General features: G+C 45.6%; 46 protein-coding genes and 1 tRNA gene (1 of these 47 only partly in view). 12 read left to right on the top strand and 35 right to left on the bottom strand.

Going from position 1 to position 54,629, the window contains the following annotated elements:
- Window positions 1–267: 267 nt before the first annotated feature.
- The 17 genes from tyrS to uvrA all read right to left on the bottom strand — a co-directional run bounded on the left by tyrS (window position 268) and on the right by uvrA (window position 20,105).
- On the bottom strand, window positions 268–1,557 hold the full coding sequence (gene tyrS, locus EML15_RS08595; protein ID WP_185967227.1) for a tyrosine--tRNA ligase: 1,290 nt from the start codon (window positions 1,555–1,557) through the stop codon (window positions 268–270).
- A gap of 29 nt (window positions 1,558–1,586) precedes the next feature.
- Window positions 1,587–1,766 (bottom strand): Trm112 family protein, encoded by a 180-nt coding sequence (locus tag EML15_RS08590; protein WP_144274926.1) that lies wholly within the window; start codon window positions 1,764–1,766, stop codon window positions 1,587–1,589.
- 38 nt (window positions 1,767–1,804) lie between these two features.
- A complete protein-coding gene (gene argH, locus EML15_RS08585) occupies window positions 1,805–3,238 on the bottom strand; it encodes an argininosuccinate lyase (protein WP_144274924.1) in 1,434 nt (477 codons plus the stop codon).
- Window positions 3,239–3,299: 61 nt separating this feature from the next.
- On the bottom strand, window positions 3,300–4,502 hold the full coding sequence (locus tag EML15_RS08580; RefSeq protein ID WP_144274922.1) for an argininosuccinate synthase: 1,203 nt from the start codon (window positions 4,500–4,502) through the stop codon (window positions 3,300–3,302).
- A 53-nt stretch (window positions 4,503–4,555) separates the two neighbouring features.
- Window positions 4,556–5,080, bottom strand: a complete 525-nt coding sequence (locus tag EML15_RS08575; RefSeq protein ID WP_144274920.1) for an arginine repressor — start codon at window positions 5,078–5,080, stop codon at window positions 4,556–4,558.
- 225 nt (window positions 5,081–5,305) lie between these two features.
- The gene (gene argF / locus EML15_RS08570; RefSeq protein WP_144274918.1) at window positions 5,306–6,271 is read right to left on the bottom strand and encodes an ornithine carbamoyltransferase; all 966 of its coding nucleotides are present in this window, start codon (window positions 6,269–6,271) and stop codon (window positions 5,306–5,308) included.
- A 49-nt stretch (window positions 6,272–6,320) separates the two neighbouring features.
- Complete coding sequence (locus tag EML15_RS08565) at window positions 6,321–7,562, bottom strand: acetylornithine transaminase (RefSeq protein ID WP_144274916.1); 1,242 nt, start codon at window positions 7,560–7,562, stop codon at window positions 6,321–6,323.
- 52 nt (window positions 7,563–7,614) lie between these two features.
- The gene (argB, locus tag EML15_RS08560; protein ID WP_144274914.1) at window positions 7,615–8,556 is read right to left on the bottom strand and encodes an acetylglutamate kinase; all 942 of its coding nucleotides are present in this window, start codon (window positions 8,554–8,556) and stop codon (window positions 7,615–7,617) included.
- 84 nt (window positions 8,557–8,640) lie between these two features.
- Entirely contained in the window at window positions 8,641–9,819 is a 1,179-nt protein-coding gene (argJ, locus tag EML15_RS08555; RefSeq protein WP_144274912.1) for a bifunctional glutamate N-acetyltransferase/amino-acid acetyltransferase ArgJ, read from the bottom strand.
- A 36-nt stretch (window positions 9,820–9,855) separates the two neighbouring features.
- Complete coding sequence (argC, locus tag EML15_RS08550; RefSeq protein ID WP_144274910.1) at window positions 9,856–10,917, bottom strand: N-acetyl-gamma-glutamyl-phosphate reductase; 1,062 nt, start codon at window positions 10,915–10,917, stop codon at window positions 9,856–9,858.
- 71 nt (window positions 10,918–10,988) lie between these two features.
- Window positions 10,989–13,514 carry a phenylalanine--tRNA ligase subunit beta gene (pheT, locus tag EML15_RS08545; protein ID WP_144274908.1) on the bottom strand — a complete coding sequence of 842 codons (2,526 nt, stop codon included), beginning with the start codon at window positions 13,512–13,514 and terminating at the stop codon, window positions 10,989–10,991.
- Window positions 13,515–13,598: 84 nt separating this feature from the next.
- On the bottom strand, window positions 13,599–14,654 hold the full coding sequence (gene pheS / locus EML15_RS08540; RefSeq protein WP_144274906.1) for a phenylalanine--tRNA ligase subunit alpha: 1,056 nt from the start codon (window positions 14,652–14,654) through the stop codon (window positions 13,599–13,601).
- Between the two features lie 98 nt (window positions 14,655–14,752).
- On the bottom strand, window positions 14,753–15,574 hold the full coding sequence (locus tag EML15_RS08535; RefSeq protein ID WP_144274904.1) for an RNA methyltransferase: 822 nt from the start codon (window positions 15,572–15,574) through the stop codon (window positions 14,753–14,755).
- 165 nt (window positions 15,575–15,739) lie between these two features.
- A complete protein-coding gene (gene rplT, locus EML15_RS08530; protein ID WP_144274902.1) occupies window positions 15,740–16,123 on the bottom strand; it encodes a 50S ribosomal protein L20 in 384 nt (127 codons plus the stop codon).
- Window positions 16,124–16,193: 70 nt separating this feature from the next.
- Window positions 16,194–16,388, bottom strand: a complete 195-nt coding sequence (rpmI, locus tag EML15_RS08525; protein WP_144274900.1) for a 50S ribosomal protein L35 — start codon at window positions 16,386–16,388, stop codon at window positions 16,194–16,196.
- Between the two features lie 33 nt (window positions 16,389–16,421).
- Window positions 16,422–16,943, bottom strand: a complete 522-nt coding sequence (gene infC / locus EML15_RS08520) for a translation initiation factor IF-3 (RefSeq protein ID WP_144274899.1) — start codon at window positions 16,941–16,943, stop codon at window positions 16,422–16,424.
- A gap of 309 nt (window positions 16,944–17,252) precedes the next feature.
- Complete coding sequence (gene uvrA, locus EML15_RS08515) at window positions 17,253–20,105, bottom strand: excinuclease ABC subunit UvrA (RefSeq protein WP_144274897.1); 2,853 nt, start codon at window positions 20,103–20,105, stop codon at window positions 17,253–17,255.
- A gap of 123 nt (window positions 20,106–20,228) precedes the next feature.
- On the opposite strand from uvrA, the gene EML15_RS08510 reads away from it, so the two are divergent.
- The 3 genes from EML15_RS08510 (at window position 20,229) to EML15_RS08500 (ending at window position 24,392) form a co-directional block, all read left to right on the top strand.
- Window positions 20,229–20,831 (top strand): MBL fold metallo-hydrolase, encoded by a 603-nt coding sequence (locus EML15_RS08510; protein WP_168195100.1) that lies wholly within the window; start codon window positions 20,229–20,231, stop codon window positions 20,829–20,831.
- A gap of 181 nt (window positions 20,832–21,012) precedes the next feature.
- Complete coding sequence (locus EML15_RS08505; protein ID WP_144274893.1) at window positions 21,013–21,957, top strand: DoxX family protein; 945 nt, start codon at window positions 21,013–21,015, stop codon at window positions 21,955–21,957.
- A gap of 116 nt (window positions 21,958–22,073) precedes the next feature.
- Window positions 22,074–24,392 carry an AAA family ATPase gene (locus tag EML15_RS08500; RefSeq protein ID WP_144274891.1) on the top strand — a complete coding sequence of 773 codons (2,319 nt, stop codon included), beginning with the start codon at window positions 22,074–22,076 and terminating at the stop codon, window positions 24,390–24,392.
- 67 nt (window positions 24,393–24,459) lie between these two features.
- Here EML15_RS08500 and EML15_RS08495 read toward each other — a convergent pair whose 3' ends face one another.
- The 6 genes from EML15_RS08495 to polA form a co-directional block, all read right to left on the bottom strand.
- Window positions 24,460–24,900 (bottom strand): universal stress protein, encoded by a 441-nt coding sequence (locus EML15_RS08495; protein ID WP_144274890.1) that lies wholly within the window; start codon window positions 24,898–24,900, stop codon window positions 24,460–24,462.
- A 147-nt stretch (window positions 24,901–25,047) separates the two neighbouring features.
- Window positions 25,048–27,156, bottom strand: coding sequence for an excinuclease ABC subunit UvrB (gene uvrB / locus EML15_RS08490; protein ID WP_144274888.1), 2,109 nt, complete (start codon window positions 27,154–27,156; stop codon window positions 25,048–25,050).
- Between the two features lie 25 nt (window positions 27,157–27,181).
- Entirely contained in the window at window positions 27,182–27,775 is a 594-nt protein-coding gene (gene coaE / locus EML15_RS08485; RefSeq protein WP_144274886.1) for a dephospho-CoA kinase, read from the bottom strand.
- 41 nt (window positions 27,776–27,816) lie between these two features.
- On the bottom strand, window positions 27,817–29,976 hold the full coding sequence (locus EML15_RS08480) for a glucose PTS transporter subunit IIA (protein ID WP_144274884.1): 2,160 nt from the start codon (window positions 29,974–29,976) through the stop codon (window positions 27,817–27,819).
- 169 nt (window positions 29,977–30,145) lie between these two features.
- The gene (rpsA, locus tag EML15_RS08475; protein WP_144274883.1) at window positions 30,146–31,612 is read right to left on the bottom strand and encodes a 30S ribosomal protein S1; all 1,467 of its coding nucleotides are present in this window, start codon (window positions 31,610–31,612) and stop codon (window positions 30,146–30,148) included.
- A 202-nt stretch (window positions 31,613–31,814) separates the two neighbouring features.
- Window positions 31,815–34,454, bottom strand: coding sequence for a DNA polymerase I (gene polA / locus EML15_RS08470; RefSeq protein WP_144275001.1), 2,640 nt, complete (start codon window positions 34,452–34,454; stop codon window positions 31,815–31,817).
- Window positions 34,455–34,546: 92 nt separating this feature from the next.
- Between polA and EML15_RS08465 the strand changes: the two genes are divergently transcribed.
- Window positions 34,547–34,939: an MmcQ/YjbR family DNA-binding protein gene (locus EML15_RS08465; protein ID WP_144274881.1), complete on the top strand. Its 393-nt coding sequence runs from the start codon at window positions 34,547–34,549 to the stop codon at window positions 34,937–34,939.
- Between the two features lie 96 nt (window positions 34,940–35,035).
- On the opposite strand, the gene EML15_RS08460 is transcribed toward EML15_RS08465, so the two are convergent.
- Window positions 35,036–35,112 (bottom strand) — tRNA-Leu (locus tag EML15_RS08460).
- A gap of 181 nt (window positions 35,113–35,293) precedes the next feature.
- Here EML15_RS08460 and EML15_RS08455 point away from each other — a divergent pair.
- From EML15_RS08455 to EML15_RS08445, 3 genes are all read left to right on the top strand, one after another.
- Window positions 35,294–36,229: an ABC transporter substrate-binding protein gene (locus EML15_RS08455; protein WP_144274879.1), complete on the top strand. Its 936-nt coding sequence runs from the start codon at window positions 35,294–35,296 to the stop codon at window positions 36,227–36,229.
- A gap of 33 nt (window positions 36,230–36,262) precedes the next feature.
- Window positions 36,263–37,165, top strand: a complete 903-nt coding sequence (locus EML15_RS08450; RefSeq protein ID WP_144274877.1) for an amino acid ABC transporter permease — start codon at window positions 36,263–36,265, stop codon at window positions 37,163–37,165.
- An 85-nt stretch (window positions 37,166–37,250) separates the two neighbouring features.
- Window positions 37,251–38,003: an amino acid ABC transporter ATP-binding protein gene (locus EML15_RS08445; RefSeq protein ID WP_144274999.1), complete on the top strand. Its 753-nt coding sequence runs from the start codon at window positions 37,251–37,253 to the stop codon at window positions 38,001–38,003.
- Between the two features lie 17 nt (window positions 38,004–38,020).
- Here the strand turns inward: EML15_RS08445 and coaD are convergent, their stop codons facing one another.
- The 6 genes from coaD to EML15_RS08415 all read right to left on the bottom strand — a co-directional run bounded on the left by coaD (window position 38,021) and on the right by EML15_RS08415 (window position 43,328).
- Window positions 38,021–38,494: a pantetheine-phosphate adenylyltransferase gene (gene coaD / locus EML15_RS08440; protein WP_185967226.1), complete on the bottom strand. Its 474-nt coding sequence runs from the start codon at window positions 38,492–38,494 to the stop codon at window positions 38,021–38,023.
- Between the two features lie 45 nt (window positions 38,495–38,539).
- Entirely contained in the window at window positions 38,540–39,124 is a 585-nt protein-coding gene (rsmD, locus tag EML15_RS08435; RefSeq protein ID WP_144274873.1) for a 16S rRNA (guanine(966)-N(2))-methyltransferase RsmD, read from the bottom strand.
- A gap of 10 nt (window positions 39,125–39,134) precedes the next feature.
- Window positions 39,135–39,353: a biotin/lipoyl-containing protein gene (locus tag EML15_RS08430; RefSeq protein WP_144274871.1), complete on the bottom strand. Its 219-nt coding sequence runs from the start codon at window positions 39,351–39,353 to the stop codon at window positions 39,135–39,137.
- A 51-nt stretch (window positions 39,354–39,404) separates the two neighbouring features.
- Window positions 39,405–41,555 (bottom strand): ATP-dependent DNA helicase RecG, encoded by a 2,151-nt coding sequence (locus EML15_RS08425; protein WP_144274869.1) that lies wholly within the window; start codon window positions 41,553–41,555, stop codon window positions 39,405–39,407.
- Between the two features lie 102 nt (window positions 41,556–41,657).
- On the bottom strand, window positions 41,658–42,326 hold the full coding sequence (locus EML15_RS08420; protein WP_144274867.1) for a uracil-DNA glycosylase: 669 nt from the start codon (window positions 42,324–42,326) through the stop codon (window positions 41,658–41,660).
- A gap of 6 nt (window positions 42,327–42,332) precedes the next feature.
- On the bottom strand, window positions 42,333–43,328 hold the full coding sequence (locus tag EML15_RS08415; protein ID WP_144274865.1) for a thiamine-phosphate kinase: 996 nt from the start codon (window positions 43,326–43,328) through the stop codon (window positions 42,333–42,335).
- 129 nt (window positions 43,329–43,457) lie between these two features.
- Here EML15_RS08415 and EML15_RS08410 point away from each other — a divergent pair, with 129 nt between their 5' ends.
- The gene (locus EML15_RS08410) at window positions 43,458–44,414 is read left to right on the top strand and encodes a DUF3515 domain-containing protein (RefSeq protein ID WP_144274997.1); all 957 of its coding nucleotides are present in this window, start codon (window positions 43,458–43,460) and stop codon (window positions 44,412–44,414) included.
- A 47-nt stretch (window positions 44,415–44,461) separates the two neighbouring features.
- Here EML15_RS08410 and EML15_RS08405 read toward each other — a convergent pair whose 3' ends face one another.
- Both EML15_RS08405 and EML15_RS08400 read right to left on the bottom strand, forming a co-directional pair.
- Entirely contained in the window at window positions 44,462–45,535 is a 1,074-nt protein-coding gene (locus tag EML15_RS08405; protein ID WP_144274863.1) for a D-alanine--D-alanine ligase family protein, read from the bottom strand.
- A gap of 36 nt (window positions 45,536–45,571) precedes the next feature.
- Entirely contained in the window at window positions 45,572–46,567 is a 996-nt protein-coding gene (locus tag EML15_RS08400) for an NAD(P)H-dependent glycerol-3-phosphate dehydrogenase (RefSeq protein WP_144274861.1), read from the bottom strand.
- Between the two features lie 234 nt (window positions 46,568–46,801).
- On the opposite strand from EML15_RS08400, the gene EML15_RS08395 reads away from it, so the two are divergent.
- On the top strand, window positions 46,802–47,812 hold the full coding sequence (locus EML15_RS08395; protein ID WP_144274859.1) for an NUDIX hydrolase: 1,011 nt from the start codon (window positions 46,802–46,804) through the stop codon (window positions 47,810–47,812).
- Window positions 47,813–47,874: 62 nt separating this feature from the next.
- On the opposite strand, the gene leuD is transcribed toward EML15_RS08395, so the two are convergent.
- On the bottom strand, window positions 47,875–48,465 hold the full coding sequence (gene leuD / locus EML15_RS08390; RefSeq protein WP_144274857.1) for a 3-isopropylmalate dehydratase small subunit: 591 nt from the start codon (window positions 48,463–48,465) through the stop codon (window positions 47,875–47,877).
- Between the two features lie 35 nt (window positions 48,466–48,500).
- Window positions 48,501–49,973 carry a 3-isopropylmalate dehydratase large subunit gene (gene leuC / locus EML15_RS08385; RefSeq protein ID WP_144274854.1) on the bottom strand — a complete coding sequence of 491 codons (1,473 nt, stop codon included), beginning with the start codon at window positions 49,971–49,973 and terminating at the stop codon, window positions 48,501–48,503.
- A 137-nt stretch (window positions 49,974–50,110) separates the two neighbouring features.
- On the opposite strand from leuC, the gene EML15_RS08380 reads away from it, so the two are divergent.
- The 3 genes from EML15_RS08380 (at window position 50,111) to EML15_RS08370 (ending at window position 54,073) form a co-directional block, all read left to right on the top strand.
- A complete protein-coding gene (locus EML15_RS08380; protein WP_144274852.1) occupies window positions 50,111–50,890 on the top strand; it encodes an IclR family transcriptional regulator in 780 nt (259 codons plus the stop codon).
- A gap of 17 nt (window positions 50,891–50,907) precedes the next feature.
- Window positions 50,908–52,620, top strand: coding sequence for a dihydroxyacetone kinase family protein (locus EML15_RS08375; RefSeq protein ID WP_144274850.1), 1,713 nt, complete (start codon window positions 50,908–50,910; stop codon window positions 52,618–52,620).
- A gap of 142 nt (window positions 52,621–52,762) precedes the next feature.
- On the top strand, window positions 52,763–54,073 hold the full coding sequence (locus tag EML15_RS08370) for a PepSY-associated TM helix domain-containing protein (protein ID WP_144274995.1): 1,311 nt from the start codon (window positions 52,763–52,765) through the stop codon (window positions 54,071–54,073).
- 6 nt (window positions 54,074–54,079) lie between these two features.
- Here EML15_RS08370 and EML15_RS08365 read toward each other — a convergent pair whose 3' ends face one another.
- Window positions 54,080–54,629, bottom strand: partial view of an FtsX-like permease family protein gene (locus tag EML15_RS08365; RefSeq protein WP_144274848.1) — the 3' end only. 872 nt of this gene lie beyond the right edge of the window; 550 of the gene's 1,422 nt are visible here — the last part of the coding sequence; its start codon lies beyond the right edge, outside the window; it ends in the stop codon at window positions 54,080–54,082.

Here is a 54,629-nt window from a genome sequence, read left to right as displayed (position 1 = left end):
AGAGCATCCCATCGACGAGACAAAAACACTCCCCACAAAAAAACAAATGTTAATCAACCATCAAAAAATGATCACTATCAGTACACTATCGAGTTCTCAAACAACACCCACCACCAAACACCAACCCCCAACAAAGAAGCCAGCACTCAACAGCAGCGAAAATAAACAATACAAACAACACCCCACCACTGTCAAACACACAGCACACAACAGGTTTTTAGAAAAAGAAATCGGAGCAATATACTTGCTCCGATAACGAATTAGGGTCTATGAAAAGTGAATACCAGCAAAATTCTTCTTCCCTTTGCGCAACACTAACCATGCATCATGCAATAAATCCACTGACTCAGGTTGCCAGTTCTCATCGCTAATCCGCTGATTATTAACATAGGCGCCACCTTCTTTGATTGTTCGTCGCGCAGCTCCCTTAGAATCAACTAGACCACTTTCTACTAACAAATCAATAATTGTATAGCCATTGTCTAGTGATAATTCAGCAACTTTTGTTTCATGCAAGGCTCCGGAAAGTGTTTCCTCATCAAGATCAGCTAATTCTGCGCGTCCGAATAAGGCAGAAGCAGCTAACTCAACAGCATGGGTGGCAGTTTCACCATGCACTAGATTAGTCATTTCTTGCGCTAGTCGTCGTTGAGCTTCACGCAAATGCGGACGCTCCTGCACAGCAACTTCATACTCGGCAATTTCTTCTTGAGTCAGGAAAGTAAACCAACGCAGATAATCCAAAACAACTGAATCACCCGCATTAAGGAAATACTGATACCACGCATACGGGCTAGTTAATTGATCGTCAAGCCATAGTTTTCCGCCACCAGTAGACTTACCAAACTTATTTCCCTGCGCGTCAGTAACCAAAGGCACTGTTATTCCATGCACCTTTGCACTATCAACACGACGATTCAGATCAACACCAGAGACAATATTTCCCCATTGATCCCCGCCTCCTACTTGCAGAACGCAATCATACTGACGACGTAACTGCACGAAATCATTAGCTTGCAGCAGCATATAGGAGAACTCGGTGTAAGAGATGCCGTCACTTTCCAAACGGCGCTTCACAGTATCGCGATCAAGCATGGTATTAAGTGAAAAGTTTTTTCCAACATCACGCAAAAATTCAATTACTGACATACCAGAAGTCCAGTCAGCATTATTGACCATGCGTGCTTTATGTGCTGTTGCACCAGTCTCACCACCATCAAAATCAACGAAACGTCGAAGTTGCTTTTTGATGGACTCCAAATTCTGGGCAACTTTTTCTTCGGTAAGCATCACACGCTCACCTACATCACGTGGATCGCCGATCATGCCAGTAGCCCCACCAGCCAACATAATAGGGCGATGCCCATATTGCTGGAATCGGCGCATGATGAGCATAGGAACTAGATGTCCAGCGTGCAAAGAATCACCTGTCGGATCAAATCCACAGTATAACGTAATTGGTTTTTCACACTCTTGGCGCAATGCCTCTATATCGGTTGAGTCGTTAATCAAACCGCGCCACTGCAGCTCATCAATAATATTATCAGGCATAGAAATCCTTTTACTTACATCAGTATGTTTGTGAATTATGAATTTTTATTCCAGTCAAAGGCTTTCTCGGCAAGAAGCACTGGAATATCATCTTCGATTCGATATGCCTTCCCTAAGCGTTCATTGAGAAGAACATTATCTTCTGGAATATACGTCAGATCACCTTTGTCAATAGGACATACAAGAATATCCATAAGCTCAGCAGAAATAGCCATGTGTTCCACCCTACTCTAGAAGACCAAAGACAGGTGCGCTAATCGCGTACACCATGCTCAGCCCACTCTTTGTACTGTGCATTAAGTTCATTCACGCGTACACGCTGTTCATCCACACAGGGCTGCGCAGTGCCACCACGCGTACTACGGGCAGCAACTGCACCTTCTACAGTAAGCACTTCTCGAACAGCTGGATGAAGTCGCTCATCGACGCTAGCGAGTTCTTCATCGGTTAATTCATCTAATTCGACACCACGTTGCTCAGCGATACGCACGCAAGCTCCCGATGCCTCATGTGCTTCTCGGAATGGTACTCCCTGACGCACCATCCACTCTGCCAAATCGGTAGCCAAGGTATATCCTGCTGGTGCTAACTCCAACATACGATCTGGATGGAATACCAGAGTAGATACCAACCCAGTCATTGCTGGCAGTAACAGCTTAAGCTGAGTAACTGAATCCACAATAGGCTCTTTATCTTCTTGCAAATCACGATTATATGCCAATGGCATCGCTTTCAACGTAGCCATAAGACCAGATAAATTGCCAATAAGGCGTCCAGTTTTTCCACGCGCCAATTCTGCAACATCCGGATTCTTTTTCTGCGGCATAATAGAGGATCCCGTAGACCAGGAATCATGCAAAGTTATATACCCAAACTCTGGTGTGGACCATGCAATGATCTCCTCGGCAAGCCGTGACATATCAACCGCAATTTGAGCCAAGACATATGCAGTTTCAGCTGCAAAATCACGCGAACTTGTGGCGTCGAGAGAATTATCGGCTGCACTATCAAAACCAAGTTCAGCTGCAATCGCCTCTGGATCTAACTGCAGCGATGAACCCGCTAATGCACCTGATCCATAAGGACTGACTGCCAAGCGCTTATCGAGATCTTGCAATCGCTCGATATCTCTCAACAATGGATGTGCATGAGCTAAGAGCGCATGAGCTAAAAGCACTGGTTGAGCTGCTTGAAAATGTGTCTTCCCTGGCATAATAACACCAGGGTGCTGAGCCGCTTGTGCAGATAATGCATCTACTAACTCACTAACATCTAATGCCAATGCGCGGATTGCATCACGCACCCACATACGAAATAGTGTGGCAACTTGATCATTTCGGGAACGTCCAGCTCTTAATCGACCTCCCACTTCAGCACCGACTATATCAATCAAGCCACGCTCCATTGCCCCATGCACATCCTCATCAGTAGGCAATGGTGCAAAACTACCATCTGCGACAGCTTTTCCAAGCTCATCAAGTCCAGACAGCATGGTATCGAGGTCAGCATCACTCAAAAGTCCAGCCTTATGCAAAACCTTTGCATGAGCCTTCGACGCCAACACATCATAAGGAGCCAATACCCAGTCAAAATGTGTAGACACACTCAAGGCAAACATTGCGTCGCTTGGTCCGCCTGAAAAACGACCGCCCCATAATGCACCTTGATTTGTGCCATGCTTTTCCACTGCTATCAAGCTCCTTAATTCATCCTCAACGCTTAGTTTTCCAGCGCTATTCTAGCAAGATTTATTCAGCTGATTTGCGATCACGGCTGTTAGCGATCTTAGATGATAAACCATGCAATTCGACGAAACCTTTAGCCAAGGTCTGGTCGAAAGTGTCGCCGGTATCATATGTTGCCAAGTTGAAGTCGTAAAGCGATGAAGCTGATCGACGACCATTGACCACACATTTTCCAGCATGAAGCACCATACGAATATCACCGGTAACGTGCTGTTGAGTAGACTCAATAAACGCATCAAGTGAGCGTTTTAGCGGTCCATACCATAAACCGTCATAGACTTCTTCAGACCAACGCGCGTCAATGCCGCGCTTATAACGAGCAAGCTCACGCTCAACAGTCACATCTTCAAGTGCTTCATGAGCAGTGATTAAGGCAATCGCCCCTGGCGCCTCATATACTTCGCGAGACTTAATACCAACTAAACGGTCCTCAACCATATCAAGACGACCAACGCCTTGCGCACCTGCGCGGCGGTTAAGCTCTTCAATTGCTTCAAGCACAGTCACTGGACGACCGTCGATTGCAACTGGAACACCAGATTGGAAAGAAATGATGACCTCATCAGGTGCATTTCCTAATGCAGGATCCTCGGTATATGCGTAGAGGTCTTTCGTTGGTGGATTCCACAAATCTTCTAGGAATCCTGTTTCCACAGCACGACCCCATACATTCTGATCAATAGAGAAAGGAGACTTTTTGGATTGCTCAATTGGTAGATTAATCTCTTCTGCAAACGCAATAGCTTTATCGCGCGTCCAAGCATAGTCACGTGCTGGAGCGATAATCTCCAAATCGGGAGCAAGGCTACGGAAACCAACCTCGAAACGCACTTGGTCATTACCTTTACCAGTGCAGCCATGAGATACGTGCGTACCACCATGTTCTTGAGCTGCCTGCACCAGGTGTTTCACAATCAATGGACGTGAAATTGCAGATACCAGTGGATATTGCTTCATATACACACCATTGGCTTTGATCGTCGGTAAGCAATAATCTTCTGCAAATTCATCTTTAGCATCGATCACGATGGACTCTACGGCTCCACAGTCAAGGGCACGCTGGCGAACATTTTCCATGTCCTCCCCGCCTTGACCAAGATCAAGCGATACAGCAACCACTTCTCCCTGAGTCATCTTTGCCAAGTATGGGATTGCTACGGAGGTATCAAGGCCTCCTGAATATGCGAGCACTACACGATTTGTCATTGTTTCTCCTTAATTAATAAATTAATACTTAATTAGCACTTATTTAATGAACTCTATTGCTTCTTTGCGTCGACCGACTCTGTATCAGGCATCCGGTACTTTCGCTGACTAATGATTTCACTGAGCTCTTTGCCGGTCATAGGATCACGTGCCAAAACAAACACAGTATCATCACCTGCGATTGTTCCCACTACTTCTTCCATGCCAACTCGATCAATAAAACTGGCTAAAAACTGAGCAGCTCCCGGTGGAGTACGCAAAACTGCCATATTCGCAGAATAGTCCGTGGAAACCAAAAGATCTTCAAGCATTTTCCGCAATCGTTCCCAGGTACCACTCCCCGCATTTACTTGAGGATTTTCTAATTCACCTACAACATAAAACGAAGCACCATTATCAGGACGCACTTTTCGAGCACCAAGCTCGTCGAGATCACGCGATAGTGTTCCCTGAGTAATCTCTGCACCCTTTTCTTTTAACAAGTCAGATAATTGTTTCTGACTTGTCACCTGCTGCGTCTCCAAAAGATCCACAATCAATGCTTGACGCATTGTGCGTGTCATCTGCCCCATAGCCATTAATTAGTATCCTCAATTTGTAGCAATCATTTGGCATAAAGCCATGCATAATATGGAAATATCTGGCATAAGACCTCGGTTAAGCGAATGTCATCAAGCCGATAAGTATTCATATTATTAAAGAAATGGAATAAATACAACTTGCTTTCAAGGAACACACATCACCCTTTACATGGGCACGATGTCTAAAACACGCAGCAGAACCATGCGCAGAGAATGCACATATTATTGTGGCTGATTCTCAATCAACCATACCATTAAGGCCTTTTGCGCATGCAATCGATTATGTGCTTCTTGAATCACCACCGATTGTGGACCATCAATGACACTAGCAGTTACTTCACTACCTCGATAAGCCGGTAGACAATGCATAAAAATGGCATTCTCACCCGCCTGAGCCATAAGTTCATCGTTGACTTGATAAGGCAAAAAAGGCGTACGACGATCAATGCCATCATTTTCCATTCCCATTGAAACCCACGTGTCGGTAATCACAACATCTGCATCACGCACATGAGCTACATCATCAGTGACTAGCACATGAGCACCAGTAAGTTCAGCGCGCTGCCGTGCTCTATCGACAAAAGACTGCTGGGGTTGGAAACCAGCCGGTGCAATGACTGTGATATCCATACCTGCCGTCGCAAAGCCAATTAAATAAGAATTAGCCATATTATTATTGCCATCGCCAAGATAGACCGCCCGCTTATTTTTTAATCCTGCAACACCTTGCTCAGGACAGAGCTTTTCCACGCAGGTCACTAAGTCAGCAAGAATCTGACAAGGGTGCAAATCATCGGAAAGCCCATTAATGACTGGAACAGTTGCAGCTTCTGCCATATCAACTAAGTTTTGGTGAGCATAGGTACGCCACACAATCGCAGAAGTATAGCCAGACAAAATCGCACCAGTATCTTGTGCTGTCTCACCTTTTGTCAATTGAGTGGAACCAGGTTCAACCATGATTGCATTGCCACCCAATTCTGCGATTGCCGCGCCGAAAGAAAAACGAGTACGAGTCGAACTTTTATCAAAAAGCACCGCTACTGATTGTGGTCCCGCAAAAGTTTTCTTCTCATAAGGATTCTTTTTTAATTCCAAAGCAAGTTCAATAACTTGTGCTTGCTCTGCTGGACTAAGATCATCGTCAGCTAAGAAATGGCGTACTTGTGTACTTACTTGTTGTTCCATTTTGTTACTTTCCTGTTCTAAAACTACACATCCATATTTTTCTATATTTTCATGCTGCATGAACATCTGCTAATAAAGCCGCAAAACGTTCCAAAGCATCATCAATCTCTGCCGTACTGATGATTAATGGCGGAGTAATCCGAATAACATCTGCACGAGGAGCGTTAAGTATCAACCCATACTGAGTAGCTTTTGCCACCAATTGATGCGCAGTTGCTTTTTCCAGCACAGTATTATCAAGCACAACACCAAGCATAAGTCCACGTCCACGCACATGTGCAACGCCTGCTAAAGCAGACAGCCCATCGATGAATCGCTGCCCTTTGGCAGCAACTTCAGCGCAAAAATCTTGATCTACTACGTCCAGAACTACATTCGCAGCTGCACACACCACTGGATTACCACCAAAAGTTGTTCCATGACTTCCCGGAGTAAGCAAACTAGCCGCCACACCAGTAGCAATAGTCGCACCAATAGGTAACCCACCGCCTAAGCCTTTAGCCAAGGTAACGACGTCAGGAGTCACATATTCATGTTGGAACGCAAAAAAATCGCCAGTTCTGCCGACGCCTGTCTGCACCTCATCAACGATGAATAAGATATTGTGCTCGTCGCATAGCTGCCGCACTTGTGTTAGAAAACCGTGAGGAGCAGGAATAACACCGGTTTCTCCTTGAATAGGCTCCAAAATAATGGCGGCAGTATCCGCAGGATTAAGCTCAACCAACTTTCGTAAGTATTCACTATCGCCATAAGGATAGAACTCCACCCCACCAGCCAAAGGCTCAAAAGGAGCACGTTTTGTTGGTTGCCCGGTAAGGGCTAATGAACCAAGAGTCCTTCCATGGAAACCATGATGAGCAGCAAGAACTCTTTTCTTTCCAGTGAGTCTAGCTATTTTTAGGGCTGCTTCATTGGCCTCTGCACCAGAATTACAAAAGAAAACCCGAGTTTCCTGCATAATCTTTTCATTTCCCGATGCGAAACGTTCAATAATTTTTTGTGCTGCCTGCACCACTGGAGCTGAAATGAAAAGATTAGAAACATGACCTAGAGTTCCCAATTGCGTATTAACTGCTTCAATAATCCCAGGATGTGCGTGTCCTAAAGCATTAACTGCAATTCCAGCAAGCAGGTCTATATGCTCACGACCTTGACTATCGCGCACCATGACACCCGAACCACCAACAAGTTCTCGCTCCGGAGTTCCATAGGTATTCATCAAGCTATCTGTCCATGCTTGTGAATAAGAATTCTGAGCAATAGCCTCGTGTGTAATGTGTTGATTCATTTTCATATTCCTTTGAGGTTTTATCCGTTATGCGACTAAATTACGAGCTACATTACGAGCGGAAAATAGTGGTGGCATGGAGCTTATCTTGATACTCATCAGGCAAGACCATTGTGCCGATTCCTCCAGTAGTAAGTAACTCAAGAACTACAGCGTGCTCTGTTCTCCCATCAATAACGTGTGCCGCCGAAACCCCCGCACTGACTGCTGATAAGCATGATTCCATTTTCGGGATCATGCCAGAATCCAGTGTAGGCAAAATGGCAGCAAGCTCGCTCACCGATATTTGCGATACCAAAGAACTCTTATCGGGCCAGTCAGTATATAACCCTTCCACATTGGTAAGAATGACTAAGCGTTCAGCGCCTATAGCACTAGCAAGGGCACCTGCTGCAGTATCCGCATTGATGTTATACACTTGCCCATCGTCGCCAGGCGCAATGGTAGAGACAACAGGGATACGTCCCGCTTCGATGATATCCATTAAGCTACTGGCATCCACGTGCGTGATATTGCCCACTAAACCAATGTCCGTTGGTTCTCCATCAACCTCGACTAAGCGCTTATGGGCTCGAAAAAGTCCAGCATCCTCACCAGATGTTCCCACTGCGTAGGGTCCATGAGAGTTAATGAGTCCGACTAAGTCTCTGCCCACTTGTCCAAACAACACCATGCGAACTACATCCATTACCTCTGGCGTTGTAACTCGAAACCCACCCTTAAACTCACCAACAAGCCCAAGTTTATCGAGCATGGCAGAAATCTGTGGTCCACCACCATGCACAACTACTGGTTTCGCCCCAATGGTACGCAGCAATACCATGTCTGCAGCAAAAGCAGCCTTAAGGCGTTCATCAACCATAGCGTTTCCGCCATACTTAACGACGACAATTTTATCGCGATAGTGCTGCAACCACGGCAAAGCCTCGGCAAGAACCGTTGCTCTTTGCGCTGCACTGAGTGAATGTGGTGCTGAGGCTACTGAATCTGTCATAATGTGTCCTTTCTTTGGAACACGTTGCACAAAAGAAATTAAAGCCAGTGTCGGTGACCTGTAAAAGCAATTAACGCAACAGCATTAAGTTGAATAAGCTGAATTGATTTCGACATACGCATGAGAAAGATCTGTCGTACGTACAAAAGCTTGCCCGCTGCCACCAGTGCCTAGATCAACTCGAACTGCAATATCGCTACCACTGAGATCGACGGTTCTTGCATCAGCGGTACCACATGAAGATAAACACACTGCGTGATCATTGAAGAAAACTGAGATATTATCTGGATCCATTTCAGCATCTGCCATACCAATTGCTGCTAGTACACGACCCCAATTGGGATCTGAACCAAACATTGCACACTTAAATAAGTTATCCCGACCAAGAGTACGTGCAGCATTAAGTGCTTGCTGGTCATCACGTGCACCAGTCACAGTAATCCTCACACGCTTTGTTACTCCCTCTGCATCAGCTTGTAGTTGATCAGCTATATTCGCACATACTTTTTCTAATGCCTGCTCAAACTCCGCGTCCGACGGACTAACGCCTGAAGCACCATTAGCCATAACTAATACAGTGTCATTTGTAGAGGTGGAACCATCAATATCAATGGTATTGAATGTTTTATCGCATGCTTTTGCTAAGCATTGCTGTAAAAAGTCTTTTTCCACATGAGCGTCTGTGGTAATACACACCAGCATCGTTGCCAAAGACGGAGCCATCATACCTACTCCCTTACCCATTGCAGCAATAGTCCACTGTCCCATATCCATAACAGCTTCTTTCGCAACTGTATCTGTGGTCATTATTGCTTCCGCAGCATCATGCCCGTTGCGATCAAGACGAGGAACCAACTCAGCAACGCCGTGCAGTAGTTTAGGCATTGGCAATGGCTCACCAATGAGTCCTGTAGAACAAATAGCAACATCAGTGGTATCCATTGCCAGTTGTTTTGCTACTTCCTCCACAATACCCGTGGCATCTTCGTCGCCTTGCTTTCCAGTACAGGCATTGGCGTTCCCTGAGTTATAGATAATTGCCTTGAGCTGGGCGTCGCCAAGCACTTTTTTTGTTATTTTTACTGGTGCAGCCACAATACGATTGCGGGTAAACACACCTGCTGCATGAAACTCAGGACCAGCATTAACCACTAACGCCATATCTTTGTTTCCAGATTCTTTGATACCAGCAGATATACCAGCTGCACGGAATCCTTGGGGAGTAGTTATTCCAGTATGGGCACTATGCTCTAAAAAAGTCACTGTTCTCGCCTTACTTTCTCTTATGTTATGGTGCTGTTATGGTGCGACGCCTACCAGCGGCAATCCTTGGGTTTCTTCCCAGCCAAGAGCGATATTCATGCACTGCACCGCAGCACCAGCTGTGCCCTTAGTGAGGTTATCAATAGCGCTCGTAACGAAAAGGGTATGGGCTTGTTCATTGACCGCCACTTGCACCTGGCATAGATTCGATCCGAGAACTGACTGAGTTTGCGGCTGCTGCCCTTCCGGTAGCAATTGCACGCATGGTTCATTAGCATAAATCTGCTCATATACAGCGCGAACTCGGGCACTGCAGTCAGAAATATGCTCTCCATCAAGCAGCTTCACCGGTGCCGTGGCAGTGCTGAGAATGCCTCGGGTAAGTGGCGCCAATACTGGAGTGAAAGATACTCTATGCTCAATTCCGCTTAGCTCATAAAGATTTTGCATAATCTCTGGAGTGTGTCGATGTGTTCCAGCGATGTTATACGCTTTTACTGAGCCCATGGTTTCTGCGCCCAGTAAAGCAACAGAGGCTTTTTTCCCGGCACCTGAAACCCCAGTCACTGAGACAATAGATACTTCTGGTTCAATCAATCCAGCTGTTACTGCTGGTAATAGAGCTAAAGTTGCTCCCGTGGGAAAACAACCTGGCACCGCTATTCGACGAGCACCCTGTAATTTTTCACGCATACCAGGCATTTCTGGGATGCCATAGGGCCAGCTACCAGAATGTTCGCTGCCATAGTATTTTTTCCATGCCGCTGCGTCTTTAAGTCGAAAATCAGCTGCACAATCAATGATGAGCACATGAGAATCAAGTTCTTGTGCAATTGCTGCAGAGTGTCCATGTGGCAACCCTAGAAAAACAACATCATGCTCGTTGAGTATCTCTGAAGTTGTTTCTTCAAGCACACGATCTGCAAGTTGGGAAAGCTGTGGTTGCGCTTGAACAAGCGGTATCCCAGCATTCGTTGCTGCTGTCAAGGCGCCAATCTCTAGTTGCCCTGATAAATAGGCAGGATGAGACAAAAGCAGGCGAAGAATCTCTCCGCCTGCATATCCGCTAGCGCCTGCGACTGCAATTTTTATGCTCATGCAGGAAGTATGCCACACCACACACTTTTATGCAAATGAATGAATAATATGCAATATGTGTTGGTTACATATCACGCACGCATTTCAGCCCCAAAACGCTGTGCTGCTAATTCAACCGCAGCCATTCTACGCTCCGAGCATTCGTCATCGGTTAGTGTCCGATCCGGAGCACGGAAAGTTAAGGAGAAAGCCAAAGATTTCTTTTCTGCTCCCAAACGTTCTGAACGATACACATCAAAAAGTTCCACCTTCTCCAGAAGATCCCCAGCTGCTTCACGAATCGTACGACGAACTTGTTCCGCAGGAACCTCCTCATCAACAACCAAAGCAAGATCTTGGTTAAGCGTCGGGAAAGCAGAAAGCACAGGCGCTGGCATAGGCTCGCTCAGCGGCATAGCACTCACATTCATCTCCATAGCGCATACACGCGCAGGCAGTCCTAAACGATCAAGCACCTGTGGATGCAATTCACCTGCATAACCAACAACTTCACCAGCAACCAATAATTGGGCACAGCGACCAGGATGCCAAGGTAAATAACCATTTTCATCAGTATTGGCAACCTCAAGTTCGACTCCTGCCGCACGAGCCACAATACGTGCTGATTCAATAGCATCTGCATATGTGTAGTCACGACCAGCTCCCCACACACCCTCAGCATCAATTTTTCCAGTAGCAATAGTAGCCACATGCAACGGCTGAATTGGTAGGGATTCCAATACCTGCGCTAATTCTGCCTCGCTTGGTCGATGCTGCACACTAGGCATCGGAGAAGACTCTTTATGCGCAAAAGCCACCTGCTGCATACCAAAAATGCTGACATCACTGTGACCACGAGCGATATTGCGACCTATAGTCTCACACAAAGACGGCAACAGCGTAGTACCCAGCACAGAATAATCTGTATCTAGTGGATTTTGTACCTTCACGACCTTACGACGTGGATCATCAGCCGCTAACTCCCAAATATCAAAAATATCGTTACGAATAAAAGGCGTAGGAATGACCTCCACATAACCGTTATACGCAAGACTGTGCCCTATAGCTCGTTTACGCTTTTGAGCAGGACTTAATCCACGACCAACTGGTGCTTGCGGCATAAGTGACGGAATATCCTCTAATCCTTCAAGGCGTAACACTTCCTCCACAAGATCCGCTTTTTCATTAAGATCAAGGCGCCATGTTGGTGGCGTTACCTCAAGTAATTCACCGTTTTGAGCGTCGCGACGAACATCGCAAGCAATTTCTTCAAGGCGCTGGATCACTGTCTCTGGGCGATAATCCACACCAGCAACAGTGCCAGGTCGCGTTATCTCCATAGAAATACTTGGGCGTGATTCTGCTGTTCCGTAAATACTACGAGCGCTGTCGACTGTGCCACCAGCAATATCAACTAATAAAGCACAAGCATAATCGAGAGCAATTTCTACTAATGCTGAATCTACCCCACGCTCAAAGCGCCTAGAGGCCTCCGAGCTTAACTTATGCCGACGAGAAGTGCGTGCCGTAGTAATCTGATCCCACGTAGCAGCCTCAAAGTACACATTGGTGGTATTTTCGGAAATCTCAGACAATAATCCGCCCATAACACCAGCGAGAGATTGAATACCTCGCTCATCGCAAATTACAACGTCTTCGCTATTTAACGTGCGTTCAACATGGTCGAGAGTCTCAAATTTCTCACCTTCGCGAGCAGTTCTGATCTCCAGCCCACCAACAATTTTATCGGCGTCGAAAGCATGTATCGGCTGCCCCAGCAACAACATGATGTAGTTTGTCACATCAGTTGCTGCATTAATTGGTCGCTGACCACTCAACATAAGTTCACGCTGCAACCAAAAAGGAGACTGTGCATTTGGATCAATACCACTAACTTTGCGCAAACCAAATCGACGTGCCTTAGTTGCTTCCGATACTGATATAGCAAGCAACTCCCCTTGCACAGCTGGTACTACAGATAGATCAATACCTGCGGTAGCTGAGTCGTAAGCTGGATCAGTATAAGCGAGGTTGAAAGCAGACGCTAGTTCTCTAGTCAAGCCACGAGCAGATAACGCATAGCCACGATCTGGAGTGATATTCACATCGAAAATAGTGTCATCAAGACCAAGGATTTCATATGCACTATCCCCTGGTACGCCATAAGAATCATCTAAAACAATAATTCCCGAATTCTGTTTATCCGCTAAACCTAATTCTGCTGCAGAACAAATCATTCCAGCAGAAATGTGATCATAAGTTTTCCGAGCACTAATCTCGAAATTGCCAGGTAGTACCGTGCCTGGCAAAGCAACGACAACCAAATCTCCTTCTTGAAAATTGCGTGCCCCGCACACAATAGGTTGTAAATCACCAGTGCCATTAGCATCAGCAACATTTACTTGACAAAATCTAATGGGTTTCTTGAAACCAGTAAGTTCTTCGATCTGCTCGACACGACCTAGAACTAATGGACCTGTGGTTTCTGGAATCGATGTATAGCCTTCCGTCTCAAAACCAACACGCACGTAACCTTTATCTAGTTCTGCAGAGCTAACTGACCAACCAGGATTGGCTTGGTTCAATAATTTGGTTACCCATTTTTGCGTGATAAGCACGATATTTTCTCCTTAAATATCAGAAATGTTAGTTTGCTTTTCGTCTAGCTATGCGTCGGCAAGCTATCAAGAATCAGTACACTTTTAGGCCCGAATACCAAAAGGCTGTGTGAAACGAATATCGCCCTCGACCATGTCACGCATATCGTTGAGTCCATTGCGGAATTGCAAAGTACGTTCCAATCCCATACCAAAAGCAAAACCAGAATATATTTCGGGGTCAATACCAGCTGCACGCAATACATTTGGGTTCACCATGCCGCAACCACCCCACTCAATCCAGCCAGCTCCGCCCTTTTTATTCTCAAACCACACGTCAACTTCTGCAGATGGCTCTGTGAAAGGGAAATAATTAGTACGCATACGAGTTTTCGTTTTCTCACCAAAAAGGCTTTTCGCCAAGTGATCCAAAGTACCACGCAAATGCGCTAGAGTAAGCCCCTTATCTACAGCCAGCCCTTCTATCTGATGGAACACAGGAGTATGCGTAGCATCTAATTCATCAGTACGGAAAACACGACCAGGACATACAACATAGATAGGTAATTGACGAGAAAGCATAGTGCGCATCTGTACCGGTGACGTATGCGTACGCAATACTTGCTTGGAGCCAGGCTCTGATACATGGAAAGTATCTTGCAAAGTACGTGCTGGATGATCCGGAATAAAATTCAAGGAATCGAAATTAAAGTATTCTGCCTCTACTTCCGGCCCCTCAGCAACTTCGTAGCCCATAGCAAGGAAAATATCAGCGATATTTTCACTCAACGTGGTAATCGGATGAAGTGCACCAACACTGCGTCGGGTAGTCGGCTCAGTAACATCAACACGCTCTGCTTTAAGCACTTCTGCATTGCGCTTTTGCTCTAAAATTATTTTTGCTTCGGCATATTTTTTCTCAATTTTACCGCGAGCGATATTTACGATACGACCCGCTTCTTTACGCAATTCCTTCTCAATGCTTCCCAATGCTTTACGTGCAGAAGGAATAGGTGCATGATCACCAAGATGTGCTTTGCGAGCCTCTAATAACTCTTCTAAATTACGAGCTTCCTCAAATGCTGCTATTGCGCTATCTGCAGCAGCATTCAGGCTTTCCTCAGTTAGTTCAATGGGTGAGTTATCAGCAATATCAGACACTTAATGACTCTTTCTTGTCTTTACTTTATTCTTTCGATCTTTAGCTATTCTAGCGTGCACAAAGACATTGTCTATCTTATATACACTTACCTACACAATCAGACTCGACGCTGAGATGCTTGGACTTTTGCAGTTTCATAAACACAAATAGCGGCAGCGGTAGCAAGATTAAGCGATTCGGCACGGCCGCGAATAGGAATGCGAACTCGATAATCTGCTTGTGCAAGTAACTCTGGGTGCAGACCATGTGCTTCATTTCCGAAAAGCCATGCCGTCGGCTGTGCCAACAATTCATCTGCCTCATCCAGGCTAACTTCACCGGTAGCCGACGTAGCTATTATCTGCATATTTTTTGCTCTGACTTGTTCTAGCACTTCCGCAACATCAGGATTCTTGGCCACAGGTATATGGAAAAAAGAACCTGCAGATGAACGAACCACTTTGGAGGCTTGAGGGTCAACACAATTTCCAGCAAAAATAACTGAATCCGCCCCCATTGCATCTGAGATACGCACCAGTGTTCCAGCATTTCCTGGATCATTTGTTTCCACCGGAATACTTACTATCCTTGGCGTATGCCCTAGTGCCTTTCGACTAGACCACAACACCGTTTTGCACACAGCAAAAATACCCGTTGGTGCAGTTGTATCAGCTAAGTATTTAGCTGCTTTCTCAGATATAGGATGAACATAAATCCCCAAATGTCCTGCTGTCTCTATAATTTCGCTAAAACGTTGCGCAGCTTGTTGTGTAACAAAGATATCTGTTGCTGCAGCAGTAGCGACGGCAGCATCAACTGAATTCTCCCCCTCGACAATAAATTGCTTCAGCTTACGACGTGTAGCAGATCGATGCAGCTTAGCTGCATGAACAATGCGTGGTGTTTTTTCAGTAAAAGGTTGGCTGAAATCTATCAACATAAAAATCCTAGAACATGGCGCATAATACTTTGGACGAATCACTATGGCTATAATTGAAATCTAAACGCCTAATTCTAGCACTCACAAAGCGAGAAAATAGAAAACTCCGTTTATTTTCAAGCCTTCTCGACTTTAGAATAAACGGAGTTTTAATACTAGATACTGTTACGCAGCTTTAGGTGCGTTTACATCCTCTGGCAATGCAGCCTTTGCGGTTTCGCAAATTGCAGAGAAAGCAGCAAAATCATTAACAGCTAGCTCAGCTAGAATCTTGCGGTCTACCTCTACTTCTGCAAGACGTAGCCCCTGAATAAGACGGTTATACGTGATGTCATTCATACGAGCTGCAGCATTGATACGGGTAATCCACAATTTGCGGAACTCTGACTTACGCGCACGACGATCGCGGTAAGAGTAAGTCATGGAATGTAGCCACTGTTCTTTAGCCTTACGGTAGAGGCGAGAACGCTGACCACGGTATCCCTTAGCTGATTTGAGGATTACGCGACGCTTCTTCTTAGCATTCACTGAGCGCTTTACACGTGCCACTGTGATACTTCCTAACTGATGAAATGGTTGGTAATTCTTGGATAAAAATTGGGAAGAAAATTAACGAAAATTAAGCCTTGCCCAGGAGACGTTTAACACGCTTAGTGTCAGCCTTTGCTACATCCTCAGTACCCTTCAGACGACGAGTACGAGTTGATGGCTTACCTTCGAGGAGGTGGCGACGGTTAGTTTGCTCACGACGCAATTTGCCGGAGCCAGTGGTCTTAATTCGCTTAGCGGTGCCCTTATGGGTTTTCTGCTTCATGGAATATATCCTTTGACTTCTTCTCTAGGTATGTTACTTTTTGCTCTTACGAGCTGGCCCCAAAACCATGGTCATATTGCGACCATCTTGCTTTGGCCTTGCCTCAACAATCCCAACTTCTGCAACGTCTTCAGCAAGTCGCTCCAACAAGCGCAAACCAAGTTCAGGACGAGATTGCTCACGACCGCGGAACATGATGGTCACTTTGACTTTCGATCCTTTTTCCAGGAATCGAACGACATTGTTCTTTTTTGTCTCGTAATCATGGTCGTCAATTTTAGGACGGAACTTTTGTTCTTTCACCACGGTTTGTTGTTGGTTCTTACGAGCCTCACGCGCTTTTTGCGCTTGTTCGTACTTGAACTTACCGTAGTCCATGATCTTGCAAACCGGTGGCTTAGCATTAGGTGCAACCTCAACTAAGTCTAGGTCTGCATCATAAGCGAGCTTACGAGCATCATCGATGCGCACAATGCCAACCTGTTCTCCGTTAGGACCAACAAGACGCACCTCAGGTACTCGGATACGCTCATTAATGCGAGCTTCAGCGCTAATGGGGACTCCTCAAGTAGCAGATGGATATGACATACCGTTGTCGAAAGCTGGATCCCCTATTGGCGGCATAAGAAAACCCGTCACCTCGATAGAGATAACGGGAGATCACACCACATTGGAAATGAAAACATTAACCAATACCTTTTACCTATATCCAGCCAAAAGCGGAATAAGGTGGGAAGATCTCCACTTGCGACCCAAGTGCATAGCAATACGCACTGGGCGGTAGTAACTTGGATACTATCACAAGAATGTGCACAAACCAAAAATCGATCTTATATGTCCCCATTCATTGGATCCAACCAAGTGCTACGCAAGGATATCAGCCAAGAATTGACCAGTAAATGACTCTGGTACTTGTGCAACCGATTCTGGTGTTCCCTGTGCAATCACAGTACCGCCACCAGATCCACCTTCCGGCCCCATATCGATAATCCAATCTGCTGACTTAATCACATCCAAATTATGTTCAATGATTATGACAGAATTGCCTTTGTCTACTAGCCCCTGGATGACCAACATTAGTTTGCGAATATCCTCAAAATGTAGACCAGTAGTAGGTTCATCAAGAATATACACCGTACGCCCATTGGATCTTTTCTGTAGTTCAGACGCTAATTTTACTCGTTGCGCCTCCCCACCAGATAATGTAGTTGCTGCTTGCCCAAGGCGTAAATAGCCTAAGCCGACGTCGCTTAGCGTACTGAGATAACGATGAATCGATGTGATCGCAGAAAAGAACTCTGCTGCTTCAGAGATAGGCATGTCAAGAACTTCTGCGATGGATTTACCTTTGTATTTCACCTCGAGTGTCTCTCGGTTATAGCGCGCACCTTGGCATACTTCACACGGGACATATACATCAGGCAGGAAATTCATTTCGATTTTAAGCGTGCCATCTCCTTGGCAGGCTTCACATCGTCCGCCTTTAACATTAAAAGAAAATCGACCAGGTTTGTAACCCCGAGTTTTTGCTTCAGTAGTTTGAGCAAAAAGAGTACGAATCTTATCGAAAACTCCTGTATAGGTCGCAGGATTAGAACGTGGGGTACGACCAATCGGCGATTGGTCAACCTGAACCAATTTGTCTAAATGCTCTACCCCCTCAACACGTTGCACTCGCCCAGGAACTTGCCGTGCTTTGTTGAGTTTATTTGCCAGGGTTTTTGCCAAAATTTGATTAACTACTGTTGATTTACCAGATCCAGACACTCCTGTTACGCAGCACAATACCCCTAATGGCACAGAGACATTGATATTTTTCAGGTTATTTTCTTTGGCACCAATAATCCTGAGCATACGTTCTTTGTCAATAGGTCTACGTTGTTGAGGGACACCAAGTTCTTTTCGTCCCGATAAATATGCACCGGTTAACGATTCTTTATTTTCTAATATGCCTTCTGGTTTCCCTTGGTAAACAACATTCCCGCCATATTCTCCTGCTCGAGGACCAATGTCAACGAGCCAATCTGCCGCCCGAATAGTGTCTTCATCATGCTCTACCACAATGAGCGTATTTCCGATATCACGTAAATTCTCTAAAGTTTTGATAAGCCGCTGATTATCACGCTGGTGCAAGCCTATCGACGGTTCGTCAAGAACATAAAGCACTCCTGCTAAGCCTGAACCGATTTGCGTTGCTAATCTGATTCGTTGGGCTTCCCCACCTGACAACGTACCTGCCGCACGGTCTAGCGTCAGATAATTAAGACCAACATCAAGTAAAAATTTGAGTCTGGCTTGTATTTCTTTCAAGACAGCCGCTGCGATCATCTTTTCTCTCGAGCCCAGCATCAAATTATCCAAGAAACGTGCAGCTGCATCCACAGATAATTGTGATAATCCTGCAATAGAGAGCTCACCATGTCCGGCTGAGCTCAAACGAACTGAAAGAATCTCTGGACGTAACCGGGTTCCAGAGCAGGCTTTACACGCGACCTCTCGGGTATATGCCAATAGCCTTTCTTTTGACCAATCAGAATCAGTTGCCTCTAATTTACGTTCCAGGTACCCCATAACGCCCTCAAAAGGCGCACTCCAATTACGTATCCGGCCATAGCGGTTCTTATAACGTACAGTGATGATCTCATCACTACCATAAAGAAAAGCTTTCTTATGCTGCTTGCTCAAATCTTTATAAGCAGTTTTGGGATCAATCCCCAAGGACTCAGCAAAGCCCCCCACTAATTTCTCAAAATATCGGGCGTTTGGGCTTGAAGTCCAAGGCTGGACGCATCGAATAATGGGAGCATCCTCATCAGGAATGAGTAACTCAATGTCTGGTTCTGTCTTTGTACCAATTCCGTCACAGACCTGACACGCACCATAAGGCGAGTTAAAAGAAAAGGCTCTGGGCTCTAGCTCATCAACATTCAGTACATGCCCGTTTGGACAAGACATTTTCTCTGAAAAACGTCTATTGCGCTGTGGATCATCTTCTGGCTTATCGACGAATTCTAAAATAACTACACCATCTGCCAAATTAAGTGCAGTTTCCACCGAATCAGTCAATCTTTGCTTTTGCGATTGCTTAACCTGCAGCCTATCAACAATTACTTCGATATCATGCTTAACTTGTTTCTTTAATGTAGGTGGTTCCGACAGAGAATAGTTTTTCCCATCTACCCGCACACGCGAGTACCCTTGAGCAGCTAACTCTTGGAATAGCTCAACAAACTCGCCTTTTCTTGTGCGTACCACTGGAGCAAGAACTTGAAATTTTTCCCCCGCAGGCATATCCAGAACCTGATCAACAATTTGTTGCGGTGTCTGCCGTTCTACTTTTGCATCGCATTGTGGACAATATGCTGTTCCCGCTCGCGCATACAAGAGACGCAAGTAATCATATACTTCAGTAATAGTGCCCACAGTAGAACGTGGATTGCGATTAGTTGATTTCTGATCAATAGATACTGCAGGTGATAACCCATCAATGAAATCCACATCAGGTTTATCCATCTGCCCAAGGAACATTCGTGCATATGAACTTAACGATTCAACATAACGACGTTGCCCCTCAGCAAAGATAGTGTCGAAAGCAAGAGAGGATTTTCCAGAACCTGATAAACCGGTAAATACAACTAATGAATTACGAGGTAAATCTATATCTACACCTTTGAGATTATGTTCTCGTGCTCCTCGGACAACTAAGCGCTCAGCCATGAAATTGCTCTTTTCTTGCCTTGAGATTTTATCTAAAAATATCTACTAATTAACCACACTATATCAGAATCGAACATACCAGCGAATTATTTTCGGTTATCCTAGTGAACTATGAATAATAAAATCGCTCATCCGTTATCACTTGCACATATAAGTGTTTCGGAGATGGATAATAACTGCTATTTACTCCACGCTAATAATGAAGGATTACTCATTGACGCAGCAGATAACGCACAAGAAATCCTAGAATTAGCTCATAACGCAGGTGTCACTATTACAAAAGTCTTAACCACTCATCGACATTGGGATCATAGCAGGGCACTAGCTGATGTCATCAAAGCAACTGGCGCAACCCACTACGCACCGCATCTTGATGCCCCTGCGCTACCGGTTCCCGCTGATGTCGAGCTGCATTATGGCGATACTATTGAGTTTGCTGGACATGACCTCCCCATTGTGATTCTTCGTGGACATACCCCAGGCGGTGCGGCACTCATTGCTCCCATTGCGGGAACAACAAGTATTTTTTCTGGAGACAGTCTCTTTCCAGGAGGTTTAGGAAAAACATCAAGTGAAAGCGATTTTGAGCGCTTATTTCATGATGTCACCAAATATATCTTCGATGTTTATCCAGATGATTCAATTGTTTATCCTGGTCATGGCAAAAGCACTACCCTGGGAGAACAGCGACCACAGCTTGATTCTTGGTGGGAACGTCGCTGGTAACGGGTTGATAACTTTCCTGCCTCTTTGCTAAGAAAATGGGTAAAATTGAAAAGGACGCTTTCTATCTTCGTCTTTTTATCATGCTAGAGCATTACGATGAAAAGAGATTGAGTAAGCTAAAAAACGGATTCGTTTAGTGAATCATAACGATAAGTATTGAAATAAGGAGCGATCTTTTATCATGATCCGCAAACTAGCACGTCCTATGCTTGCTTCTGTATATGTTGCAGAGGGAGCAGATACTGTTCTTAATTCTAAAGAGCATCTCGAAGAAACACAGGCTCTTGTTAAGCAAGCGCGCACTGTACTGCCGCGTAAATATACTCAATATCTTCCTGAAGATCCTGAGCTTATTACCAAAGCACTTGGCGCTACTAAGGTTGGTGCAGGTTCTCTTCTTGCTATTGGTAAGGCACCACGCTTATCTGCCGCAACGCTAGCCCTTTTGAGCGTCCCTACCCTTTTCACTCGTCATTCCTTCTGGACTGCACAAAATAAAGAGCAGAAACAAGCCCAGCGTCAAGGTTTCATCACTAATGTTGCCCTTCTTGGTGGTCTCGCTATTACCTCTGTGGATACCGCTGGTAAGCCTGGTCTAAAATGGCGGGCAAATAAGGCCGTTTCTCGAGCTAATAAACAGGTAAAGCAGGCTCTTCCAGGAAAATCTGAAACAGAAAAATTCAGCGAGGCTGCTTCAGAAAATGCCGCTGCCTTTGCGTCAACTGCAAAAGGATGGTTTGGCGAGGCAACTGAAAAAGTATCGGAATATGCTGATCGTGTTCAGGACTATGTTGACGAGAATAAGGCAGACTGGCTAGAAACAGCCCAAGACGCTACCCAATCTGCGCGTGCTTCGCTTGTCCAGGTGGCTGATTCTGCCCAAGATTTCTTCAAGGATAACAGTGGAGATTGGCTAACTGCTGCGCAGAAGAACGCAAAGGTAGCTAAAAAGCGCCTCGTAAAATCTGCGGTAAAGGCGCAAGAACGCGCGGATAAAGCTCTGGCCAAAGCAGAAAAGCGCTCTGGGCGTTCATCAAAGAATGCGCACAAGCATGCTGAAAAACTTCGTAAAGAAGCTACAAAAGCTATCGAAAAAGCACAAAAGAAAATCAAAAACTTTTCTTAATTAGTGTTTTTTCTTTGACGAAGTTTGAGCCTATATTATGCCGCCTCATGTGTATTCCTTGAGGCGGCCTTGAGTCTAGACTGAAAATAACATGACACTCAAGGAACAATTATCCCATGTCGCTAGCGAATGATGAGAATACTGCTGCCACAGGTGCGCGCGAAAATCATAGCCATGTACCACTTCAAGCAGAAATTGCTCGTGAACAACAATATGTTGATTTTCTTTTTGGGCGTTTGGATCAAGAAGTAGCTCAGGCACAAGAAAAATTACGACAGGTACAACTTGGAATCGATCCTGCTCACCCTGAGGCAGAAGTGTTGATTCAACGTGAAACTGAGTACCATCTCCTCAACGAAAAAATTGATCGCCTCAATGTCGCTGGCCTTGGTCTTGTTTTTGGTCGAATTGATGTACGCGTATCCGACCCTAGTATTGCGGATAATCTCGTTCCAGATATGGAAAATATCGATAGGCGCTATATCGGACGTATGGGTCTTGATGACCGTGCTGATGATTACCGCACACTGCTGCTCGATTGGCGCGCTCCCCTAGCGCGTCCGTTCTATTTAGCGACGACGGCGCACCCAAGCGATGTCGTGCATCGTCGTCATATTCGCACCACTGGTCGAGTGGTAACTGGAGTTGATGATGAATTTTTCACTCAACACAATCCCCATGACATGGGCATTGCCGGTGAAAATGCATTATTTCATGCCATGCAGCGTGCTCGTACCGGTCACATGGCGTCAATTGTAGAGACTATTCAGCGTGAACAAGACAAAATTATTCGTGACGCTACCCGTGGTGTCATGGTTGTCGAAGGTGGTCCTGGCACTGGCAAAACAGCTGTAGCACTCCACCGAATTGCCTATTTGCTCTATACTTGGCGCAAACAACTCTCTCGCACGGGAGTCTTGATAATCGGCCCTAATCAATCATTCTTGAACTACATTTCACGAGTATTACCTGAACTAGGCGAAACTGGCGTTGTACTCTCTACCATAGGCGAGCTTTTTCCAGGAGTAACGCCTCATTCTGTCGATTCTTTACTGGCTCAAGAAGTCAAAGGCAGCACAGAAATGCTAGTTATTCTTGACCGAACAATCAAGACTTATCAGACCATTCCGCATAGCCCACGAAGCATTCTCATTGACGGAATCGCTCTAGAAATAAACAGTGAAATAATAAAAACTGCCCGCACCAGAGCACGGCGTGGACGGCGTCCACATAACCAATCTCAATCCTTATTTAAGGAATCTCTGCTGAGCCAACTAGCAGAACAAATGGTACAACGTATTGGTGCAGATCCACTTGGTGGCAATAATTTGCTTTCCGACGCTGATCTTGCCCATATTCACGATGAATTGGCTGAAGAAAAAGCTATTGATCAGATTGTCGAGGAGTTTTGGCCATTACTTGATCCTGAAACTGTGCTGGCACGCCTTTTTGAGAGTAAGAAACTCATCGAAACTGTTGCTTATGACTATGACGTAGAAACTCAAACAGCACTGTGGCGTGAAAATGGTACGCAGTGGACACACAGTGATACAGCACTGTTAGATGAATTAGCCGTACTCATTGGCTTGGCGACTCCAGAGCAAGAGCGTGAACAAGAACAAAGGCGATGGGAAGAAAATATCGCTGATGCACAGGAGGCCTTAGACATTCTCGCCAGCTCTGCCAACTCTGACCTCGATGATGAAACAGAAGCTGAGGTTCTTTCTGCGTTCGACGTTATCGATGCCAAGGAACTAGCACGTCGACAGCAACAACAAGATTATCGTACCACTGCGCAACGAGCGAAAGCCGATTATAGCTGGGCATATGGTCATGTGATCATTGATGAAGCTCAAGAATTAACGCCTATGGAATGGCGAATGATTATGCGACGATGTCCAGCCAAATGGATGACTGTTGTTGGCGATACTTCACAAACATCTGCACCAGCTGGCGTAGATTCCTGGGCACAGACCTTGGAGCCATTTGTGAAGAAACGTTTTAAGATACACGAACTAAGTGTTAATTATCGAACGCCTGCTGAAATTATGGATCTTGCATATGCAGTGCTACAGGTCATCAATCCTGACGCAAAGAAACCACTATCAATGCGGCAAGCAGATATGGCTACTCCCATACGTTTCTTAGCTGCACATACCGACCCTCATGAAGTGGTGCAACAACTCCAAGAACAAGATGAAAGCAGATTGTGCGCCATCATTGTTCCAGACAGCGACGATATCAGTCAGGAAAATACTTACAGCGTCAGTGATATTAAAGGATTAGAATTTGATCACGTTGTAGTAGTTAATCCCCAGGAAATTGTGGAACAGTCTCCGCAAGGCTGGCAGAATCTTTATGTCGCCTTAACACGAGCAACCCAGTCATTGGTGATCATTGGTGATTTTCCAATAAAATTTCCAGTAGCAAGCTAATACGCAAGCCATACGCAAAAGGCGCGCCAGGTCACGGCACGCCTTTATTGTTCATAAGAAAGAACTGCTAGCTTACTGTGTGTACAATCATCACATCGCAATCAGATTGACGGGCAACATCCGCTGGTACAGAACCAAGCAATCGACCGGTAAGCGAATTGATACCACGATTACCTACTACTAATAAATCAGCGTTATTCTCGTTAACAATCGCCATGAGTGCCTCCACTGGAGTACCAGGACGAATAGCAGTGCTGATTTTTTCTGCACCAACTTCCTTGGCATGTGCAGCGGCTTTATCTAAGTTTTCCTGAGCTGGATCTGTACCTAAAACAGTGATGGAGTCTTGACGCAATGTCTTGGAAGCATCTTCTTTGCTCTCATAATAGGCACAACCGATAACAAGCGTGGCATCAAAAGCCGCAGCAATGCGTGCAGCTCGCTCAACAGCAAGCAATGATGACTTTGATCCATCAGTACCTACAACAATGGTGGAATAATCACTCATGAGAACCTTCCAAATACGAAATTATATTTTCTACAGCAAGCCAAGGCTATTGTTACCTAGTTTAACAGCAAAAATATCCCTTATCAGCTTTCTCGACTTATCCAGAGTATGTTGTTGATTAGTTTTACCGAACACTTTTAACATACATCACAAACCTGTGTCTTTGAGTCCACGCAATTCTTTCTTTAAGTCAGCTATTTCATCACGCAACCGACCCGCGAGCTCAAACTTCAATTCACGCGCTGCGTCACCCATTTGCGCTGTCAGATCGTCGATAAGCTCTTGAACTTTCTGTGTAGGCATAGCGCTAATATCAGGTTTATCGCCAAGCGCTACATCTGCCTGGGCTCCTGAGGCACTTGACGTAGCATTGTGATCCTGCTTTTGCTCATTAACTTGATCCAAAATATCAGCAATTTTCTTACGCAATGGTTGTGGATCAATACCATGCTCCTCGTTATAGGCAATTTGCTTTTGCCGACGACGCTGCGTTTCTTCAATAGCTTGTGCCATAGAATCAGTGACTCGATCCGCGTACATGATTACTTCACCAGAAACATTACGAGCTGCACGACCAATGGTCTGAATAAGCGACGTAGTTGAACGCAAAAAACCTTCTTTATCTGCATCAAGAATGGCTACTAAAGAAACCTCAGGCAGGTCTAAGCCCTCGCGCAACAGGTTAATACCCACTAATACGTCAAACTCGCCAAGACGTAATTGTCGTAGTAATTCAACTCGTTGCAGCGTATCAATATCAGAGTGAAGATAACGAACCTTAATGTCATTCTCCAGAAGATAATCGGTCAAGTCCTCTGCCATACGCTTGGTAAGAGTAGTGACCAAAACACGTTCATCCTTTTGTGTACGTTGTCTGATCTCATCAATAAGATCATCAATCTGCCCTTGGGTAGGCTTGACACGTACCTGTGGATCAACCAGACCTGTTGGTCTAATCACTTGCTCAACAAACTCTCCCCCAGTTGCTTCTAGCTCATAAGAACCAGGAGTTGCTGACAAATAAACAGTTTGCCCCACCCGCTTCTCAAACTCAGCCCATCGTAATGGCCGATTATCAAGTGCAGATGGCAACCTGAAACCAAACTCAACCAAATTGCGTTTGCGGGACATATCTCCCTCAAACATTCCACCAATTTGTGGCACAGTCACATGGGACTCATCAATAATTGTCAAGAAATCTTCAGGAAAATAATCCAACAATGTAGCAGGTGCGCTACCTTCTCCACGACCGTCAAGATGCCTGGAATAATTCTCGATTCCAGAGCAAAAGCCCATTTCTTCAATCATTTCGAGATCATATTCAGTGCGCATTCGCAAACGCTGCGCCTCTAATAACTTGCCACGATTTTCTAATTCAATAAGCCGCTGTGCTAATTCTTCACGAATATCACGAACTGCTTTTTCCATACGTTCAGGGCTTGCGACATAATGTGTCGCAGGAAAAATACGGATATTTTCTACTTGGCGGATAACGTCGCCAGTAAGCGGATGAATGTAATATAAGGCGTCAATATCATCCCCAAAGAACTCTACGCGCACTGCTAGTTCCTCATAGGCTGGGATAATGTCAACAGTATCGCCTTTGGCTCGAAAAGTTCCTCGAGTAAAACCAATATCATTGCGCTCATACTGAATATCGACTAGGAGACGCAAAAAACGATCTCGCTCAATTTCTTCTCCAACGCTAAGAGTCACAGAACGATCCAAATAAGATTGTGGTGTGCCCAGACCATAGATACACGATACAGAGGACACCACTACCACGTCTCGACGAGACAGCAAAGAACTCGTCGCCCTATGACGCAATCTTTCTACATCATCGTTGATAGAAGAATCTTTTTCAATATACGTATCTGTCTGCGCGATATATGCCTCAGGCTGGTAATAGTCATAGTAAGACACAAAATACTCAACTGCATTATGTGGCAATAATTGCCGTAGTTCATTAGCCAACTGTGCAGCAAGTGTTTTATTAGGCGCCATGACCAAAGTAGGACGCTGCTGTTTCTCAATGAGCCATGCGGCAGTTGCTGATTTACCTGTACCAGTAGCACCCAATAGCACTACATCGCGCTCTCCGCGGTTAAGACGCTCATCCAATTCTTGAATTGCTTGTGGTTGATCCCCAGCTGGCTGATATTCAGATACCACCTGGAATTGTCCAGGTGCTCGTTCTACATCTTCCACATGATGTAATGCAGTGCTATCTTCTGGGTGTTCTGCAGCAAAAGCCATACCTGTAGTGTACCGATACTAAGGCTTATTCGACCAGTTTGTCGATGACAGCGAGAGTTTGCTCGCGTAATTGTTCAAGCGAACCATTATTGTCAATCACATATGTTGCCGCTTGCCGACGTTGCTCATCACTTATCTGAGCATCAATACGCTGTTGAGCATCGGCTCGACTGAAGCCTCGGTACTTCATGAGTCGTTGGATACGCAGCTCAACAGTAACATCCACCACGATCACACTATCCATGTCTGTGTGATAGCCCTTGTCCACCAGCAAGGGCATATCCCACACTGCTAACTCATAGCCTTTGCTTTCTGCTTCTGCGAATAACTGTGCTGTACGTTGCATGATGTGAGGATGCGTAATGGAGTTCAACATAGCAGTATGCTGTTCATCGGCAAAAGCACGCTGAGCAAGCAATCCCCGATCCAAACTACCGTCTGCAGTAATAATATCTTTGCCAAAGTGATCTGCGAGTTCTGCCAGCACAGGGCTGGCAGGCTCGACAATCTCTCGTGCAATTTTGTCTGCATCAATCACAGGAAAGCCACGTTCGGAAAAAATTTTTGCAACTGTAGACTTTCCACTTCCTATTCCACCAGTTAGCCCAATACGCTTCATATCTTCATACTACTCAGACGACTGCGATATTTTCTTGAATACTATTCTGCACGTTCAGGAGCAGTAGTGCGGATAATCGTAGTGGAGTCATCCACACTGTCAGCAGGGAAAGACACAACTTCGGCAAATTTCTTTGTATTGACCACAAGTACCGGCGTAATCAAGTCATAGCCTTCTGTTTTAATATATTTAGGATCAAAACTAATAAGTTTTTGACCAGCCACTACTCTTTCTTTGCGTTCGACGTGTACCTCAAATCCCCGCCCGCCTAGCTGTACCGTATCAATGCCAATGTGGATAAGCAGTTCGATCCCATTATCAAGTCTCAGTCCTACCGCATGACCACTCTTTTGCACACTGATGACCGTCGCTGGTGCAGGTGCAACTACCTGACTTCCCGTAGGGTTAATCGCTATTCCTTTGCCTAGTTTTTCAGTAGCAAAAATAGGATCTGGTACCTGAGAAAGTGCTACTGCCTCGCCTTCAAGCGGACTAGAAATATCAGTCTGTGTTCCAGGAACCAATGCAGTCTTTACCGCTGGTTGCAGAGATACTGATTGTTCCGCAGCTGTACCAGACTCGACATCCGATTGACTATGCTGCACGTGGTTCGTATCCATTTTTTCTTGACTAGCATTGTCCACCAGGTGTGCGGTGGGCTTATTCTCGCTATTGGCAGCAGTAGGTTTTGTTTCTAGCTTATGAGGTTCAGCATTGTTGTGTTGGTTTAGTCGTGCCAAAATTTCTTGTTTTTCTGCTTTGGCACGGTAATCAAAAGAGACCACTAAGAAGAAGGAAGTAAAGAAAGCCACAAGTAATCCCAGTGCATATCCACCGCCGGGTGTCATTGCACCCACTGAGAAAATAGAACTAAACACAAAGGCGTTGGCTTTTACGTTAAAGATACCCATCACTATGCCACCGATGAAGCAGCCAGGCAACAAGCTGAAATAGGTTTTCTTGAATCGAAGAAGAACACCATACAGTGATGGTTCAGAAATACCGCCAAAAAGACCTGCCATTAAGCCACCAAAAGAAACTTGACGCATTGCGGTATCTTTTTCTCGGATTGATAGCAACAATACTCCTGCTACCACACCAAAGCATGCAAAGTTCCATGCCCCCATCGGACCTTGAATGAAATCATAACCAAGTGTATTGATATTAACGATCATGATGGCGTTAAGTGGCCAGTGTAACCCAAGCGGTACTAAGAATGGATACAGCAACGGAATAATGATCGCCATAATAAATGGTGAGAAAGAATTAATCGCATTGAGCATATGGGAAATACCGTTACCGATACCTATACCAAATGGACCAAGAAGAAACGCCGTGAGCGGAATCATAATAAGTAATGAAAAGAACGGTACAAAAACCATTTGTACTGCTTCAGGGAAAATTTTTCGCAATATCTTTTCCACAAAAAATAACCCTATAGCTGCCAAAATAGGTGGGAAAACTTGCCCACTATAACTATTGAGTATCAGTGGGATACCAAAAATCTCTACTGCTTGAGCTTGTCCACCCAAAAAGTTTATCTTCTGTGCGATATCGCTTAGCCCTATAAACTCTGGTGTTAATAATGCAGCAGGAATTGCTGCTCCAACCCATTCATTCACGCCTAGTTTCTTTGATGCTGTAGCACCAATCATGATCGGCAGGAAGTAGAATACTGACTGATACATTGCATGAAGTAGCTGGTAACCAGCAGGTTGCGTTGATAAGTCAGCACGAAACTCTTGCCATCCCAAGGTGTCTGCAATAACAAGAAGAGTAATAATAAGTGACGCACCCAGCAATGCCCAGAGTATTGGACGGAAAGTATCAGATAAGAACTCAAAAGAATAGTCGAGCCATGAGTATTTTTCCCGGACTCCACCATATTCTTTTTTAGTGCGTGTAGCTGATGTGCGCTGTGAATCATCATCTTTGATCGCACTACTCATACCTGGTAGTTGCACAATCTGCTGATAATAATTCGCAACGCCACCTCCCATAACTACTTGCAACCCATTATTTCCTTGTTCTACGACACCAAGAATATCTGGATGCTGATCGAGTTTTTCTCGATCCACAAGTAAGCGATCATTAAGCTGGAATCTCAATCGAGTTGCACAATGCGTGAGCGAAGAGATATTATCTGCGCCACCAATATGCTCTACGATAAATTCAGCCGCTTGTGCTACGGCTGTTGCCATGCGATACCTCCTAAGATAGTTACCAAGATAGTTACACTGACATATCTTTATCATCAATAAAAATCGATGTGAACAGAATCTAAGATACCGCAAAAAGTGTAGAAAAAAACAAAAAATGACCACATAAAATGTGGTCATTTTTCATGCGTTCTATCGCAAAAACTGGAACTTAATTACCAGCTAGTTTTTCGCGTAATGCAGCCAATTGCTCATCAGATGCCAATGAACCAGCATCTGCAGCTTGCTCTGCTGTATCAGCAGTAGCAGCGTCATCTTTAGACTCTGAGGAGTAGTTAGCATCCTCGCCTGCTTCAGCAGCAGCGGCAGCAGCTACACGGTTGCGTTCAATTTGTGCAGTGTGGAGCTGGAAACGACGCTCAGACTCAGCATAACGAGCTTCCCAATCAGCACGTTGTTCCTCGAAGCCTTCGAGCCATTCATTAGTCTCTGGATCGAATCCTTCTGGGAAGATGTAGTTGCCCTGCTCATCATAAGAATCAGCCATACCATACTTGGATGGATCGAATTCTTCGGTGTAGTCCTCGTCAGCCTGCTTGAGGGAGAGAGAAATACGACGACGCTCGAGGTCAATGTCAATAACTTTAACCATTGCCTCATGTCCAACAGTAACAACCTGATCTGGAACCTCAACGTGGCGTTGTGCCAACTCGGAGATATGTACGAGTCCCTCGATACCTTCTTCAACACGAACAAATGCACCGAATGGAACGAGCTTGGTCACACGACCAGGAACGATCTGTCCAACTGCATGAGTACGTGCGAATACACGCCAAGGATCCTCTTGGGTAGCCTTGAGTGACAAAGAAACACGTTCACGGTCGAGATCAACATCAAGAACCTCAACAGTGACCTCATCGCCAACGGTAACTACCTCAGTTGGGTGATCGATATGCTTCCAAGAAAGCTCGGAAACGTGAACAAGACCGTCTACACCGCCAAGATCAACGAACGCACCAAAGTTGACGATAGAGGAAACAACACCCTTGCGTACTTGACCTTTTTGTAGCTTGTGGAGGAAGTCAGAACGAACCTCAGATTGGTTCTGCTCCAACCATGCACGACGAGACAAAACAACATTATTACGCTGCTTATCAAGTTCGATAATCTTCGCTTCAATTTCCTGACCGATATATGGATCAAGATCACGAACACGACGCATCTCAACAAGAGACGCTGGCAAGAAACCACGAAGCCCAATGTCAAGGATCAAACCACCCTTAACAACCTCAATAACGGTACCAGTAACTGGCTCGCCTTTAGCTTGTAGCTCTTCAATAGCGCCCCATGCACGCTCGTACTGTGCACGCTTCTTGGAAAGAATAAGACGACCTTCTTTATCCTCTTTGGTGAGAACAAGTGCGTCGATTTTATCGCCGACCTGAACAACCTCTTCAGGATCAACATCGTGCTTAATTGATAGCTCGCGGGATAGAATAACACCTTCGGTCTTGTATCCGATATCGAGCAGCACCTCATCATGATCAACTTTCACCACGGTACCCTCGACGATGTCTCCATCGTTGAAGTATTTGATGGTTGCGTCGACTGCTGCGAGGAATTCCTCAGCGGAACCAATATCATTGATGGCTACCTGAGGGACATTATTGGTTGGCATTAAATGCTCCGAAAATGTAGGAATAGTTGATGGACAGTTCTGTGTCTCTCATAACGCATTACACATATTATGATCCCGCATTTTCACCTCGTACTCCTCCTACCTGAAGACAAGGAAAAAATTACATAGACACGCTTGTGCGATTTTAGACTATATCTCCTGCTAGAGCAAATAGAATCCTTGGCGTGTCTCAGACAATGCTCTAGTGTGCGGCTTCTTGCCAGTTTTTTCCAATTCCAGTTGAAACTTCAAGCGGTACACTCAGCTTGATCGCATTATCCATTTGAGTTTCCACAATGGAACGCACTGTTTCTAATTCTCCATGTGCCACTTCTACTACTAATTCATCATGCACCTGCAGTAGGACTCTGGATTTTGTCTGCGCACGACGTAATTCTTTATCCACTCGCAGCATAGCGACTTTAATAATATCTGCCGCAGTGCCTTGAATCGGTGCGTTCAGGGCAGCCCGTTCAGCATTTTCACGTGCCACACGATTAGGTGACGATAACTCTGGTAAATATCTTCTTCTACCAAAAAGCGTGGACGTGTAACCATCTTTACGTGCATGAACAACTACCTGATCAAGATATTCTTTGACTGCACCAAACCGCTCAAAATAGCTTTCCATAATCTCTTTAGCCTCTAATCGAGGGATATTGAGCTGTTGCGATAAGCCAAAAGCAGACAGACCGTACACCAAACCATAAGACATGGCTTTTACCCTGCGTCGTAGCTCTGGGGTCACTTGATCTACCGGAACATCAAACACTTGTGAGCCCACATAATTATGGAGATCTTCGCCCTGGCGGTAGGCGTCGATAAGCCCCGGATCTTTAGAAAGATGCGCCATGACTCGCATTTCAATTTGAGAATAATCAGCGGTCAAAAGCGTTTCATAACCTTGCCCAACGCAAAAAGCCGAACGAATTTTTTGCCCAGCAGCTGTACGCACTGGGATATTTTGCAAATTCGGTTCCGTAGAAGACAACCGTCCGGTAGAAGCAACTGTCTGCTTAAACGTTGTATGAATTCTGCCATCGGAATTAACTGCTTTAATAAGTCCTTCAAGAGTAGTCTTTATTTTCTGATACTCTCGGTGCGCCAATAGATGATCCAAAAAAGGATGTGGATGATTCAGCGCCAGCATCTCAATTTCTTTAGCCGCAGTGGAATAGCCAGTCTTAGTCTTCTTGGTTTTCGGCAAGCCGAGCGTATCAAACAAAATAACTTGCAACTGCTTTGGACTTGATAAATTCAGATCAGGGGCACCGGCAAGTTCCCTCGCCGCAGCTTCTTCTTCGCGTACTTGCTCTACAAAAATCTCTAGTTGTTCTTCTAAAGTTGGAACATCGACGCTAATTCCTGCCTTTTCCATGCGCGCCAGAATACTTAACAAGGGCAATTCCAAATCGGAATACAACTCATAAGCATCAATATCTTGCAACTGCACAATCAATACTTCAACAAGGTCGAGCACAGCTGCCGCGTTATACACCAACTGATCCAAGCTCACCATGTCTAAAAGCGATAACTGCTCTGATTGCTCAATATGTAATACACGCTGCACATGGCGCTGATAGACATCTTTTAGCTCATAGCTGCGCTGTCCAGGACGCAACAAATAGGCTCCTAGAACGGTATCGTGTGCGATTCCGTTAAGCGCGATACCTCGCGCATCAAACATATGGAATGCTGCTTTTGCATCGTGAAAATATTTTGGCGATTCACTTTCTAACCATGCAGCAACAAGTTTCTCTTCTTCAGGACCGATTTCTGCCAAATCAATGGCAATACCATGTCGTTGGGTATCGACAATCCCTAAGCGCCATGCGTCTCCCCCTGCAGGTATTCCTTCACCTTCGACAAAAACTGCTAGAGGCTCACAAGATTCATAACGAGGCTGTAGCCAGGACATCAAAGGATCAGCGTCGATAGTTGTTTCCATACCTTCAACCGCAACAGGAGTCGGATTGTCCGCAGCAAAAGCACGTAACACACGCTCACGCAAGTTGGTACCAAATTCGAGTTCATCAAATTTTTCCCCCATTGCGGTTATATCAACAGTGCTAAGTTCCAATTGATCTGGAGTGACAGCCAACGCAAGATCCTTGACCATCTCAGTCAATTTGCGATTGAGCTTTACTTGTTCAATAGATTCCCGAAAATTCTGCCCGACGACACCCTTAATTTCATCAGCATGCGTGATGAGATTATCCAAAGATTCATACTGAACAATCCATTTCTGAGCGGTTTTATCCCCCACCTTTGGAATAGAAGGAAGATTATCTGATGGATCACCTCGCAATGCAGCAAAATCAGGATACTGCTGCGGAGTCACCAGATACTTCTCTTTTACCGCTTCTGGAGTAAAACGCTTAATCGACGATGTACCTTTAAGCGGATAAAGAACTGTTGTTTTCTCATTAACTAACTGGAAAGAATCGCGATCACCTGTCAAGATAGAAGTTCGGAAACCAAGAACGCCAGCAGCAGTAGCTAGCGTAGCGATAATATCATCAGCTTCGTAATTTTCTTTTTCAATACATACAACTCCCAAAGTAGCCAAAATCTGTTTAATCAGTGGCACCTGCCCCTTAAACTCAGGTGGAGTTGCTTCACGCTGCGCCTTATATTCAGGAAAGAGATCAGAACGAAAAGTTTTCCGCCCCACATCAAACGCAACCGCCACATGGGTGGGCTGCTGCTCCTCGATGACATTAGCAAGCATGGATAAAAAACCATACACAGCATTTGTGGCTTGCCCGCCCGAGGTGGCAAAATTTGCTGCTGGCAATGCATAAAAAGCACGGAAAGCCATGGAATGTCCGTCGATAAGCATCAAGTGCTTGCGAGAAGTGTTTGCGTTAGTCACAATCTTCTAGTCTAATGAAAGTTCGCTGCTCCATGTGAGTTTCTTTTAGAATAGACCCTATGGAACTTACTGACCAGCGTCTATATGATTTTGCTTGCCAGGTAAGCACGAGTCTTACCGATGCACAGTTATATCCTTTTAGCGACAATTTCCAAGCAGCACGAGTTGCAGGAAAATGGTTTATGCTCACGACCATTCTGAAAGGTAAAAGAATCCTTATTCTTAAAGGCACACCTGAAGATGTTAAGGCACTACAGCTTTCTTATGCCGATATTCTTCCTGGCTATCATATGAACAAAAAACACTGGTACACCGTGCAAGCAGGTCCGAGCATATCGGAAAAATTATTAGAAGAATTAATCACTGATTCTTATCTTTTGGTGGTAGAAAAACTACCGAAGAAATATCGACCATTGGGGTGGACTGCACATTTACCGCAGAACTCAGAGTAAGCCAGCAATAAAGAGAAATAATAAAGACACTTTTTGGGCACTTCACAAAAATTGTATGCTGCTTCATGTCTCTAGGGCCAGCGTTCACACTGATAATGGTGCCCCAGGTGAGACTCGAACTCACACTGGACGGGTTTTGAATCCGTTGCCTCTGCCAATTGGGCTACTGGGGCGGTACAGATGACTATAGTAACCCATCATCACAAAAAAAGTTAATCCACAGCTAGAGGGCATTTTTCACATAAAGACAATGCCATAAATCATCATTCTTTCACGATCTTTTTTACAGCCCCTTCAAGCCAGTCATCAAACAGCAATTATGCATAAAACTCAATAATATGTGATACTTCTTCTATGAATATAGCCGGACACTCTCGGATTATCACCACCGTGATAAGCACTATTGCGATAATCGTTTTATCACTAAACCTTAGTGCTTGTGTCACAAATGAGGAACAAGGCTATCCGGAAAACTGGGAAGACATCCAACCTGCTGCAGTACCAGAAATTGCTGCTTTAGTTCCTAATGAGTTAGCACAACGTGGCACCCTTGTCGTCGCAGCTTTCCCACCCTATGCCCCTTTCATGTTTAAGAATTCACGCAACGAAATCATTGGCATGGAGATGGATCTTTCTCGTGCCGTTGCTCACGTTATGGGATTGGAATGGCAAGTAAAACAACTTGATTTTGCCTTGATTTTGCCTGCGCTATCAGCAGGAACCATTGACCTAGGTGCAAGTGGTTTTACCGATACCATCGAACGCAGAGAAAACTATGACTTCATTGATTTTCTTTACGCGGGTATTCAATGGGGACAGCGCGTCGATAAGCCAGTAGACAGAAATAATCCCTGTGGACTCAGTGTGGCTGTGCAGCGCACTACAGTCGCAGAAAGTGATGATGTTCGCCCACTGAGTGAGCAATGCGTTAAAGAAGGGAAAAAACCAATTGAAATCCTCAGCTATGCGACTTCTGACCAAGCAGCAACAGCATTAGTATTAGGACGAGCAGATGCTTTCGCCTCTGACTCCCCTGTCCTAGCATGGGCAATTGAGCGTTCCGACGGAGCGCTAGAGACATCAAGCGAAATGTTCCAAGCTGCACCTTATGGTTTTGCAGTGCCAAAAAATTCTCCTCTAGGTCCTGCTATTGCTGCAGCACTGCAACACCTTATGGACACTGGCGATTATGAAAGAATCCTCAATATCTGGGGTGTTAAAGAAGGGCACTTAGACAAAGGACAAGTCAATGGACCACTTCAGCCTGAAACAGAAACCATAGCAAGCTAATGAGTGACGATTGAGTAAGAAAGAAAAAATATCATGAGTTCTCCACAACCGATTCATGCACGTCCCTTACGCCACCCTGGGCGTTGGATCGCAGCAGGCATTATCTTTGTCCTTCTCATTCTCTTCGCCATCAGTGCAGCTCGCAATGATGCATATGGGTGGGATACCTACCGTCAGTATCTTTTTGACACTCGTATCGCTAGAGCTGCATTAAACACATTGCTGCTAACAATTTTTTCGATGCTGCTTGGAGTTGTCCTTGGCACCATAATCGCGGTCCTACGGATGTCTCCTAATCCAGTGTTGCGTAGTGTTTCTTGGCTCTATCTCTGGCTTTTTCGAGGCACTCCGATTTATGTCCAATTAGTGTTTTGGGGTCTTCTTGGTTCGATATACCAAACGATTAATCTAGGTATTACTCAGATATCCTTAGAGACACTTCTTTCTAATACGTTTTTGCTTGCCATAGTCGGTCTAGGCCTTAATGAAGCAGCCTATATGGCAGAAATCATTCGCTCTGGTATTCAAGCAATTCCTGAAGGACAAGCAGAAGCCTCAAAGGCACTAGGTATGAGCTGGTGGATGACTATTCGTCGCACGATTTTGCCTCAAGCAATGCGCATTATTATTCCCCCTACCGGCAATGAGTTTATCTCCATGCTAAAAACCACTTCTTTGGTTGTGGCAATTCCTTATACCGCAGAACTCTATGGACGATCCACAGATATTGCTGCCGCGCTTTTCGACCCAGTACCACTGCTTTTAGTAGCTGCAACATGGTATCTCGTCATTACCTCCTTACTCATGGTCGGACAGCACTACCTGGAAAAACACTTTGCTAAAGGTGCGACAAAACAATTGACTTCTAGGCAACTAGCTGCCCTTGCTGATGCAGAAGCTACGCTACCGCGCAATGTCGATATTGTTTCCCCATAATTGTTCAACACTGGTCTTAGGAATTTTTACTATGGTTACACAGCTACACACGCAAACCGCGCATGAGCAGACACAACCGGCTATCATGATTGACGCGCAACAGGTATGTAAATCTTATGGAAATCTGCACGTTCTCAAAGGTATCGATCTCCAAGTTCCCACCGGAACAGTCAGTTGTTTGCTTGGCCCATCTGGATCAGGAAAATCTACCTTTCTCAGATGTGTCAATCACTTGGAGAAAATTAGTGCTGGAAGGCTCTATGTTGATGGCGAATTGATTGGCTACCGGGAGAAAAATGGCGTGCTCCATGAGATTTCCGAAAAGGAAGCAGCCCGCCAGCGCAGTGAAATCGGGATGGTTTTCCAGAATTTTAATCTTTTCCCCCATCGGACTGTCCTCGAGAACATCATCGAAGCACCAGTTCATGTCAAAGGGATCTCAGTTGATGAAGCGCGACACACAGCTTTAGAACTGTTGGATCAAGTTGGTCTTAAGCACAAAGCACAAGCCTACCCACTTCAATTATCAGGTGGACAACAGCAACGAGTAGCCATTGCTCGCGCTGTAGCAATGAAGCCTAAACTAATGCTCTTCGATGAACCTACCTCAGCTCTTGATCCAGAACTTGTCGGCGAGGTATTGAGAGTTATGCGTGAACTTGCTGCCGACGGCATGACCATGATGATTGTTACGCATGAAATCAACTTCGCACGTGAAGTTGCCAATGAAGTAGTCTTTATGGCAGATGGGGTCGTCGTAGAGCGCGGCGAGGCTGCTCAAGTTATTGACGATCCTCAAGAGGAACGCACAAAAGCATTCTTATCTAGTCTGCTCTAAACTCAGAACCATCTTGGTTAGCGATATTTCTTTTTCATGGCTTCCTGCACACCTGCTGGGAGCATATCGGATACATCGCCTCCATATTTTGTTACTTCTTTACAGAGAGTCGAGGAAATATATCCGTATTTTGGATCAGTCATTAAAAAGAAAGTATCAATACCAGAAAGATTTTTATTCATTTGTGCCATAGGGAGTTCATATTCATAATCCAAAGAACTCCTTAGCCCTTTGACTAATACACTAATGGAATGAGCATTAGTGTAATCCACAAGCAGTCCACCCCAATGATCAATTTTTACATTATGCAACCCCGATAATGCCTCACGGATAAGTTCCTTGCGCTCCTCAATGCTAAACAACCCAGTGGGCTTATTGGGATTAGCTGTTACCAGGACTGTCACTTCGCTAAAACACGCCGCTGCCCTGCTAATGATATCGACATGTCCCATCGTGATGGGATCAAAAGATCCTGGGCATACTGCACGCACGCTATCGCCATTATTCATTGTTATTGTGTCTTTTCTCTTATGCTTTTATGATTCTTGCACTGCCGTTGCTCGATCAAAAACAGCCATGTCCATGCGCGCAATACCAAAGGTGCGCTTTTTTAGCTTCTGCGGAGTTGGTTCATAGCCACGTGGCCACGGAGTATGCTCTGAATCCACATGGCGTTCTACCACTACTACTGCTCCGTCGATAAGCAATGGTTGCAGTGCTTCCAGCATCTCGACAACAGATTGTGTGTCAAGCTCATAAGGCGGATCTGCTAGCACAATGTCAAAATGACGCTGAGGTGCAGTCTTGACATATGTTGATACTTTCATCTCCTCTACGACAATATCTGGATGTTTAATCAGTGCAGCATTGTGTCGAATAATTGCCGCGGCACTAGGGTTATTTTCCACCAGAGTCACGTGTGCTGCACCACGACTTGCTGCTTCTAAACCTAACGCTCCTGAGCCAGCAAAGAGGTCAAGCACCACAGCATCTTGAAAACCAAAACGTACTTGTAATGAAGAAAAAAGACCTTCTTTTGCTCTATCCGATGTGGGACGAGTACCAGAAGGTGGGACTTTAAGTTTTCTGCCTCGCGCAGTACCAGAAATTATTCTTGTCATTCCCATATCTTTATGTTCCCAACTGTGCAAGGGTCATTAATGTTGCCCCGCCGACGACATCATCGAAATCATCATAACCCAGTTGTGTTACCACCCCAGGTCCAGGTGCCAGGATGCTTGATTCTAACTTCAGTGCTTCAACACTTGCGAGTTCTTGTCCTGTTTTTACTTGATCGCCAAGCCGTACCTTGTAGTGCACGATACCGGCAAAGGGGGCACAAATATTCATCTCTTCCTTTTACATCAGCACTATATCGACTTTTATCAGTGCATCAGTGAGTTAAGTCTTATCAATAAAATCTTGAGTATAGCTATCAATATCACTAACTAACTGACGTGCTAGCTCAATATCAGCACTAACTATAGTCTGAGCGTCTGCTCGTGTTCTTTCAATAATGTCGCTATCGTGGATAATACTCAAAAACTTATGACGCTTAGAACTACCTGATTGTTGTGTACTGAGAATATCACCTTCCTGCCGATGTACAAGATCAATTTCCGCTAAAGCAAAACCATCATTAGTAGCTGCTATAGCGGCTATGCGAGACATCGCTTCTTCAGTTACTTGAGCACCAACATGGAAAAAACAAATAGACGCATTGCGTCCTCTGCCCACACGCCCACGTAACTGATGCAATTGCGACACACCAAAACGTTCTGATTCGCAGATCATCATAATGGTTGCAGTAGGCACATTGATACCGACCTCGATGACAGTTGTTGCGACCAGCAAATCCAATTGCTGTTGGTTAAAAGCGCGCATAACGTCTTCTTTTTCTTCTTGGGCAAGTCCACCATGAAGCATACCCACTCGAAAATCAGAGAAAAGAATATCCTTGCAACGCTGATATATTTCTTCCACACCGCCTGCGCCTTGAATACGAGGACACACAATATATACCTGATGACCAACTCGCATCTCCTCGCGCATTCGCTCAAACGCACGTTGCATCCACTCAAAATTACTCTCCTGGAGCACAAAACTCTTAATTTCTTTGCGCCCACCTGGCAATTCCTTGAGGGTAGAAAGTTCGAGATCACCAAAGGCGGTCATCGCGATAGTACGCGGAATAGGTGTTGCGGTCATAACTAATAAATGAGGCGTGTTCCCCGCTTTGCCTTTTGCCTGCAAATAATTACGTTGCTCTACCCCAAATCTATGCTGTTCATCGACTACGCTCAGGCCAAGATCAAAAAACTCCACGTTATGCTGCAAGATCGCGTGTGTCCCAATAATGATCTGTGCTTGTCCAGAGACTATATCTAATAGCGCCTGCTGTTTTTCTTTCGTGCTTAATGAACTTGTCAGAACCACAACGTGAATATCCACGCCACTATCAGCAAAAATTTTTTGCATGCTCTGAGCGTGTTGTACAGCTAAGACTTCAGTAGGCGCTAGAAGAGCACTTTGTTTACCACTATCTAGCGCTTGCAACATGGCAAGAATACTGACAATTGTTTTCCCAGATCCAACTTCGCCTTGAAGCAAACGCATCATCGGCGTGTCATGCGCTAAATCAGCAGCGATTTCTTCCAGTGTCTTTTCTTGCCCAGCAGTAAGCGGATAAGGCAAGTTATCCAGAATTTTCTGGCGATAGCCTTGTTGGTGAACCGGCATGAAAGCAGCACGACGAGTATGCGCCTCGTGCTTGCGCAGTGCCATGATGAGGGAAAGCTCTAGCGCCTCATTATATTTCATGCGCTGAATATACGGCTGTGCTCCCCGCTTGTCTGGTTCGAGTACACCTCGCAGTGCAGTATCAAAGCTGGGGAGATCTTGTGGCGCATATTTTTGCAGTGGTTCAGCATAGGGTGGAGTAACACTTAATACCTGATGAATCGCACCAAGGATACGCCATGTAGGCATCCCGACTTTAGCCGGGAAAATTGGGATGAAATCCAAGGAAGATAGCACACGAGAAATATCTTCAATATCGCCATAGTGCGATAGTGCGCGCATAGAACCACGTGCTTTCTTTGCGACGCCATCCTTATGGTTTTTATCGGCAGGAGAAATGCGCTCGGGTATCACCATATAATCCGGATGCTGCAGCTGTGGTTTACCTTGATAATGTTTCACTTTCCCGGTAAACATCGCACGTACTCCCACAGGCAACACCGTCGGAAGCCATTTAATTCTAAAAAAAGTAGCTGCTATGCGAGAACACCCATCATCAATCTGAATACTGTAAATGAGATGTCCGTTTTTGTCATAGCGTTCATCTGCGCGAACAACTGTACCGATGAGAGTCGCAATATCCCCATCTGTGCTTTTTCTTGAGGCAATATCTGCGCCTTGAGCTGCATACTGGCGTGGATAGTGTCTTAACAAATCTTCTACAGTATGGTAGCCAAATTTTTTTGCTAGTGCCTTTGCTTCTGATTCAGGCAATAAGGTAGTCAATTTTCGATCATCATGCCAGCCCAGCATTATTCGACTCCTTTTCCCAAGAGCTACTACCTTGTGTATCTTGCGATACTGCTTTTTGCTCTCGCACATATGCCTCTGTAGCAATTGCCATCGACATATATTTTATAGTCGCCAATCTACTGGAGAACTACCTTGTTGCTCTAATAATTGGTTGACTTGGCTAAAAGGACGCGATCCAAAGAAACCTCGACTCGCCGATAAAGGTGAAGGGTGGGCAGACATGACACAAGGAGTTTTACCGAGAAAAGCACGGGTTGCTTGAGCATCACGACCCCAGAGCAATCCTACTAATGGCTTATTGCGCTGTGCTAAAGCACGCAATGCAGTTTCTGTTATTTCTTCCCAGCCACGCCCACGGTGAGAACCTGCATTACCTGGTTGTACAGTAAGCACTCTATTAAAAAGAGCTACCCCCTGCTCTGACCAAGGGGTAAGATCGCCATCTGTTGGAGCAGGAATACCTAGGTCATCGGATAATTCCTTAAAGATATTCACTAAACTACGCGGCAGTGGACGCACTCCAGGTTGCGTCGAAAAGCTCAATCCCATTGCGTGTCCAGGAGTTGGGTAAGGATCTTGCCCAACAATAATCACTTTTACCTCGTCAAAAGGATAATGAAAAGCGCGCAATACTGACGATCCACTAGGCAAATAACCACGACCAGCAGCATTTTCTGCGCGAAGAAAATCCCCCATTAAATGTATTTTCTCTTCCACAGGTGCTAGTGGTTCTAACCAAGATTCATGCACGGGTAAAGATTTTTTACTCATGAATACTCATCTCTTTCCATAACTTGTCCAACCACTATCATAAACCGGTTGTTGCTTATCGACGCTCACCAGTAGCTCGCAATTGCTTTTTTCCACTACCCCTATTTTTCTGAAACCAGTTGGCGGATCATAATCAGTGGTTCCCATGAGTGTATGGTCTTCCCCACCACAAAGCACCCACTCCCACGGATCTGCATCAAGAAATTCCGCAGCTTGATACATCAACGCAGTAGGAGCGAGCACTGATGAATCAAGATTTATGCTTACACCTGATTTAGCAGCCATCGTAGAAAGGTCAGCAATGATTCCATCTGAGTTATCAGTCAAAGCGCTTACTCCAGCTGCTCTGGCAACAAAACCACGTCCAGGAGGAATAACACCTGAACAATGAGCTTGTAGCAGTGGATAGAACTCTGCAGGAATTTCCTCACGATTACAACGATTGAGCAATGCCAATCCCGCTGCTGATTCGCCTATAGCACCAGAAGCAATCACAATTTGCCCGGGTTTTGCTTTATCAAGAGTTAGCGCCGGTAATGAACCACCTAATTGCCCAATCGCCGTTATGGAGATAACGATAGCTTCCCCGTCGGTAATATCACCACCAACTAATTCTGCACCATAATCACTTACTCGCTGCGAGATACCCCGTGCCAGTTCAGAAACAAAGCCAAGGCGTGTGTATCCTGGCACCGATAAGGCCAATAGTGCAGCTACCGGACGAGCACCCATTGCTTCCAAATCGGCAAAATTTTGGGTAATCGCTTTACGACCAATCTCTGCTGGAGTGGACCAATCTAGACGGAAATGACGGTTTTCAACCAACATATCTGTACTGACAACAGTACGAGAGTTTGGTGCGCCATGTGCTAGGACTGCGGCATCATCACCATTCCTTGAACTTGGTGCATGAGCCACGATCACATTAATTGCTGCCTGTTCGCCCACTTCTGCCACAGTAGGGTTGAGCGGCTTAGCTGGTGTCGCGGAGTAACTACTCATAGTGTCTTAGAGCTTAATACGATTAGTCGGTTTGGGAGAACTATGGTGATAATCTCGCATATTCGCAAACATAAAATACCCAGTATTGCTACACTGGGCTGAGTGAATACGCACACTACAGAAAACAAAATGCAGAATGAACACTATAAAACCATTCCCATTGTTATTGCTCTGGTTTTAGCTATTGCGCTCGTTATTGCTGTGTTAGTTGGTGCGCGTGTTGTGGCACACCGTGCAGCACATCAACCAGTTGCAATGCCGGTAATAGACTCTCCAGAAGCAGAATCTACTGAATGTGCTGATTTTATTTCTGCATTACCAGATACTTTCCTTGGTCATCGCCGAGCGACGATTGCCGATCCTGTTCCTGCTGGAGTAGCAGCATGGCAGTCAAGTTCCACAGAAAGAATAACCCTACGCTGTGGCGTAAATTTACCCTTGCAATATAGTGAACTTTCTCCACTGCAAAATTATGGTGACACACAATGGTTGCGTGTAGCTGATCCCACCCCACAATCCTCTATGCAAAGCTGGTACAGCATCAATAGGTCGCCGGTTATTGCTATTTCTGCGGATGCTCCGGCATTAAAAAAAGAGTTCAATCCTGCAGAACTCAAGGATGCTCTGAATAAATTATCAAAGAATACAGTGCAGCCTTACCCGATTGCATTAAATAACCTTGTCCCGGCGCAACTGACTGATCAACAGCAGCAACAATGTTCTGCTTTTTTAGCTGCATTACCTCCTACCTTAGGAACCGAACCACAATATTCTGCTGTACCTGAAGCAAAATTAACTCAACGGGCAGTAAATAATATGGCAGCGTGGGTTGTGGATGGCTATGAACCTATTGTTGTTCGCTGTGGAGTAGAGTTTCCTGAAAAATACCAAGCAGGAGCACAAATTCAACAGGTCAATAATGTTGCCTGGTTTGAGGATACGAGTGCAGAAAATAGCACCACTGCGTCGACCTGGTTTGCCGTCGATCGCAGTATAACTGTAGCTGTTTCAGTACCACAATCAAGTGGCAATGCTGCACTTGTATCCATAACCCAAGCCCTTGACGAGACTATTCCTGTGCGGTAGAGCACGTACTAACGTGCTCTTATTCTGGGCTAAGACAGATATGCAGATTATGCCAGTGCGTTAGCAATTAGTTCGTTAAGCAACGTTTCATAGGAAATATCGCTCGCTGCCAGTACCTGAGGATACATTGATATTGGTGTAAAACCTGGCATTGTGTTTATTTCATTAATCAGTGGACCGGAATCCGTAACAAAGAAATCTACTCGAGCCAAGCCTTTACAATTAAGTGCACGAAATGCTCTAAGCGCAAGTGAACGAATAAGCTCTATAGTTTCTTCAGGCAAGTCAGCGGGTATTTTTGCTTGAACGATATTATCAAGGTACTTGGTGTCAAAACCATAAAAGCCTTCTTCGCCTTCGTTAGTATCAAGCAATTGTGCTGGTACCGAGGCAAGTAATTGCCCTTGTGCATTTTCTAATACACCGCACTCTACTTCAGCACCGATAATCTCTGCCTCAACGATGACTTTATCGTCATGCTCACGGGCAAGAGTTATAGCTTGTTCGAGATCATCCCACTGTTCTACTCGAGAAATACCAATGGAGGAACCACCCCGAGCAGGTTTCACGAACACTGGCAAGCCTAGATATTCTTTGTCCTCAGCCGTGAGCGTATCTGTACCAGATACAATCACTTCTCGCCCAATGGGCAGCCCTGCCACTCGCAAAAGTTTTTTGGTATATTCCTTATCCATTCCGCAAGCAGAACTGAGCACTCCAGTACCTACATAAGGTAGCCCAGATAGCTCTAACATTCCTTGAATGGTACCGTCCTCCCCATACTTTCCATGCAGCACTGGGAAAACAACATCCACATCAGCATAGGTTTGCCCGTCGTTGAAGCGGAATTTTCCTTTGGTCTGTGGATTTACTGATAAGTTCAGCTCTTTCGTTAAAATCACTTCAGGCATACGCCTATCGACGATCTGTAGTTTCTTAGGGTCACTCTCCCCTATTGTCCACACACCATCTTTGGTAATGCCTACTGGATAAATCTCATATCGTTCTGGATCAAGATGTGCCATGATAGCACCTGCCGACACACACGATACGCTATGTTCTGAGCTCTGCCCACCATAAATAACAGCAATTTTTATGCGAGAATCTTCATGAGTTTTCATCGTTGTAAGTTTACCCTTTTCCTCATGACAACGCTGTTATTCAGCTTTCATCGAATGTCCCATGAGAGCCTCTATGAGCTCATCGACGTGAGTTCCCTGATGGCACACCCCATATACCGCCTCAGTAATAGGCATATCCACATGATACTTTTGCGAAAGTACAAAAATGGATTGGGAAGAAATAACCCCCTCGGCAACTTGTCCGTGAGTGGCAGCACGAGCAGCATCTAATGTCTCCCCCGCTCCTAGTCGCTGCCCAAAACAGCGATTCCTCGACAAAGGAGAAGAGCATGTAGCAACCAGGTCACCTAGACCAGCCAAACCGGCAAAAGTACGAGCATCCGCCCCCATAGCAAGCCCAAGGTTAGTAATCTCTGCCAAGCCACGAGTAATAAGCGTGGCAAGCGTATTTTCGCCTAGTCCTCGTCCAAGTGCCATGCCACACGCCAGTGCAATAACATTTTTTGCCGCACCTGCTAATTCACACCCAATAACATCTGTATTGGTATAGGGACGCAAGTAAGAAGAATCTAATGCCCTTTGTACTATTTGTGCTCGTCGCTGGTCATTACAAGCAATCACAGTTGCTGCAGGCTGTTCCTGTGCTATCTCCTGTGCCAGGTTTGGTCCCGATAACACCGCAATAGTTTCTACAGGTCGTCGTATAGTTTCAGCGATAACTTCGCTCATGCGTAAATACGTATTCTGCTCAATGCCTTTGGCAAGACTCAGCACAATTGCTTCCTCAGGAATTGCCTCTGCCCACTGAGACAGATTTGCTCTCAACTGCTGTGAGGGAATGGCTAGCACAACAATGTCGCTATCTGCGAGCACTGTCAGTACATCATGATGAGCTGTGAGGTTATGCGGTAACTCAATGTCTGCTAAATACGCAGAGTTTCGGTGGTTATGATTGATCTCTTGAGCTACTTCGGTTCTTCGCGCCCATATGCATACTTGGCACCCTGCATCAGCAAAAACCTTTGCTATTGTAGTTCCCCAAGAACCTGCGCCCATTATGGCAACTCTCATCTTTTCCCATTCCTTGCTTGTAGGTGTTATCGCATTGTAGACCTGCGTAGCAGAATGCCATGCGACAAACAATGCTGTCTATCATACAAAACCATGCGTCCTTGTAGGGGATGCGGTCGACGTTTTTCCCACTTATCCAGTTACCTAGATATCTAGGCGTGCCTATGCGGGCTAGAGCTGCAAATGTAGATTAACGTTTATGAAAAGGCTAACGAGTGCATAGGGTAAGTAATTATGACCAAAAAGCTACAACAGGTATCACACGAAACTACAAAAGATAATCAATCTGGATTAGCAATAACCGGACGTTATCAAAAAATTGATGCACAACCAGCTAAAGAGTATAAGCGCTCTACTATTGCTGCTGGTGCAGTATTGTGGCGCGGTGATAAAGCTGATCCACAGTCACATGAAGTAGCAATCATTCACCGTCCACATTACGATGATTGGTCTTTAGCCAAAGGAAAAGTCGATCCTGGTGAATCTTTAGCCACGACGGCAGTGCGAGAGATCAAAGAGGAAACAGGATTTGATGTTCGGCTTGAAAAACTACTAGGTAAAGTGCATTATCCAGTGGGCGACCGCATGAAGATTGTGTACTACTGGACAGCAGAGGTTGTTGGTGGAGAGTTTGAGCCAAATAATGAGGTCGATGAAATTCGCTGGTTAAGCGTCGAAGAAGCCAAAAAACTGCTGAGTTATGACGTTGATCGCAACATATTAGAAAAGGCACAGAAACGTCTTAGTCTACCTACGACTGCACGAGTGCTTTATGTTCGCCATGCTCATGCCCATAAGCGCTCGTCCTGGGCGGGTAACGACAATATCCGACCTTTGGATCGGAAAGGACGTCGACAAGCTGAATTATTGGTTCCGCTGCTCAAGGCGTATAAACCAGAGGTAATTTATTCTGCGTTGCCCGATCGTTGTCAGACAACAGTACGCCCACTTGCCGAAGATTTAGCTCTTGAAGTGCACATTGATGAGCTTTTGGGTGATGATGGCTGGTTAGAAAATATGAAAGGCGCAAAGAAAGCCTTTGACGACATCGTCGCACAAGGAGGTGTAAGCGTTGTCTGTAGTCAAGGGCTCACAATCCCAGATATGCTTGGCTCACTGTCTGCTCGGGGACGACTGCCACTCGAGCATATTCGCGCTAAGAAAGCTAGTGTATGGGTGCTTTCCTTTCATGGTTCGGAATTAATCGGAGCGGATTACATCGAAAGCCCACTGCCAGTGAAATAAAATACAGGAGATGACCTGGTTGTTCCATGACAACCAGGTCTGTATGTGCCTATTTACTGTGCTTACTGTGTTCGAGGCTTAAAAGCGGGACGACGTTGCTCAAAAGCCTTAATCTCTTGCTCCTTTTGCAGGGTCAGGCCGATATCATCAAGTCCTTCCATTAGCCTCCATCGAGTGTAGTCATCGACGTCGAAAGAATAGACATTCTCACCACAGCTGACTGTTCGGTGCACCAGATCGACAGTAATTTCTTTTCCTGGTTCCTGCTCAAGCTGTTTCCACAATAATTCAATATCTTCTTGATTCATCTGGGCTGCCAGCAAACCAGCTTTGCCAGAGTTTCCACGGAAAATATCAGCAAAACGAGAAGATAACACCACTCTAAAGCCATAGTCCATGAGTGCCCACACCGCGTGCTCACGTGATGATCCAGTACCAAAATCAGGTCCTGCGACAAGAACAGTACCGTGCGCATAGGCAGGCTGATTAAGCACAAAGTCTGCCTCATTACTACGCCAGTTATTAAAGAGTCCATCCTCAAAACCACTACGGGTTACTCGCTTGAGATATACCGCTGGAATGATCTGGTCAGTATCTACATTAGAACGAGTCAGTGGGACTCCAACACCTGTATGTGTCTCAAATTTTTCCATAATGACTTTTCACCATTTTCCTAAAGATAAAACTTTTAGAGTAAATCAGCTGGAGACGATAATGTTCCTCGAACAGCAGTAGCAGCTGCTACTTCTGGAGAAACTAAATGGGTGCGCCCACCTGGACCCTGCCGCCCCTCGAAATTACGGTTTGAGGTAGAAGCAGAACGCTCACCTGGAGCAAGCTGGTCTGGATTCATCCCGAGACACATAGAGCACCCTGCAGTTCGCCAATCTGCGCCTGCCTCAATAAAAATTTTATCCAGCCCTTCTTCCTCTGCCTGCTGCTTAACCATCGCCGACGAAGGCACAACCATCATGCGCACCGAATCGGCAATTTTGCGACCATCCAATACCTGTGCTGCCGCACGCAAATCTTCGATACGCGCATTCGTACAAGAGCCAAGGAATACAGTGTCAATTTTTATCTCACGCAACGGTGTTCCCGGAATGAGATCCATATATTTTAAGGCTTTTTCTGCAGCTGCTTTGTCATTATCATTGGTGAAATCCTCTGGTGACGGCACTGTGGCATCGAGTGGCAATCCCTGACCAGGGTTAGTGCCCCACGTAACAAACGGAGTTAGAGCACTACCATCTATGTCTACCACGGTGTCAAACTCTGCGCCTTCATCTGTGGGCAATGTTTTCCAATACGAAACAGCAGCATCCCAGTCAGCACCTTGAGGTGCCAACTCACGACCTTTGAGATACTCAAAAGTGGTTTCATCGGGAGCAATCATTCCTGCTCGCGCACCTGCTTCAATGGACATATTGCATATGGTCATTCGTGCTTCCATAGACAATTTTCTAATGGCTTCACCGCGATATTCGATAACGTGCCCTTGTCCACCACCTGTGCCTATTTTGGCAATGATCGCCAAAATCAAGTCTTTAGCTGATACCCCGGGCTGCAATTGACCACTGACGTTAATCGCCATTGTCTTAAATGGTTTCAGCGATAATGTCTGGGTAGCCATAACGTGTTCCACCTCTGACGTACCTATACCAAAGGCCATAGCTCCAAACGCACCATGCGTTGAAGTATGGGAATCACCGCAAACAATGGTCATTCCTGGCTGCGTAGCTCCTAATTGTGGTCCTACTTGATGCACAATTCCCTGTTTAATATCCCCCATTGGGTGCAATCGCACACCAAACTCTGCACAGTTTTTACGCAATGTCTCTACTTGAGTACGAGAGGTGGCATCTTTAATTTCTGTTAATGCTCCTACCTTAATTCCAGTGGTAGGCACATTATGATCTTCGGTTGCTAGATGTAATTCAGGGTGACGTATTGTACGCCCTGCCAAGCGTAAACCATCAAAGGCTTGTGGTGAGGTAACCTCATGCAATAATTGCAGGTCAATGAAAATAAGATCAGGGTCGCCCTGTTTGCCTTGAGAAACAATATGATCGCGCCATACTTTTTCAGCAAGGGTTAGTTTATTTTTCCCCTCTTGACCTGGCTTATGTGTATTATCATGGGAATCCATGGGGCTGGTCATGGAAAGCACCTCATTCATCTCATTACGTCTTGTTATTGTCTTTTATAATGAACCTGGGATTGTGCTCATAGCGAGACTCTTTTATTGCGTACTCACCAATTGCTAATCCCATATATTGAGATATATAATATCACAATATGGGACAGCTTAACATACCTTCCGAGAAACACACGCATCATGACAGCACTGCCATATCTGCCGATATTGAACACGCGACAAGTGGAATTAAAGTGCTTGACCGAGCAGTTCTCATTATGTTTAGCGTTGCCGGGCAACCGCGTTCCCTCGCTGAACTTGCACAAGAGACACAATTGCCACGTGCAACAGCGCATCGCTTAGCTACTGCCCTCGAAGCACATCATCTTCTTACTCGCGGTAGCGATGGTCGATGGCGCATTGGTACTGCATTAGCATCACTGACTAATCAGCACTCCACCAGGCTTATCGACGCCGCGCATAACACAATGACCCGTCTCATGGACACCACTCATGAATCGGTACAACTCTATCAATTAGCCGGTACAACACGAATGTGTATTGCAGCTCAAGAACCAGACTCAGGATTGCAAAACACAGTACCGGTAGGTACACGACTTACCCTCCAAGCAGGCTCCGCAGCAAAAGTATTTCTCGCTTATGGTTCATCAGAACTCAGTGAACGCATCCTACCTGCTGCACAGCACATCACTCCAAGTGATTTGGAAACAATCAGACAGAAAGGGTGGGCAGAATCAATATCCGAACGAGAAATAGGTTTGGCGAGCTGCTCTGCCCCAATTTTTGACTCCGCCAAACAACTTATCGCTGTGCTATCCATTTCCGGTCCGTCGGAAAGGCTTAAGCCATCACCGGGACAACTGTGGGCAGAACAACTCATACAAGCAGCTAATAATGTTACTGCGCTCTTAGCGCAGTAGTGTTACTCTCGGAGGGTATGAACACCTCGCACAATCAATCGACCGCATCGTTTCGCAATGATCCTGCACGATTTCTACCTGAGGCATTAGGCGGTTTCATTGCTGGACATCCCGATGCATCTTGGCATAACAATGGTTTTATTGGTCGTACCTCCCCTATCACTACCGATGCTGGTGCACCGGCTGTAGCGCTTGTGTCAGGAGGTGGTTCTGGGCATGAACCACTGCACGCAGGATTTCTCGGTAGCGGCATGCTCAGCGCCGTGTGCCCAGGTCTACTTTTTACTTCACCAAATGCAGTTCAGATTACTCAAGCAACACGGTGGGCAGACCAAGGTGCTGGTGTAGTGCACATCGTCAAAAACTACACCGGTGATGTCATGAATTTTCATGTAGCACGCCAAGCCACACACGACGTAGATACCGCCGTCATTCTCGTCGCTGATGATGTTGCTACCGACCTGGGTGATGACGATACTAGACCAGGACGACGCGGTACCGCAGCAACTATCCTCGTAGAAAAAATTGCTGGTGCTGCTGCTCAGCGTGGAGATAACCTGAGCGAAGTAGCACGCATTGGACAATGGGTTGCCGATAATTCTCGTAGTATGGCAGTTGCGCTCGCTCCCGGACACAATCCAACTCATGGTCGCACCACCTTTGATCTTCCTCATGGAAAAATGGAGGTCGGAGTAGGTATTCACGGTGAGCGTGGCGTGGAACGCGTTGATAGCAAAGCCGCTCAAGAAATCGTTGCACAGCTTCTCGACGACATCATGCGTGGGCTAGAACTCAACCACGATGAGAAAGAACTTATTTGCGTTGTCAATGGTTTGGGCGGAACAACAGCATTAGAGCTATCACTTATTTTTGGCTGCGTCGTAGAGCAATTAGCTGCCCAAGGCATTCATCTTCGCCGTGCCTTAGTGGGCAGTTATGTTACTGCAATGAATATGGCAGGTGTTTCCATAACGCTAACACGCAGCACAGATGAAATCATCCAACTGCTTGATGCCCCTACTAGCGCCCCAAATTGGCCACGAGTGATTGCCGGCGACAAAGAACACCCTATTGAGTATAGCGCTGCAACTATGCACTTCGACGACGCATTACCATCCGACGGTACTGAAAATACTTGGTTGAGCAACTTTATTAGTAGAGTTCAAGGCGCTATTTCTCAACTTAGCGAACTCGATCGCTTAGCTGGCGACGGCGACTTCGGTGACAATATGGCAGCAGCCTTTGGCACTATTGATTTACCACTTCGAGGCAGCAATGCCGATGTTCTTGAAGCACTAGCACAGCGATTATTCATCCGCGCGGGCGGCACATCTGGTGCCGTATTCGGTACGCTTTTCCGAGAACTAGCTGCTGCAATGCATACAGCGCATAATGACGTTATAGGTCTTAGCACTGGCCTTAGCGCAGCACTCAACGCTATTACCGAGCTCGGCGGAGCTCAACCCGGCGACAATACCTTGGTAGACGCATTAGCACCTGCTGCCCATACAGCTAAACAAACACAAGAACAAGGCTGCACCAATTTTGCTCAATTGCTAGAACACTGCTATCGTGCCGCAGCGGAAGGTGCTAAGAGCACTCGTAATATGGCAGCAAAGAAAGGTCGCGCTAGTTATGTTGGTGACGCTGCCATAGGAGTCGTCGATCCAGGAGCTATTGTGGTGTCTTGGATCTTCGGCGGCAGCGGAAAGGTAAGCGATTTCACATAATCACGATACGGCCCCTACGCTGGTTGTACGCATAATTTTCTCTACCTAACTTTTTACGACCAGCTTTAGTTGGGAACTTTTCACTATACCTATCCGACATCTATACGTGTCTACGTTCTTATCTTTTTCCCAACCCCAAGCAATGAGATTTCGCGCTGGATTAGCGCGTATGCACAGCATTGCCGGGATTTTCGTCGCACCGCTGCTCATAGTTGCTACGGTCAGCGGTTTTTTCTATGCACTAGCACCGTCAATTGAAAAAATTGTGTACCGAGAGCAACTAACTGCTAGTTCCACGCATCAAGCACAACCGCTTTCTGCTCAGATTGCAGCTGCGCAAAAAGTTCATCCTGAGCTTTCCTTTGCCGGAATACAAGTATCTGATAACCCACGCGACACCACTCGAGTATTGTTCCATGATCCTCGTCTACCTAGTCCTAGTTACACCCAAGCAGTTTTTGTCGATCCAGGTGATCTTGCTATCAAAGGGGATCTGGTTCAGTATGGTAGTTCTCGAGCACTGCCCATTCGCACCTGGCTTTCACAAGGGCATCGCAATCTATGGCTTGGCGACCTTGGGCGCCTCTACTCAGAAACGGCTGCCTCATGGTTGGGAATGCTCAGTATCCTCGGCTTATTTTTATGGTTGAGCACTAAGAAACAAAAGAAAGACCACACACGCCCTCTATCGCAGCGCAAACGACTCGTCACAGCACATTCACGGCTTGGTTTATGGTTACTGCCTATCTTTCTTTTCCTAACCATTACTGGTTTGACCTGGTCATTAGTGGCAGGAAATAATATCGCTCTCCTACGCACACAACTGAATTGGGTGGAGCCAAAACCTGTGGTAGCTCTAGATGAAATTCCTGCTGGCGCATCTTGCCACGAGGATCACATAGTGAAAAACATCGAAAGTTCGCCTGCAGAATATATGCGAGTCGATGATATGGTACGCACTGCGCGCCAAGAGCACTTAAAGGGCATCCTCGATATTCGCATTGGGGAACCAGAACAAGCCTGGACTATCAAAGAAGCACGTCAGCCATATAAACTTGCTAACTCTACTATTTCTGTTAATCCGCATACTGCGCAGCTTGTCGATAAGGTAAATTACGCAGATATTCCACTTGCCGCAAAACTAACAAATTGGCTTATCCAACTGCATATGGGTATGCTCTTCGGGCTGATAAACCAGCTTGTCCTGGCTGTGGCAGCGCTGGGATTGCTCTACATGATTTTCCAAGGGTACCGAATGTGGTGGCATCGAGGTAAAAACAAAAAGCCAGGACGACTACCACAACCAGTCGGTCTAAAAAATATACCCACTGGTTTAGTTATCGCCTGGACTGTTTTTCTCTTATGTTACTGCGCTCTAGCTCCGCTTTTTGCAGCAAGCCTACTATTATTCTTGCTTATCGACGCTGCCATTAGGCGAATAAAGCGCACATAATTATTCTTATTCTTTTCTGTCCATTTTTCGCAGCACTCTATTACGCAAGGGTTGGGTGGCTAATACCGCACAAAATGTGGTGAGCCAACCAAGCCCGAGTAATACCCCAGCGTTGATTAACTGTAGATGGAAATCATCGGTGCCCATACTATTGGAAAAAATGGCGACACTCAACAGCGCTCCAATGCAAAAACCAAAAAGACTCACTACGATAATTGGCCCCATGATATTTGCATAGGCAATTGCAGATTGCAGGGATTTTCTCATTCCGATTAGTTGCAAAGAACGCGATAATTCTGCTTGCTCAAAGATGTCATTGGCTTGTCCAAGAAAAATGGATACTGCACTGATGGTAAAACCAAAAGCAAGTGTGAGCAGGATACCAGTGTTAATATCACCAAACATGATTCTGCCACTGGTATTGTCTTCGCCTAGCAAATCAGAAATGTTTCCATCTCCCAGTGGCGAACCCACCATATAGCCAGATAGCACGCCAAAGAATGCAAGAGCACTGCTACGACGCCACACCAACCGAGCATTAGCGCTGATACGTCGA

It is taken from the genome of Corynebacterium sp. sy017 (assembly GCF_017918135.1).
Lineage (GTDB): Bacteria > Actinomycetota > Actinomycetes > Mycobacteriales > Mycobacteriaceae > Corynebacterium.
The sequence above is the reverse complement of the archived record's forward strand: the minus strand, read 5'-3'. Positions and strand labels throughout refer to the sequence as shown.

Coding starts and splice junctions, on each gene's coding strand:
- EML15_RS08590 (WP_144274926.1), bottom strand. CDS start 1,766: ATGGCTATTTCTGCTGAGCTTATGGATATTCTTGTATGTCCTATTGAC.
- EML15_RS08580 (WP_144274922.1), bottom strand. CDS start 4,502: ATGACAAATCGTGTAGTGCTCGCATATTCAGGAGGCCTTGATACCTCC.
- EML15_RS08575 (WP_144274920.1), bottom strand. CDS start 5,080: ATGGCTATGGGGCAGATGACACGCACAATGCGTCAAGCATTGATTGTG.
- argF (WP_144274918.1), bottom strand. CDS start 6,271: ATGGAACAACAAGTAAGTACACAAGTACGCCATTTCTTAGCTGACGAT.
- EML15_RS08565 (WP_144274916.1), bottom strand. CDS start 7,562: ATGAATCAACACATTACACACGAGGCTATTGCTCAGAATTCTTATTCA.
- argB (WP_144274914.1), bottom strand. CDS start 8,556: ATGACAGATTCAGTAGCCTCAGCACCACATTCACTCAGTGCAGCGCAA.
- argC (WP_144274910.1), bottom strand. CDS start 10,917: ATGAGCATAAAAATTGCAGTCGCAGGCGCTAGCGGATATGCAGGCGGA.
- EML15_RS08535 (WP_144274904.1), bottom strand. CDS start 15,574: ATGTTGATAGATTTCAGCCAACCTTTTACTGAAAAAACACCACGCATT.
- rpmI (WP_144274900.1), bottom strand. CDS start 16,388: ATGAAGCAGAAAACCCATAAGGGCACCGCTAAGCGAATTAAGACCACT.
- uvrA (WP_144274897.1), bottom strand. CDS start 20,105: ATGGCTGAGCGCTTAGTTGTCCGAGGAGCACGAGAACATAATCTCAAA.
- EML15_RS08505 (WP_144274893.1), top strand. CDS start 21,013: ATGATCCGCAAACTAGCACGTCCTATGCTTGCTTCTGTATATGTTGCA.
- EML15_RS08500 (WP_144274891.1), top strand. CDS start 22,074: ATGTCGCTAGCGAATGATGAGAATACTGCTGCCACAGGTGCGCGCGAA.
- EML15_RS08495 (WP_144274890.1), bottom strand. CDS start 24,900: ATGAGTGATTATTCCACCATTGTTGTAGGTACTGATGGATCAAAGTCA.
- uvrB (WP_144274888.1), bottom strand. CDS start 27,156: ATGGCTTTTGCTGCAGAACACCCAGAAGATAGCACTGCATTACATCAT.
- coaE (WP_144274886.1), bottom strand. CDS start 27,775: ATGAAGCGTATTGGGCTAACTGGTGGAATAGGAAGTGGAAAGTCTACA.
- EML15_RS08480 (WP_144274884.1), bottom strand. CDS start 29,976: ATGGCAACAGCCGTAGCACAAGCGGCTGAATTTATCGTAGAGCATATT.
- rpsA (WP_144274883.1), bottom strand. CDS start 31,612: ATGCCAACCAATAATGTCCCTCAGGTAGCCATCAATGATATTGGTTCC.
- polA (WP_144275001.1), bottom strand. CDS start 34,454: ATGCTTATCGACGGACATTCCATGGCTTTCCGTGCTTTTTATGCATTG.
- EML15_RS08465 (WP_144274881.1), top strand. CDS start 34,547: ATGGAACTTACTGACCAGCGTCTATATGATTTTGCTTGCCAGGTAAGC.
- EML15_RS08455 (WP_144274879.1), top strand. CDS start 35,294: ATGAATATAGCCGGACACTCTCGGATTATCACCACCGTGATAAGCACT.
- EML15_RS08450 (WP_144274877.1), top strand. CDS start 36,263: ATGAGTTCTCCACAACCGATTCATGCACGTCCCTTACGCCACCCTGGG.
- EML15_RS08445 (WP_144274999.1), top strand. CDS start 37,251: ATGATTGACGCGCAACAGGTATGTAAATCTTATGGAAATCTGCACGTT.
- rsmD (WP_144274873.1), bottom strand. CDS start 39,124: ATGACAAGAATAATTTCTGGTACTGCGCGAGGCAGAAAACTTAAAGTC.
- EML15_RS08430 (WP_144274871.1), bottom strand. CDS start 39,353: ATGAATATTTGTGCCCCCTTTGCCGGTATCGTGCACTACAAGGTACGG.
- EML15_RS08425 (WP_144274869.1), bottom strand. CDS start 41,555: ATGCTGGGCTGGCATGATGATCGAAAATTGACTACCTTATTGCCTGAA.
- EML15_RS08420 (WP_144274867.1), bottom strand. CDS start 42,326: ATGAGTAAAAAATCTTTACCCGTGCATGAATCTTGGTTAGAACCACTA.
- EML15_RS08415 (WP_144274865.1), bottom strand. CDS start 43,328: ATGAGTAGTTACTCCGCGACACCAGCTAAGCCGCTCAACCCTACTGTG.
- EML15_RS08410 (WP_144274997.1), top strand. CDS start 43,458: ATGCAGAATGAACACTATAAAACCATTCCCATTGTTATTGCTCTGGTT.
- EML15_RS08405 (WP_144274863.1), bottom strand. CDS start 45,535: ATGAAAACTCATGAAGATTCTCGCATAAAAATTGCTGTTATTTATGGT.
- EML15_RS08400 (WP_144274861.1), bottom strand. CDS start 46,567: ATGAGAGTTGCCATAATGGGCGCAGGTTCTTGGGGAACTACAATAGCA.
- EML15_RS08395 (WP_144274859.1), top strand. CDS start 46,802: ATGACCAAAAAGCTACAACAGGTATCACACGAAACTACAAAAGATAAT.
- leuD (WP_144274857.1), bottom strand. CDS start 48,465: ATGGAAAAATTTGAGACACATACAGGTGTTGGAGTCCCACTGACTCGT.
- leuC (WP_144274854.1), bottom strand. CDS start 49,973: ATGACCAGCCCCATGGATTCCCATGATAATACACATAAGCCAGGTCAA.
- EML15_RS08380 (WP_144274852.1), top strand. CDS start 50,111: ATGGGACAGCTTAACATACCTTCCGAGAAACACACGCATCATGACAGC.
- EML15_RS08375 (WP_144274850.1), top strand. CDS start 50,908: ATGAACACCTCGCACAATCAATCGACCGCATCGTTTCGCAATGATCCT.
- EML15_RS08370 (WP_144274995.1), top strand. CDS start 52,763: ATGAGATTTCGCGCTGGATTAGCGCGTATGCACAGCATTGCCGGGATT.